Below are 48,512 nucleotides of genomic sequence, written 5' to 3' on the forward strand. Positions count from 1 at the left end.
AGTGGCGGGTTAGCGCTTAGTAATTAAAAAAGGTTGTAATTTATACAAAATCGGCTTTAGGGCCGATTTTTTGTTTTTAAGGTTTATTTGCTCGCAAGGTAAACAGGTCCTAGTAATTAGTGAATAACTATAAAAAGTAATTATTGTGCTTATAAAAATTCATTAATATTTCATTTTGATTGATTAAGCTATCCCGTTGCCTTTAAAATTGGGGGTAAATTAATTTATAAAATTTTTATGATACCGGTGTCAAAAGCTAAAAATTGCGTTATCATCGGCATCTAAAATTATAAAAACAGCACTTTTTTTGCATTTTTAGTTATACTATCGACGCTTTATTTTAGTGTAAATAAGCAGTGTTAATAGTTTTGCTTTTATAAAAAGCATTTTTAAATCAATTGATTGAAAAAATTAGAGGGTACTTACATGTCTAACCGAACGCAACTAGCAAGTTGGCAAGCACTAGAACAAAGTGCAGCTAAGATGAAACAAACACATCTAAAAACGTTATTTGCACAAGATGACACGCGCTTTTCTAAGTTTTCGACTCAAGTACCTGGCGTGTTATTCGACTATTCTAAGCAACTTATTGATAACGATGTTTTTGCTAACTTAATGTCGCTTGCTAAAGAATGCGATATTGCATCGTGGCGCGATAAAATGTTTAGCGGTGAAAAAATAAATATCACCGAGGATCGCTCAGTACTGCATACGGCACTTCGTAATCGCGCTCACACTCCATTAATAGTGGATGGCGAAAACGTTACACAAGCCGTAGACAACGAATTAGCTAAAATTAAAGTGTTTGTAGAAAAAGTTCGTAGCGGTAAATGGTTAGGCTATACCGGCAAAGCGGTAAAAGATGTTGTAAGTATTGGTGTTGGTGGTTCTAACCTTGGCCCGCAAATGGCAACTGAGGCATTAAAAGCACTTGCTGATGATACGTTAAATGTTCATTACGTATCTAATGCTGACGGTGTACAAATTTCGTCTATATTAAAAGCCATTGACCCTGAAACAACATTATTTGTTATTTCGTCAAAAACATTTACTACGTCAGAAACCATGACAAACGCTAAAACAGCGGTTGATTGGTTTTTACAAACAACAAAAGATGAAAGTACAATTGCAAAGCATTTTGTTGCAGTAAGTACAAATTTAGAAAAAACGGCTGCCTTTGGTATCAGCGACGAAAACGTATTCACTATGTGGGATTGGGTTGGCGGTCGCTTTTCACTTTGGAGTGCGATAGGCTTACCAATTGCTTTATATTTAGGCTACGACGCCTTTGAAGCAATTTTAGAAGGCGCGTTTGAAATAGACGAGCACTTTAAATCTGCGCCGTTTGAGCAAAATATACCATTAATTATGGCATTGCTTAGTGTATGGAATACGAGCTTTTTAGGCTACACAGCGCAAGCTATATTACCGTACGACCAAGCACTGCATATGTTGCCTGCGTATTTACAGCAAGGCGAAATGGAAAGTAACGGTAAACACGTTAACTTTGCAGGCGAAATGGTACCTTATACTACAGTTCCAATTATTTGGGGCATGACGGGTATTAATGGTCAGCACGCGTTTTATCAGTGTTTACACCAAGGTAATGTAATTGTACCTGCAGATTTTATTGCATCAGTTAAACCACAAGTGAATGTTGATAAGCATCACGATATTTTATTATCAAACTTCTTTGCACAAACAGAAGCGATGATGAGTGGTGTAGATGCAGCGCAAGTTACTGCTGATTTAACCGCTAAAGGTAAACCGCAAGCAGAGATTGATGAGTTATTAAATCATAAAATTCATCAAGGCAATCGTCCTACAACGTCTATGCTATTAGATACAGTAGATGCTAAAACAGTGGGCCGTTTAATTGCACTGTATGAGCATAAGATATTTTGCCAAGGCATTATTTTAGAAATATGTTCGTTTGACCAATGGGGTGTAGAGCTGGGTAAAGGTTTAGCATCTAAAATTGAGAGTGAACTCACTGATGAAAGCGTGAAACATGCTCATGATAGTTCGACAAACGGCTTAATGGCGTACTACAAACAAAACCGTACGCAGTAAAAAATTCGCTTACGCAAGTAAGTAAACCGAGTACCTTTGAACGGGTAGCGCTGGAGTGCTTAGGGTCTGTATTTTTGTGAGAGGAGATACAGGGCCCCTAAGGCTCATTTAATAAGCGCAATGATAAAAATAATAATAAATCATAGATACAGAACAATTCAGCAGGCTTTTATTTAAATACAGTTATAAAAGCCATCTAATCTAGCAATAAATAGGCATACCCGCACATTTATAAAATGTACTGGGTATCACAACGTAGAGAGTAACTATGCTTAATCCTTTTGATATTATAATTTTTGGGGGCGGTGGTGATCTTGCGTTACGCAAATTGCTACCTGCAATGTACAGAGCATATCAAGAAGGTAACTTACCTGAAGGCTCACGTATCCTTCCAACAGTGCGCGAAGAATCGAAACGTGCTGAATACATAGAAACAGCGCATAAAGCATTACAAGAATTTTTAAGCAAAGGTGAGTTTAACGCTAAAGATTGGAAAGCATTTTCTACTTTTTTAGTGCCAGTGGTAAGTAATGTTACAGAAGCAGACGACAACTGGGATGTGCTAAAAGGCATTTTAGATGAGCACGAAAGTACTAAGTCTCGTGTGTTTTATTTATCGCTTCCGCCTGCTGTTTACGGCACATGTTGTGAAATATTATCGACTAAAGGTTTAATTACACCTACATCACGCGTTGTTGTTGAAAAGCCAATTGGTTATTGCGGTGATTCTGCTGAAGCAATTAATGGAAAAATTGCGGAATTTTTTAATGAAGAGCAAATTTTCCGTATTGACCATTACTTAGGTAAAGAAACAGTACAAAACTTAATGGCGCTACGTTTTTCAAACTCATTGTTTGAAAATATGTGGGATGCTAAATCTATTGATAACATCCAAATTAGCTTATCAGAAACGGTTGGTCTTGAAAGCCGTGCTGGTTTTTACGATAAAGCCGGTGCACTTCGTGACATGGTTCAAAACCATTTATTACAACTGCTTTGTTTAGTTGCAATGGAGTCGCCTAATAAGCTTAACGCTAACAGTATTCGTAACGAAAAATTAAAAGTATTAGAAGCACTTCGCCCATTAGTAGGTGGTGATGTTGATGAAAATATTGTTCGTGGTCAATACGTACCAGGTGACTTAAGCGGTAAAATTGTACCGGGTTACTTAGAAGAGCTAAATGAAGGTTCTAGTAAAACAGAAACGTTTGTAGCTATTCGCGCGCATATTGATAACTGGCGCTGGGCGGGTGTTCCATTTTACCTTCGTACGGGTAAACGTATGGCTAAGCGCTGTGCAGAAATTGTGGTTGAATACAAAAAAGTATCTCACAATATCTACGAAGATAACGTGGGTAATATCGAGCCAAATCGTCTTGTTATTCGTTTGCAGCCAGAGGAAACAATTCAACTAACGCTTATGTCTAAGCGTCTTGATAACCTTCAAATGCAACTTGAACCAGTAACAATGAATATTGAGCTTTCACAAGCTTACAGTAATGGTTTTCACTCAGATGCGTACAAGCGTTTAATGCTTGATGCCGCTGCAAATAATCCATCATTATTTATTCACCGTGATGAAGTTCGTCAAGCGTGGAAATGGATTGATCCAATTATTGATAGATGGCAAGACAAGGGCAAACCTGCGCTTTACCGTGCTGGTAGCTGGGGTCCTGAAGATGCTGATGAATTATTGGCAGAAAAAAGCCACGTGTGGTTTAACACAGGCGATAAGGTATAAGCATGGCAACACTAGTTGAAAAGTTTTTTGACGATAAAGACGCGTTAACAGCTGAGCTTTCTGCAACGCTTGAGCAATCACTACGTGATGGTATTAAAAACGATGGCCGTGCTGTACTCATGGTATCAGGCGGCTCTTCTCCTGCACCCGCGTATAAGCATTTATCAACGCTTGATTTAGACTGGCAACATGTTGATGTTGCTATGGTTGATGAACGCTGGGTAGATCCAAGCCATGAAAAAAGTAACGAAGCTTTTATTAAAAGCACGTTATTACAAAATTTTGGCAGTGCTGCAAACTTTATAACCATGAAAAACGATGCTGCAACCGCGCAGCAAGGCAGTGAAGTGTGTGAAGCCGCTTACAGTGCTTTAAAAGCGCCATACGATGTAACTATTCTAGGCATGGGCCCAGACGGTCACACTGCATCGTTATTCCCAAATGCAGAAGGTTTAGAGCACGGTTTAACAACTGAGCAAACAGTATGTGCAATTAATGCGATACAAAGTGATGTGACGGGTAGTATTACTGAGCGAATGACGCTTACGTTAAATGCCATTGCGCAGTCTAAAGTGGTTAAGCTTTTAATTAGCGGTGAAGAAAAACTCGCTGTTTATAAGCAAGCAAAAGCGGGCGGCGATGTTAATGACATGCCACTTCGCGCTGTGCTTAATCACCCAAGTATAAATATTGAAGTATATTGGGCACCTTAATTTAGATGCTAATTTAACTTTTAAGGCCGCTTAATATAAGCGGCCTTTTTTATTTGTTCAAATTTAAGCCTAAATACGGTAAAAAGCAGACTTTAGTTATTAACTAATGTTAATATCTGGCTTTGGTTTGTTTTAAAAATAACCACGGAGTGCGTTGTTTTTGAACAAAACTTGTGAGTTTTAGCTGTATGTTTTTTAGCAACGTTAAGATTTAGTTAAATTTTATATTTTCATGGTCGCTGTCATAAAAGTTTCCCTTCCTTTTTTACCTCAAAAGCATTAGCCTAAAGGTATTAACAATGAAATATATAAATTAAAATAAACGGAGCAGTAACATGGCGGAGCAACAAGTACAGCCTTTACACAACGAAAAACATGCCAACACTAAAATTCAAAACGGCATCAATGTAGAATTCATGAAAACTCAACATTTAGTGCCAGTGGTTGCACATGAGTTTGCACGTGTAGCAAACGAGTTTCCAATGTCATTCGTTAAAAACAACGAAAGCGGCACTTTTCAAGCAGTTGCTATGTTTGGTCTAGAGCCAGGCGAAAACCTTTTTGTAGAAGATGGTAAATGGACTGCAGCATTTGCACCTATGGCAACGACTCGTTACCCACTGGGCTTAGTTAAACACCCAGATCAAGATCAATACGGTATCGTAATTGACGAAGCAAGTGCGCTTGTTGGTGAAGACGAAGGTAATGCATTATTTGAAAACGGCGAAGAAACAGATTACCTAAAACGTCGTAAAGAAGCGCTTGTATCTTTCATTGAGTTTTCTCAAGTAACTGAAGCGTTCACTAAATTCCTTGCTGATAAAGAGCTACTGATTGCGCAAACGCTAACAGTAGACATTAAAGGCGAGAAAAAAGACATCAACGGTATTTACCTTATCGATGAGAAAAAGCTAAACGAGTTAAGCGATGCTGATTTCTTAGAGCTTCGTAAACGTGGTTACTTAGCACCAATTTATTCTTTCTTAACGTCTACTCATCAAGTAGCACGTTTAGCGCGTTTAAAAGCAAAACAAGCTTAATTACAAACACGTAAAATTTTAAAAAGCGCCTTAAGGCGCTTTTTTTATGCCATTAAACTCACTTTAGTTGAAATTAAGCCCGCAACCATTCACATTAGTTTATAACTTTCCCATAAAAGAACTCATTATGAAAACACCCTTATTAGCAATTTTTGCGAGCAGCCTTTTTGCTTTAAGTAATAGCGTATTCGCTGCAGAGACTCCTTTTGCCATTGCGATTCATGGTGGGGCAGGGACAATAGAAAAAGCACGATTTACACCCGCTCAAGAAAAGCTGTACCGCGCTAAATTAACAGAGGCCGTAGAGACAGGTTATAAAGTATTGCACCAAGGCGGTGAAAGTTTAGATGCGGTAACTGCGGCAATTACAGTATTAGAGCAATCGCCTTATTTTAATGCAGGGCGTGGAGCGGTATACACTTACGATGGCGGGCATGAGCTTGATGCATCCATAATGGATGGTCGAAACCGTGAAGCAGGCGCCGTTGCGGGTGTAAAGCATATTGAGAGCCCAATTAGTTTAGCGCGTTTGGTCATGGATAACTCTGTACATGTAATGCTAAGTGGGCAGGGTGCAGAGGAATTTGCTAAAGAGCAAGGTGTTGAGCTTGTCGAAAATAACTTATTTGATACCGAGCCTCGTTACAAAGCGCTTTTAAAAGCAAAACAAAAATTAGATAAAGCCAAAGCAACCAGTAAAGAGTACCAAGCCACGCACAAAGCATTGCCTAACTCTTACAAAATGGGCACGGTTGGCGCAGTGGCGCTTGATAAAAACGGTAATTTAGCGGCAGGTACATCAACAGGTGGTATGACGGCAAAACGTTATGGCCGTGTAGGTGACGCGCCGGTAATTGGTGCTGGGACATTTGCTGAAAACGAATCGTGCGCAGTATCGGCAACAGGGCACGGTGAATACTTTATTCGCTATAACGTAGCGAGCGATATATGTGCGCGTGTTAAGTATCAAGATAAAACCATAGCTGAAGCTGGAGATGAAGTTATAAACGGTGTGCTTAAGCCAATTGGCGGCACTGGCGGCGTTATTATTATTGATACTAAGGGGAATATTAGCTTGCCGTTTAATACCTCTGGCATGTATCGGGCAAGTAAATCGAATACGCAAGCGACCTACGTGGGCATTTTTAACGACGAATAAGCCAAAGTAATTTAATTAGCCTGAACTCTGGTTAATAGATTTACTAAAGTATTGAACCACAATGATATTTGAATTCATTTTTTGCTAGCCAGTTATTTTCAGCACAGTTAGCGCTGAAAATAACTGCTTGAGATAGATTTATTATTCGCAGTTTCGGTGAATCGCAGCGTTTATATAACAAACAACCCCGTGTTATGCATTTTGTAGGATTAACCCCGGCCGTTTAATTTGATACAATTATGGCTCTTTAACTAATTTTATAAGGTATGCGGGTGGTAAACCTAGGTCAGTTGTTTGGCGAGCTAAAAACGTGCTTGAAAAAAGATCAATTCATTTTCAAAAAACGCTTACATGGCGTAAAAAAAATAACGGATGAAAACAAGCATGCCAACGCGCTTGAAAAAATAGCGGCTGATATAACCCGTAGCCAAGAATTACGTGATAAACGCTTAGCGGGCCTTCCTAAAGTAACTTACCCTGAGCAATTGCCAGTAAGTCAAAAAAAGGAAACAATTAAAGACGCTATTGCAAATAACCAAGTGGTTATTATTGCAGGTGAGACGGGCTCAGGTAAAACAACTCAAATACCTAAAATGTGCTTAGAGCTTGGCCGTGGTGTTGATGGCTTAATAGGCCATACTCAACCACGCCGATTAGCAGCGCGAACGGTGGCTAACCGTATTGCTGAAGAAATGAAGTGCGAGCTTGGTCAGCAAGTCGGTTTTAAAATTCGTTTTAGCGATCAGATTTCTAATAATACGTACGTTAAACTAATGACTGACGGTATTTTACTGGCAGAAATTCAGCAAGACCGTTTTTTAAACCAATACGACACCATAATTATAGATGAAGCGCATGAGCGTAGTTTAAACATCGACTTTATTTTAGGTTACTTGAAAAACCTACTTCCAAAACGTCCCGATTTAAAAATAATAATTACGTCTGCAACCATCGATCCTGAGCGCTTTTCAAAGCATTTTGATGATGCGCCCATTATAGAAGTATCGGGCCGTACTTTCCCTGTTGATGTGCGTTACAACCCAACGGCCGATATTAATAAAGAAGATATGGAAGCCGAGGGCGATCAGCTACAAGGTATTTTTGATGCTGTTGACGAGCTGTGCGCGGAAGGTCCTGGCGACATACTGATATTTTTAAACGGTGAGCGTGAAATACGCGATACCGCTGATGCACTTAGCAAGCGTAATTTAAAACACACTGATGTATTACCACTTTACTCGCGCTTATCTAATGCAGAGCAAAACCGTATATTTGCGCCACATTCTCGTCGTCATATTATTTTATCGACCAACGTAGCCGAAACGTCACTAACCGTGCCGGGTATTCGTTATGTCATAGATCCAGGTACTGCGCGTATAAGCCGCTACAGTTATCGTACAAAAGTTCAGCGCCTGCCAATAGAACCTATATCGCAAGCAAGTGCTAATCAGCGTATGGGTCGTTGTGGACGTGTTGAAGCGGGTATTTGTATTCGCTTGTACTCTGAGGATGATTTTTTATCGCGCCCAGAGTTTACCGACCCTGAAATACTGCGTACTAATCTTGCCTCAGTTATTTTGCAAATGTTGGCACTCGGGCTTGGTGATATGGCGCAATTTCCGTTTGTGCAAGCACCAGATAGCCGTAATATAAGTGATGGTTTATCGTTATTAGAAGAACTACAAGCAGTAAAACCAGACAAACGTGATAGTAAAACGAGTTTAACCGCTTCAGGTAGAGAACTCAGCCGATTACCGGTTGACCCTCGTTTAGCTAAAATGGTGCTCACAGCTCACAAACTTGGCGCATTGCGTGAAGTGATTGTTATTGTGGCGGCGCTGTCGATTCAAGATCCACGCGAACGCCCGCAAGAAAAACGTGCTGCAGCCAATGAAAAACACGGTCGCTTTGACGACCCAGATTCAGACTTTATCGCTTTTTTGAACTTATGGAATTACCTAGAAGAGCAGCAAAGCGAGCTGACTAATGGCCAGTTTAGAAAGCTGTGTCAAAAAGATTTCCTAGCCTATATGCGCCTGCGTGAGTGGCAAGATATTGTTTATCAAATAAGTACTGTGTGTAACGAAATGGGTATGAAGGCAACCAGCCAAGCGGCTGATGGCGAACTTGTTCATAAAGCGTTATTAAGCGGAATGCTGAGCCATATTGGCTTTAAAGATGAGAAGCAAATATACAAAGGCGCACGTAATAGTCAGTTTCATATTTTTCCGGGTTCAGGTTTATTTAAAAAGAGCCCTAAATGGATTATGTCGGCAGAGCTGGTAGAAACCAGTAAATTATATGCCCGCACAAATGCAAAAATAGACATTAACTGGGTAGAACCATTAGCACAGCATTTAGTGAAACGCAGCTATACAGAGCCACACTGGGAGAAAAAGCCAGGTGCGGTAATCGCGTTTGAACAGCAAACTTTGTACGGCTTACTCGTTGTAAATAAACGCCGCTGTGTTTATAGCAATATTGACCCTAAAGTGAGCCGAGAGCTTTTTGTGCGCACCGCATTAGTTGAGCAAGAGCTGGGCTTAAATGAGAGCTTTTTAGCGTTTAACCGTGAGCTAATAGAAGATATTCAAGTTCTGGAAAATAAGTCGCGTCGTCGTGATATTTTAGTTGATGAGCAAACGTTATTTGAGTTTTACGATAAAAAAATACCCAAAGAAATTAATAACCGCGCTGCATTTTTAAAATGGTATAAAACACAAAAACAACAAAATAAACATTACTTACACATGACCCGTGAAGAGTTAATGCAACACGGCGCAAGTAATATCACTGAGTTTGACTACCCGGACACATGGCAACAAGACAATATTATATTACCGCTTGCTTATCATTTTGACCCAGGACAAGCGGTTGATGGTGTTGCGGTACAAATACCGGTAGCGCTGTTGAATCAAGTACAAGAGAGTGGTTTTGACTGGCACATACCTGCATTTAGACATGAGCTAATAAGTGGGCTTATAAAGTCATTGCCTAAATCGCTTCGCCGTAATTTTGTGCCAGCACCAAATTATGCAGATGCAGTACTTGCAGCTATTGAGCCAATGCAAGGTAGCTTAATTGATGCTTTAGCTACGCGCTTATTAAGAATGACAGGTGTGAGAGTTGATGCAGAAGCGTGGGATTTAACCGCGCTTGCACCGCATTTACGATTGCAGTTTGAAGTACGTGATGAACACGATAAGTTACTTGCTCGTGGACTTGATTTAGCCAAACTTAAAGCAGAGCTACAAGGTGAAGTAACCGAGACACTGTCTAAAGTAGCCGATAAAGGCATTGAAAAATCAGACCTAACACAATGGGACTTTGGTGAACTGCCAGCGTCATATGTTAAAAAACAAGGCCAATACGAAATAAAAGCATACCCTGCGCTGGTGGATAAAAAATCAGCCGCTGCAGTGGAGCTTTTTGATAGTGAAGCAAAAGCGCAGCAAGCACATCAACAAGGTTTGCGCCGTTTAGTACTGTTAAATGTGCCGTCGCCAATTAAGTACTTACAACAAAACTTACCGAATAAGGCCAAGCTGGGTTTGTACTTTAACCCATTTGGTAAAATTGCTGATTTAATTGATGACTGTATCGCCGCAGGTGTTGATAGCTTATTAGTGAAACACGGTGATATACGCGATGAAAAAGCATTTGAAACAGTAAAAGAGCAAATACGAGGTGAGCTCGGTGATGCCGTTGTATCGATTGCAACGCAAGTTGAGCAAGTATTAAGTATTGCGCACGCACTGCATAAAAAAATGAAAGAGCGCGTTGATTTAACCATGATAACTGCGCATGGCGATATAAAATCACAGCTTGAGTCACTTATATTTAAAGGTTTTGTGAGCGCGCATGGCGCAGATAAAATAACGGATTTAATTCGTTATTTAAAAGCGATTCAAAAACGTTTAGAGAAGCTGCCTGTGGATCCAAATCGTGATAGGTTATGCGTACTAGAGTTGGATAAAGTTGCTCAAGAGTACAAAAAAGTAGTTAATAAAACGCCTAAAGGCTTGCCTATTCCACAAGAAGTAACCGCTATTTTTTGGATGCAACAAGAGCTTAGAGTGTCGCTATTTGCTCAAACGCTTGGAACTCCTTACCCAATTTCGGCTAAGCGAGTACTTAATGCGATAAAAGAGATAGAATAAAGCTTGCATTTTCTATTAAGCTTAGTACCTTAATAGAAGGATTTATTTTTTTTTTGAAAAGGAAGCGACATCGTTATGTCCTCATCGATTGAACATAAAACAAAGCGACTTTTAGTGGTAGACGATGAGTATTTTAATTTTGAAATGCTTAAAGCAGCACTTGCGTCGAAGTTTGATGTTAGTTATGCAGATTCAGGGCAGAGCTGCCTTGCATCGGCAATTGCTAGCCCGCCAGATATAATTTTGCTTGATGTTTGTATGCCTGGTCTTGATGGTTATGATACATGTCGGATGCTTAAGCATACTCCTGAAACAAAAGATATTCCTGTCGTTATGGTATCGGGTCTAGAGTCTCCATCTGAAAAACAAGCAGGATTTGATGCTGGTTGCAACGCATATGTTGTAAAACCATTTTCAGTGGGCGTTTTATTAGAAGAAATTAACACAGTTGTTTAGAGGGAACTTATGTTTAACGATGATAAACGAAATTTTAGGCGTATGCAGGTAAATACGACTGCAAATTTAACGAGTATAGAGCCAGTAGCTGGCTTGAATTATACCGCAGAGTGTGTAGATTTAAGTGCAACGGGATTGTCACTGCATTTGGATGACTTGCTTGAACTAGACACTATCTTGTCTGTTGATATAGCATCTACTCATCCAAGCATTGAGCCGTTAAAGGCAACAGCAAAAGTAATACGTGCCAGCAAAGAAGATGATGGCACGGTAACCGCAGGACTTGAAATCATTCAGTTTAATTAGTTATACCAATCCGCAATAATACTTAATCAATTTGAGGGATTAAATCTGGCACTAACTGCGTTAAAAATCTCTTATATAGAACAACTAAATAACGAAATTTTTGCCTTGTTATTGACACGATTTTCTTTCCTCAAAGTAGAATACTTAATTAAGCGAATTGGTATTAAACTGAATGATTAGATATTAAAAAACCTTACAGATTAAGCCTTTTAAGTAAAAGCCTTCAGGGTAGCTGCCAGCAATTGGGTGATCGGCTGCCTGGTTTAATCGCTCCATTATAAGTAGGTCTTTACCTGCATCAAGTGCTGCATCGGCTACTACTTTTTGAAATAAGTTTTGTTCCATTAAACCAGAGCATGAGAACGTTAGTAATGTTCCACCTGGTTTTAGTATTTGCATGGCAATCATGTTGATATCTTTGTAACCACGACACGCACCGGTTAGCTGCGCTTTATTATCAGCAAACTTTGGTGGATCCATTACGATAGTATCAAACTGTCTACCTTCGTCGCGGTATTGGCGTAGTAACTTAAATACGTCCTGCTTAACAAAACTTACTTTATTTAAATCTAAGTTATTATGTTCAACATTACGTTTTGCTGTATCTAAAGCGGGTTGAGATACATCTACGTTAGTTACATGCTCACATCCACCACGCAGGGCGTACAACGAAAATGTACCTGTATAACTAAAACAGTTAAGTACCGTTTTACCCTTTGAGAAGCGCTCAAGTGCGGCGCGGCTATCGCGCTGGTCTAAATAAAAGCCCGTTTTATGTCCATCAATTATATCGACTTCAATTTTAAAACCGTTTTCCTCAATAAGTACCGGCTGTGTTGGTTCGTTACCCCAAAGAGCGCCTTTTATTGGCTCTAAGCCTTCTTTAGTGCGTACTTCTACGTCTGAGCGCTCGTATATGCTAGAACCCGGGAAAATAGACATCAACGCGCCAACAATCTCGCCTTTATGACGCTCGGCACCCGCACTTAGTAGCTGACACACTAACACATTATCAAACTTATCGATTGTAACGCCTGGTAAGTAATCAGATTCAGCAGCACATAATCGAAACCCTGTTAATCCGCCTTCTTCTATTACTTGGCTACGTGCTTCTAATGAGCGACGTAAACGGCGTTCAAAAAAGTTTTGATCGATTACTTCTTTTTCGTCAAAGCTCCAAACACGTGCGCGAATTTGTGAGTGAGGGCTGTAAGCAGCAGTTGCTAAAAACTTACCTTCGCTATCGTGAATCGTTACTGTGTCGCCTAATCCAGGTTTACCTTTAATTTTTTTGATGGCTTTTGAAAATAACCAAGGGTGTTTTCTTTTTAATGATTTATCGCGACCAGCTTGTAGGTAAACGGCAGATGACATAAGGCTTCTCAGTAGTAATAAATAAGTGCTGTATTTTAGTCAAGCAGCGAGCAACATACAATGAATGTTTTGCAAGGTGGGCATAAAGCACGGTAAAGTACGGATAATTTATCGATTCATTAGCTTTTGGAACCTAATAGTGCCCGACGCCGTTTTAAGCCCCGATTTAAAAATACTTAATTCACAATGTAGAGAGTTTATAGCCTCTTTAGTGCATGCCGATGTAGCTCACGATATTACCCATATAGAACGAGTGGTGCGCGTTGCAATACAGCTATGTAATGCGGAGCAGGCAAACATGTCAGTTGTATTACCTGCAGCGTGGATGCATGACTGTGTGGCGGTGGCTAAAAACCACCCTGATCGTGCAAAAGCCTCTACTATGGCAGCCGATAAGGCATTGGAATTTTTAAAATCTATTAATTATGACGAGTCACTTTTTGATGAGATTCATCATGCTATTGCGGCGCATAGCTTCAGCGCAAATATAAAAATTAAAACAGTTGAGGCGCAAATAGTACAAGATGCTGACAGAATGGATGCATTGGGCGCTATTGGGGTGAGTCGCTGTATGAAAGTAGGTGGATCAATTTCTCGGCTATTGTACAACCCAGAAGACCCTTTTTGTGTTGAACGCGAGGCTGATGATAAAACATACACGCTTGATCACTTTTTCATAAAGTTATTACATATTGCCGATAGCATGAATACGCCATCAGCTAAAGCAGAAGCGAATAGGCGTACAAGGTATATGCATGAATTTTTAGAGCAATTAAAGTCAGAAATAGGTGAGTAACGTGAATAATACAAGCATACCTAAATTATCTGGGATTGATCATTGCCATTTAAATGTTGATAACTTGGTTGATGCCGTTAAGTGGTATGAGCGTGTTTTAGGTTTTAGTGTAGTACCCGAGCTTGCCTTTTGGGATGAGGACGGACGCGGCCCTTTAACACTTGAAGATGCGAGTTCAACAACTCGTTTAGCACTTTTTGAAGGAGAGGGGCGTAGTAAAGGGATTGCATTTTTAGCCAGCGGGGATCAATTTATACAGTGGCTCAATCATTTTGAGAGTTTAAATATAAAAGTAGTTTTAGCAGATCATGGTGTAACGTTTTCTATGTACTTTAAAGATGAGAGTAGCAATAGCCATGAAGTTACGTCACATGACTATCGTTATATAAAGTCTTACTACCCAAATGTTGAGCTTGGCTCTCACAGCGCTAAAAAGAATTAGCTTTCTTGATTTGCATTTTTTATAGCAAGAATATCGTCTAAGTTTTTCACAAATAGTTCGATTAGAGCGGGATCAAAATGAAGTCCTGCTTGCTCTTGCATATGCAAAACTGTTTTCTCTACACTCCATGCCTCTTTATAAGGGCGTTTTGAAGTCAGAGCATCAAAAACGTCAGCAACGGCAACAATTCTTCCTTCGACGGATATATCCTCACCTTTTATACCATTTGGATAGCCTGAACCATCCCATTTTTCATGGTGTTCAATTGCAAGCGTATGCGCAAGTTGTAATAAAGGAGAAGATGAGTTTGCTAAAATTTGTGCACCAATTAGAGCATGCTTTTTCATATGCTCAAATTCTTCGTTGGTTAAGCGCCCTGGTTTTAATAAAATAGCATCGGGGATACCTATTTTCCCTACATCGTGCATTGGTGCCGCTTGGCGTAGTAATTCAGCTTGGTGTTCTGGCATCCCTAGCGCTAACGCTAATACTTTACTGTATTGACTCATGCGTACTATGTGCTCACCAGTGTCGGTATCTTTATATTCAGCAGCGCGGCCAAGACGTTGTACTAAATCTACATGTGCTTGTTTTAATTGCTCTGCTTGCACTAGCGACAAGTGAGTTTTAACTCTAGCTCTTACAATAGCAGGGCTTATTGGCTTAGTAATATAATCTACGGCACCTAACTCAAAACCTTTATATTCATCGCTTTCATCACCAAGTGCAGTTACAAAAATAATTGGGATGTGTGATGTTTTAGGGTTGCCTTTAACTATTTGACATACTTCAAAACCATTCATATCTGGCATCATTATGTCTAGTAAAATTAGCTTTGGTAGTTCTTTTTCAAGTAGTGCCAATGCGGCATCACCCGATTTAGCAAACGACATACGATATTGATTACCTAACACTTCGCGCATTACTTTTAGATTTGCAGGCTCATCGTCAACAATTAATACTCGTGGCCTATCTGTCGTAAAATCCATTAATTAATACTCATTGTTTGTTAGTTTTTCAAGTAAGGTTTCTAGTATTACGTGTGCTTTATCAAAATCAAATTCGTCAAAGGCTTCGGCTATAGCATTAACTTCATTTTTATAGATTGAAGGTATGCCGCGTTGCAGTTTTGCTAGTAGCTCATCATTTAATTCTGCATTTTGTGCATCTTGATAAAGCGTCTTACACAATGACTTAATTTCATCAATTGATAGCGTATCTGAACTACTATCTTCAGGCTTACTACTTGGCTTATCGCAAGTATTTGATGACAGCAGTTGTGAAATGACAAGTAACTCGCTTTTTATATCGTCTAAAGTACTAATAACTTTAGCGTCACTTTGCTTTCTTTCTAAATCGGTTAATAACTTCATTAATGTTATTAGGCCTAAGTTACCAGCAACACCTTTAAGTGTGTGAATGGTGCTATCGACATCTTTTATGTTTGATAATTTATCACTGAATAATGTTTCTAACCGTTTATTACTGTCACTAATAAATTTAGTAATCTCTGTAAGTTGCTTACACTTAGAACCCCAAAGGGCTAACCCTTTTTCAAAATCTATATGCTGCACTTTAGGATCGCTTTGCGATATAACTATTTCTTTTGCAATACCAAGACCAAGCACTTGTGCTATTTCTTGGTTTAGCTGATTTATATCGACGGGTTTGTTTGCAAAGCCATTCATGCCTGCTTTTTTAGCTGTAAGCTTATCTTGTTGTAATACACTGGCTGTGAGCGCGATAATTGGCGTGTATTTAATTTGTCTTTGGTTTTCTATTGCTCTTATTTTTTGTGTTGCCTCTATGCCATCACACAATGGCATATGTATATCCATTAAAATGACATCAAAGTCTTGTTCTTCAAATACTTTAATCGCTTCAAGTCCGTTAGATGCCTTGGTAACTGCATGCTGATCGCGTGATAGGAGTAAAGAAAGTAGTTCTGTATTTTGTTCTATATCGTCAACTACTAACACCCTAAGTGCAGGCAGTTGGGTGTGTAGACCATCAAAATGATCTATTTTAGTTTCGTCACCTAAAGTAAGAGGCAATGAAAAGTAAAAGCAGGTGCCTTTACCTAGTTCACTTACTAAGTTTATTGTTCCGCCCATAAGTTCTACAAGTTGTTTGCTTATGGTAGTACCAAGACCTGTACCACCAAAGCGGCGAGTAGTAGTACCATCGGCTTGTTCGAAAGGTTGAAATACTGCTTGAATACGATCTTTTGCAATACCAATACCGGTATCTTGCACTTCAAAAAACAGATGCTGATTTTGTGTTATACCAACGGTTACGGTAACAGAGCCTTTTTCGGTGAACTTAATAGCGTTACCAATTAGGTTGGTGAGTACTTGTCTGAGTCGATCTGGGTCGCCGTAGTACGTCGTACTTACAGATTCTTTAATATGGAGTTTAAGTTCTAAATCTTTCTTTTTAGCTTCTAACCAAAAAGTAGAGATAATACTGTCTATTACTGGTTTTAAACTAAAGTGCACTGGCTCAATGGTGAGCTTACCACGTTCTAGTTTCGCAGAATCGAGTATCTCATTTAACAATCTAAGTAATGAACGCGCTGCATTATTTACGATAACTAAATGCTTTTGCTGTTCTAGATCAAGTGGAGTGTCCATTAATAAGTCGCTGAAACCTATTATAGAATTCATAGGTGTGCGTATTTCATGGCTCATATTAGCCATAAAAGATTGCTTTGCATGAGCTGCTTCTTCAGCTTTAAATTTAGCTTGCTCTAGTTTTTCTTCATATTCCTTACGCTCAGTAATATCAACTAAAACACCATCAATCCACTTTGCTTGGCCTTGGGTATCAAAGTCGATGCTGCCTTTATCTAGGAGCCATAATATTTTACCATTTCTGTGGCGAATCCTGTATTCGATTGAATATTGACGTTTTTCTTCTACGGCTTTTGTGACGGCATCAACAATAGATTGCTGATCTGACTTTAAAATTAGATCGTTAAATTCAATGCAATGTTCAGTAAATTCATTGGGGTTATAACCCGTTAACTCATTGATACTTGGACTAATAAAAAGCATGGTCCAGTTATCATCAAACTTACATCTGAAGGCCACACCTGGCATGTTATTCATTAAAGATCGATACTTTTGTTCTTTTTCTTCAAGGTTCCTTTGCAAAGCTCGTTGCTCTGTTAAATCTGTAATAAAACCAACAAATAACGGGTTTTGGCCAGACTGATTTACCTGACCAATACCTAAACGAATAGGAAATAAATGCCCATCTTTGTGCTTTGCACAGACATCTCGATTTATACCTATTACTTTACCTAAATCAATATTATGCGCGTTTGAGAGGTAGCCATCATGGTATTTTGCAATGGAGTCATCCATCAGCATTTTCACGTTTAGGCCTTGTACTTCATTTTCGTACCAACCAAATATTTTAGTTGCTGATTCATTAAAGCTCAAAATAATACCTGTATGGTCGATTGTTACAATACCATCAATGGCTGTACCTAAAATTGCGTTTAAGCGAGACTCGTCAGCTGACTTCTCTTCAAGTAACATTCGGTAGCGAACCATGCCATTTATTACAGCAACAACGCTAGTGATTGCAATTGTTGCTGTTGCTACAGAAATAGCAACAAAAGTAAGGCCCGCATTAGCGTTTACATCATCGTAAATAAGTGGAGACGTTGCAACAAAACGTGTTGCAGCCATCCCCATGTAGTGCATACCTGCAACAGCTAAGCCTAAAATAGTTGCACTAATTAAATTATTTTGTACTGGTGTCAGATCTGAAAAAATACGTTCGAGATTAAAGCGACTGTATAAAGCAATAAAAGAGAGAAAAATAGCCACTATAATTGACAAACCAAACATGAGTGGATCGTATCGAAGAAGAGGGGCAAGCTCCATTGCTGCCATACCACTGTAATGCATAGTGCCAATACCAGCGCCAAGCAACACGGAACAAATTGATAATACTTTTAAGTTACCATTACTGTTTACAAGCATTGATACCGAATACTGGCAAGCAATTAACGCGGGCAAAAAAGACACGAGTGTAATAGTTGGATCATAACTAATGTTGGTACACAGTGAAAACGCGAGCATACCAATAAAATGCATGCTCCAAATACCGGCTGAAAAAACAATAGCAGCTGTTATATTTGCTAAACGTTGATAACCAGGAAACTTAGTTTTTTTTGCTAAATCAATGAGGCGGGTAGTAAAAAAAGCTGCAAAAATAGCTATCAACACAGACATGGAAACTAAAACAGGATCATAAACGCCATTAATAATTAAGCTTGGGTCTTGGTCAGTAATAAAAAAAGCTGATAACATAATGGCTCAAAATATAGTCTTTATTGAATAAGTTTAATCTAATTTACTAGTAAATAAACAATTATTTCATTGAACCACTATGAAAAACACTTTTATAACTATATGTTATCTTTTGTTTAGCAAGTAGTATTTCTTTAGTCGTTGTTTTTTATTTTAATATGGTGTTATTACAATACTAAAATATATTAATGTGTCTTTGTTTTAGTATATGTAGGGCTAAATTGTATTAAAGTAGTGGGTTAGTGAGTTTATTGTGGCTAATAGCTTTTTAGCAACTTTATCTTAATTGCAAAGTGGATAATTTTTATCTGCACTAAAATAGTTTATGAGAAATTAAGTGTTTGAATATCAGTTAAAGAAAAGTGTTAGACGAAAAACAGTTGCTATAAAAGTACATAAACGAAAGGTGACCGTGTATGCACCAAACTTTGTCGCAAAAAAGCAAATTGATACTTGGTTATTTGATAAGCAAAAGTGGGTTGCAGAGCAATTAAAAAAACAATTTTTAATTGAGGACACTAAGCAATATCCTTTTGAATCTAAAAAAATCAGTGTTTTTTCAGAAACTATTTATTTGAAACTGGACTCAGGCCAAGATTCCAAAGTAACCCCGTATGATGACCACTTACTTATTACAATATCTCCTCGAGTTAAAAACACTTATCAAAAGTATCGACAGTTATTAGAGAGTTATCTTAAAGAGCAGCTTATTGCATACATAGAGATGCGTTTAGCGTATTTCTGTACTCAAATGGGTGAAGAGTTACCAAATGATTTAAAAATAGCTGTTTATAAACGAAAGTGGGGGAGTTGTAATAGCAAGCGAGAACTCACTTTTAATTTACATCTTATAGGTGCTCCTTACCACGCTATAGATTATGTGATTGTTCATGAGCTTGCCCACTTAAAGTATTTAAATCATAGCAAAGCTTTTTGGCAGCGAGTAGAGGCGTTTTTCCCCGATTACAAAACATCATCTAATTGGTTAAAACAAAATGGTATGAGTTTACAATGGGTGTTTTGATGTTACTGAATATAGGAATATAGGAATATAGGAATATAGGAATATAGGAATATAGGAATATAGGAATATAGGAATATAGGAATATAGGAATATAGGAATATAGGAATATAGGAATATAGGAATATAGGAATATAGGAATGCTAGAGAAGTGGTGGAGGGAGCTGGATTCGAACCAGCGAAGGCTGAGCCGTCAGATTTACAGTCTGATCCCTTTGGCCGCTCGGGAACCCCTCCACACTAATTTTATTGCATTTGGCCCCACTTAACTTAGCGGTAAGAAAAGTGGTGGAGGGAGCTGGATTCGAACCAGCGAAGGCTGAGCCGTCAGATTTACAGTCTGATCCCTTTGGCCGCTCGGGAACCCCTCCAATGCAACGGCGCTGATAATAGCAAATTGCGTATTTAAGTAAAGAAAAAAGCTAAAGAAAATTGAAATAAAGCCGATAAATATCTATCAGTTACCACAATCGGCTAAAGACTATGCAAATAGATGATTTGTTAATCACAGAGAGTCAGTTAAACAGTAGACTCAATAATAGTGTGCATGAAAATCGTCGTGGCGAATTTGCACTATTATTAGCGATGCTGTCACATGACGCACTCGACTTTAGTCAATTTCATTTACCAAAAACTGAAATAGATAATTTAGTTATAGAAGAAGAGGCATTAAGAAAGCAATTTGGTGCAGGTCCAAAGCAACTTTTGGCCCCTGATGAATATAATATGTTGATTGGACAATTTAATGCATCATTTATATCTCAAGAAGGAGCGCGCTGTGGTATGGCAAGTATTAAGCTAAGACAATGCTTAAGCCCTGAACCACTTGCGATTAGAAATGATGATAAGCATATTTCACTTAATATAATAGATAATTGTGAGCTTGCTGTCAGAAGAAGAATTAAAAGCGAGCAAACGCAACTAGCTAACCTTCCTATAGATACAGCTGCTTTTTACGACAGCCTTAATAATGATGCATTACATCAACCACTTCAGCTCATTGCGGTGTGATATATGATTGTAATAATCATCAGTTAATATATGCTTCATAACGGGTCTGCTTTATATATATTGCTAATAATTGATTTAATGAAAAAAAAGCATCCAAAAATTAAATGCAATTGCTATAATGGCGTCAAATGGTATGACATGAAATGCCATTATCATTAAACCAAGGTAATTAGGAACGTAATGAAGAAAACATTCACGCTAAATCACGAGAAAATCAAATACCCTCGTATGGTTGATGCTGCAAAGCACGAAGTGAAAAAATATTTGAAAAGAGAGCGTAATAAAACGCTACCTGAAGATGCTGACTATTGGGCATTTGACTGTAAGTTTGGTAACACAGCTGAAGATGCGCAAGTTGTGCACGTTGCTGAATTAAGTAACCAAATTGGCGAGATTGAAAAGCAAGGTTTGACCTCTTTCTATGTAGAGATTTTAGCTCGACCTGCTCAACGTCAACAGTTAGATTTAGATGATGACGAATAACACATAATTTAATTAAGTGTTTGAAGTTTTAAAATGAGCCCAAGTGGCTCATTTTTTGTTTTTATATCTTAAAAATTTGCAATAAATCATTTTTATTGGCTAGTTTAGTAGAACTAGCTATTGCTAACATTTGCATAACAAAATGGGGTGTTATAGGGTGTATTTAATTAAAAAAATAAAACAGTTGTACTATGCCGATAAATTACTCTGACCATCAATTAAAATTAAGCTTAAAGAACTCTAAAGTACTTGTAGTTGACGATCAGTTATTAAGCTTAATTGTATTAAAAAAAATATTATCTGAGCATTTTAATGTTATAACCGCTGGAAGTGGTGAAGAGGCGATTGAAATTTGTAATGTAGACGTACCCGATATAGTACTGCTCGATATTAATATGGGTGGAATGAGCGGTATTGAAACATGCCTAAAATTAAAAAATAATACTGAGACACAAGATACCCCGGTTATTTTTGTTACATCATTTGAAAATGAAGAAGAAGAGTGTTGGGAAGCCGGAGCTGTTGATTTTATTAAAAAGCCTATTAAGACAGAAACTTTATTTAGAAGAGTTCGTGCGCATATAACGTTAAAATTACAGCACGACTTATTAAATCAAAAAGTATTTCTAGATGATTTAACACAAGTGTTTAATCGTCGTTATTTTGATGCGCATTTTAATAAAATGGAACGAAGCGCCTTGCGAGAAAAGGTCGACTATGCGCTCTTACTCATCGATATAGATTACTTTAAGCAATACAACGATATTTATGGTCATGTGCAAGGTGATAAGGTGTTAAACCTTGTCGCACAAACTATTACAAATAGTTTGCAAAGACCAGCCGATTTTGTAGCTCGTTATGGCGGCGAAGAGTTTGTGGTTGTTCTGCCTCATACAAGCACTGAAGGTGCTATTTGTGTTGCTGATAAAATCAAAAAAAATATAATTGATTTAAAAATCCTTCATGAATATTCAGAGTACGGGTTTGTTACCATTAGTATTGGCGGTTCCACGTTACAACCTTACGAAAGTAATAAAAATACTTTGCAAATTGCAGACGAAAAAATGTATGAGTCCAAAATGCAAGGTCGTAACCAAGTGTGTTTTTAAGCTTAGCGAGCCAATAAGACTTGTTGATACTTAAAAACACCTTATAGGTGATAAATAATCAAATAAAATTATTACACGCTATGACATTTTTTGTACTTTTTATTGCTACCGCATGGGCAGTCATCATTTCTGCCCACTTTAATATCTTCAACAGGATATATAATGCCATCTAAATAACGCCATTGAGTATTTTCTTTAATAAACTGCGATTTTTCGTGAAGTTCACAAAATAAGTTTTGACAAAAATATTGGGCTTTAAATTCTACATTGCCAGTATCGTCATCATGGCTTGACCCAATTACATCAAGATTTATAAATCGACAGCTGTTAGCAAAATCATTGATTTCTTTAACCGGATTTTCAGCTTGTTTTTCCTTTGCGTAGGTTTGATAAACATATTCTGCATTTTTAATAACATAAGCACTGAATCGTGAGCGCATAAGTTGTTCAGGAGAGTTAGCTTGCTTAACAGATAAATGAAGCGGCTCGCAGCAATCGGCATAATTGTGCCCACTGCTGCAAAAACATAATGTGGTATTGAGTGAAGTCATAATAATAATACAAAGTCTAAAACATCAGTTTAACAAGCTTATTGGGCGAGTGATATCTCTGTTGTTTGAGACTTTTTAGTAAAACAGTATAGTTTTGTATTCGTTTTACTTAAATCGAACGATAAATTAGTCAGTAGTTGGTTATTAACTATATCGGTCCAGGTAATTACCGCTGCAAAGTTTCCGTTATGTAATGCAGAATTTAATACATACTCTAAATTTACTAGGTGCTTCTGTCTAATAACAAGTAATTTACTTGTATCAATAGAGCATGAGTCAAGTAAAGCTTTGCTCGGTACATGATCTGGAGCAATTAGTAACGTCCATGCATTAGAGCGATTGTATTGGTGTAATACTTTTAAAAGCTCAAAGGTCGCTGAAATTTCATCTTCAATTTGAATCAAATTCACGCAATCGCTTTGCTCATCTTGTTGGTAACTTTTAACTGTTCTTACGGTAATAGGCTGTAACATAATTTCACTCACTGGGTTTTTATACAGTATTTATATACAGTAGTTTATACAGTGCTTTCGTGCAAGCCTTTTATGCTATTTATTTGTACAGTTATTCAGCTTTTGATCATTGTTTTTATTTTTTAATTTATAATTCGTTATTAATCAGCTTGTTATAGGGTTGTTTTTGAGAGGGTATTTTCAAAATAAATTATTGAGTAATTTCTTCATTTTGAGATTTTATACTGTATAGGATTATCTTTGTAACCATATACAGTACTTCTACCATAGTTAGCTTATGTGTTTTCACTCGTGCGAGGGATCATATGAGAAAACTGGAGTTGGTGGATTTGTTCGTACAAACTTGCTGCATAACATTGAGCATCTTTAAATCGCTTAGTTTCGATATGTTTGCGTATATCTGTAACCGCTGCTGCGGCAGGTGCGTACCCTTGGCTACTTGCTAAGCTTAACCAAGCTACAGCATGAAATACACTTTGTGGCACGCCTTCACCTTTCACAAAAAATAAACCTAAATAAAACTGTGCTCTATGGTTTCCTGCCATTGCAGCAAGTCGCATCCATTTTGCAGCCAATGGAGCTTGATTATTTTTTAAATAATATAGGGCTTTATTTAAAATACTTTGCTCATCTTTTTTATTATCAACGGGCACAGAGGTATTTTCTGGTTGAGTAACAAAACCTAAAATATTATCTAGCTGTTGCTCTAAGTCTTGCTCACAAGGTGTTGTTTTAAGCATATGGGTTCATTTATTATTTTAACTGCTTTAATAGTTTAGTACAAAGCAAGGTGGAATGTCCTGTAAAAGTTAATTTTTGTGCTAAAATTCCGCCACTTTTTACTATCACAAGTTTATTATGTTCGAAGCCTTATTTAAACTGAGCGAAAATAATTCAACAGTTAAACGCGAATGCGTTGCTGGTCTAACTACCTTTATAACTATGGTATACATTGTATTTGTAAACCCGGCTATGCTTGCAGAGGCAGGGATGGATCAAGGGGCTGCATTTGTAGCGACATGTATAGCAGCTGCGATAGGCTGTTTTATAATGGGTTTATGGGCTAATTATCCATTAGCATTAGCGCCTGGTATGGGACTAAATGCCTTTTTTACTTATGGTGTCGTATTAGGAATGGGTTATACCTGGCAAGCCGCGCTAGGGGCTGTATTTATGTCGGGTTGTATATTTTTGTTTTTAAGCTTATTTAAAGTCAGAGAGTGGATTATTAATGCCATACCTCTGGTGCTTAAGCGAGCAATCGCAACGGGTATAGGTGCTTTTTTAGCATTAATTGCGCTTAAAAATGCAGGTATTATTGTCTCAAGCCCGGCAACATTAGTGCAGTTGGGCGATATTACTTCTCCTGGACCGTTATTGGCTATATTAAGTTTTTTTGTAATTGCAGCGCTTTTATACCGCGATTTTAAAAGTGGCGTGCTTATTAGTATTCTATTAGTGACTGGCATTGCTTTAAGTTTGGGGCTTGTTGAATATCACGGTGTTATGGCTATGCCACCATCAATAATACCTACTTTTATGCAGCTAGATTTTGCAGCCGCTTTTGATATATCAATGATGAGTGTTATTTTTGCTTTCTTGTTTGTCGATCTTTTTGATACTTCAGGTACATTAGTTGCGGTAACTCAAAAAGCAGGTTTAGCTGATGAAAAAGGTAACATGCCTCGTTTAGGGCGCGCATTAAGTGCTGACAGTTCAGCAACTATTGCAGGTGCGATGTTAGACGACTACATCGTATATAGAATCGGTTGCTGGCGTATCTGTTGGTGGACGTACTGGCTTAACGGCTGTGGTTGTAGGTATTTGCTTTTTACTAATGATGTTTTTTGCACCGCTTGCACAAATGGTACCCGCTTATGCTACGGCAGGTGCTATTTTATATGTCGCCGTACTGATGCTGCAAAATTTAAAGTTTGTAAACTGGGATGATATGACCGATGCAATTCCTGTCACTGTGGTACTACTAATGACACCATTAACGTTTTCGATTGCGCACGGTATTGCACTTGGTTTCATATCTTATACGGCGGTTAAAGTCTTGTGCGGTAAGCAAGATCAAGTCAGTATTAGTGTTTGGATATTAACAGCCTTGTTTGTTTTCAAGTTTGCATTTTTGTCTTAATGGCTAACAAAAAATACAAAAAAAGCCTGCATGAATTTTAATTCGTGCAGGCTTTTTTAATACTTATTTTTTAGTAAAAAAACGCTACCATTTCTTTTTAGGAGCAAACAGTATGTCTAAGTCGTCTTGCTCTTCTTCTGTTTTCTTTTTAAGTGCGCTTGCATTAGAGGCTCTGAGATCAACACTTATAGCTTCTAAGTAACCTTCTATTTCTTGATACTTAGATGTTATATATTCATCAGAGTAAGTGACTGCATTAAGCGTTGCGCGTGCTTTTTCAAAATATTGCCTAGCAGAACCAACCATACTTGCTGAGCGAGCAGATAGACCTCGTTTTATTTGATTTTCAATATTAATTCGTAGTTGAAGTTTTTCGAGACGCTTATCTTCAACTATAAAAATTTGGCTATCTACACGACCTTTATTATGTTCTGAGCGAAGAATAGCGCGTAATCTTTTAATGCCTTGAATTAAACTTACCAGCTGCTTGTCATTATTAGGCAAAGATAGAACTTCGTTATTACTACTTTGTACAGGGTTAGATAAATGTGTTTTTGCTTCGCTAAGACGGCTCTTTAATGCTTTAGAATTTGGCGAATTGATAACCATAGTGTTGAGTGCTTCATAAATACGGCGTTGTAATGCGCGCACTATGTTTTCAGATAGTGGTATGTTTACACTATTCATTAGTGCTTCTTCGGTTTCATCAAGTATAGCTTTTTGTTTTGTTAGTTCTTTACGACGTTCAGCTTCTTGTTTTTCTTTATATTGCTGTACAGCACTTACCCAAAGTGCAATCACAATCAATGCAACTATAAGCACTATTATAATAGAAACGATCATGGTGTAATTCTCAGATGTATAACCTAATTTTTTAATCTTACATTAAATATACGTTAACAGGGTAGCTTTGCGCTGATTAACTTAAAAAATATGCTAAAAATTGATAGATTAAGTATTTTATAAACTTCAGTAAGCCTGAGAACTTATAAACTTTAGCGGGATAATCATCGCTACCTGAAGCATATTTATTATGCTAGCCTTGAGCTCTAATCAGATAATTGCATACCTAAAGACCTAAAGTACTATTTTACGTAAATAACACTTGGTTTTAAGCGGCATTGCCTTTATAAATAATATGAATAATAACGTTAAAATTTGCAGCCATGAAATTACAACAACTCAGATACATCGTAGAAGTACAAAATCATAAATTAAATGTTTCAGCGACTGCTGAGAGTTTATTTACCTCGCAGCCAGGAATTTCTAAACAAGTACGCATGTTAGAAGATGAGTTGGGTGTACAAATTTTTGGTCGCAGTGGTAAACATTTAACGCATGTAACTGGTGCCGGCGAAGATATAATTAATATTTCTCGTGAAATACTCTCCAAAGTAGAAGGTATTAAAGCCGTTGCTAATGAGCATACGTTACCTGATCAAGGTAAGTTGAATATTGCCACAACACATACCCAAGCTCGTTATGCTTTGCCTAACGTTATTCAAGGGTTTATGAAAAAATACCCTGCGGTATCGCTTCATATGCACCAAGGTACTCCACAGCAAATATCGGATGCTGCAGCACGCGGTGATGCCGATTTTGCTATTGCAACAGAAGCACTGCATTTGTATTCAGATTTAGTTATGCTGCCTTGCTACCATTGGAACCGCAGTATTGTTGTTGCTAAAGACCATCCGCTCGCTAAGAAGGCAAATAGTTTAACTGTGGCTGATATTGCTCAATATCCACTCATTACATATGTATTTGGTTTTACGGGCCGCTCAGAGTTAGATAAAGCGTTTAGCGCACACGGGCTCGAACCACACATTGTATTTACCGCAACCGATGCTGATGTTATAAAAACATACGTACGACTGGGTTTAGGAGTTGGTGTTGTTGCTTCAATGGCGATAGATCAAGTGAGCGATACCGATTTAGTGTGTATTGATGCAAGCCACTTATTTGAAGCTAGCACGACCAAAATTGGTTTTAGAAAGGGCAGCTTTTTACGTACTTATATGTATGATTTTATCGAACGTTTTGCACCGCATTTAACTAAAGAGCGCGTGGAGCGAGCAAGCTTATTACGTAACCAAGATGACGTAGATAAGCTATTTGCAGATATAGAGTTACCCGTTAAATAATGTCACTACATTAAACGAATAATAAAAAAGCCGCCTATTTTAAAAATAGGCGGCTTTTTCTTTTTATAGCGAGCTGATTAACATTCGATAATATTAACAGCCAATCCACCGCGAGCAGTTTCTTTATATTTGGTTTTCATATCGTTACCAGTTTCAAGCATGGTTTTAATCACTTTATCAAGCGATACCTTTTGCTCGCCACTGCCACGTATAGCTAAACGTGAAGCGTTAATTGCTTTAATAGCGCCCATTGCATTACGTTCAATACACGGTACTTGTACTAAGCCACCAACAGGGTCGCACGTTAGGCCTAAATTATGTTCCATACCAATTTCTGCTGCGTTTTCTACTTGCACAACATTGCCACCAACAATTTCTGTTAATGCGCCTGCAGCCATAGAGCACGCAACGCCCACTTCACCTTGGCAACCTACTTCGGCACCCGATATAGAGGCATTCTTTTTATATAAAATACCAATGGCAGCAGCCGTTAATAAATAACGCGTGGCTATATCGCGGTCTACTTCTTTCACAAATGTGTGATAGTACATAAGCACAGCCGGTAAAATACCCGCAGCACCATTAGTTGGTGCGGTAACTACACGACCACCTGCCGCATTTTCTTCGTTTACGGCAAGGGCAAATAAATCAACCCAGTCCATTGCACGGAGCGGGTCGTTACTGACCTCTATATTTAGTTTTAAGTATAAGCTGGGCGCACGGCGTTTTACTTTTAAGCCGCCAGGTAAAATACCTTCGGTGCGCATACCACGGTCAATACAAGCCATCATTACTTTCCAAATATGGAACAATGTGTCTTTTACTTCGTCTTCAGTGCGCAGTGTTTTTTCGTTTTTCATCATCAAGGTAGAAACACTAAACCCAGACTCTTTACACATCTCTAGTAGTTCTTTTGCGCTACCAAATGGGAAGGGGGCTGGATTTTCTTCTCTAATATCGAGGGCCGCCTGTTTTTCGTTTTCAAACTCTTCGTCGGTAACAATGAAGCCACCGCCAATAGAGTAATATACTTTGCTGTAAATTTTTTCGCCGTTGTTTGAGGCGATAATTTCCATTGCATTAGAATGCTTAGGCAGTGTTTTACGACGATGGAAAACAATAGCACCTTGTTTTGGAAACTTAGCTTTGTGTGTTTTGTTTAGATAAATAACCTGATCTTTTTCAATGGTCGCTAAAATATCGTCGACTAAATCGGCATCAATTGTTTCAGGATCGTAACCGGCTAAACCAAGAATTACGGCTTTACCCGAGCCATGGCCAACACCTGTTTGACCAAGAGAGCCATAAAGCTCTACTTTAATATCGGTAACATTTGCTAATAATTGTTGTTCTTGTAGGTCATTAACAAATAAGCGTGATGCGCGCATTGGGCCAACGGTGTGTGATGACGAAGGGCCAATACCAATGCTAAACATATCAAATGCACTGATCATAATGTGTGTGTCTCTACTTTGTTTTATCAGCATGAAGCTGCTCTTTGAACGGTCGAGCATGATAACGTGGAATTGTGATTGTGTAACTACTAATAACGAAGATTTAAACTGGTAAGGCGAGTTGTTTTGTAAAGTTTTTTATAATGCTTGCAGTCGCACCCCAAAGTAAACCATGCGGCGTTTTAAAACCTTGCAAAATAACCGTTTTCCCAAATCGTTGAAAAGGTAAGGGTTGCCAATTAGCTTCGTTATTTAACTCAGTGACAGAGAGCAAAAAGCTCGCTTGTACTTCATTATAGTCATTTTCCCAGGTGGTGTTTTTTTTGAGTAAACCCACATAGGGGCTAATACTAAAACCCGTTAAGGTTGAATACTCAGGTAAGTGACCTAATACATTAACGTTGCTTTGGGCAATATTTAGCTCTTCTTTTAGTTCGCGAAGTGCTGTGGTGCGAAGGGTAATGTCGCTTACTTCAAACTTGCCTCCGGGCAAACAAATCTCCCCAGGGTGATGGTGTAAATAAGTAGGGCGTTTACACAGTAAAATATGTGCATGGTTATCTATATCAATAATTGGCAGCATAACAGCGCTAGCGCGTTTTTTACGTGTGTCTTTTAACTGGTTTGGCACAGCTGTAGGGCTTAACAAAAAGCGCGCCATAATGTGTTCACTATTCAAAGCGACCTACTGTTTTAATAAAGGGAGGATTTTATTTACTTTATCGTAAGTTTCTTGATATTCCAATTCGACTTTAGAATCAGCGACTATTCCGCCGCCTGCCCAGCAGTAAATTTGCGCTTTGTGGCACACCAAGGTGCGAATAGTGATACTCGTATCCATATTTCCACACGCACTTAAATAACCAATTGAACCACAATAAATGCTGCGGCGATGCGGCTCTAGTTCTTCAATTATTTCCATCGCTCTAATTTTGGGTGCGCCTGTGATTGAGCCCCCCGGAAAAGCCGCTTTTAGCTGATCGACCGCTGTTTTACCTTCATCAAGTTCTGAGGTTACCGTGCTTACTAAATGGTGCACTGCCGGAAAGCTTTCAATAGCAAAAAGGGAGGGGACGTGAACGCTGCCTGGTTTTGCTACTTTGCCTAAATCGTTACGTAGTAAATCAACAATCATTACATTTTCGGCGCGATCTTTAGCTGATGCTGCGAGTATTTGCGCTTGTTGTTGATCCTCTAGTGCATCTGCTTTTCGTGGCAGTGTGCCTTTAATTGGTTTGGTTTCTACAACGTTATTATTTACAGATATAAAGCGTTCAGGAGAAATTGATAAAATAGCCCCTTGAGGGTGATTTATAAAGCTTGAAAACGGCGCTTTATTTGCCTCACGCAGTTTAATATAAGCTGCCCAAGGGGAGCCTTCAAACTGAGCGTTAAAGCGCTGCGCTAAATTAATTTGGTAACAATCGCCACTTTTTAAATACTCCTCAATTTGGGCAAACTTTGCAGCGTATTCCGTTTCGCTCATATTTGATTGCCAGTCGCTGTTTAGGGCAAAGGACTGCGTATTAACTTGGGAGTTAACGTGTGTATTTAAGTATTGCTCATAAAGCGCTAATCGATCGGTGTTTGGCTGCGATACATAAAACCAGCTTTGTTGCTGCTTGTCGTAAATAAGGGCATCTAAGTAAAGGCCAATAGCCATTTGGGGAAGATTAATATCCTCAATAGCATGAGTGGGGATGTTTTCAATTGTACGGCCTAGGTCGTAGCCAAAGTAGCCAAGCCAGCCGCCGTTAAAGGGTAAATCGTAACCGGCTTTTGTTTTATCAAGATGCGAAAGCTCATTATTCATAATTTCAAAGCAGTTATCATTACTTTCTATATTATTTAAAAAGCTTTTATTATTTTTTACTTCAAGGGTACTTTGCGGCTCAATGGCAATAATATCAAAACGGCTGTTTATATGATTACTATTTGCAGAATCTAATAGAATTGCGTAATGCAAATGTGAAAAATGCGCAAAAACGTCAATGCAGTTTTGTGTTATGCCTAATTTAATACAATTTTTTTTATTGTTTAGCATTTACTGCCCCTTTAAGAACTGGCTCGAAACGGGCTGGGAGGGTATCATAAGTCAAATTTTTTGGCAGCACTAAGCTGTAAAAAACAGTGCAAACCACCGTCACCGGTTTGATTTAGATTACGCGACAACGCGTAACGGTAACTTAAGGAACCACTATGAGTACAATTTGTCAGCAAGACTTTATTGATAGCATTGAAGATGCATTGCAATATATTTCGTTCTATCACCCACTTGATTTTGTTCAAGCTCTCGAAAAAGCTTACAACAAAGAACAAAGTAAAGCGGCTAAAGACGCCATTGCACAAATTTTAATTAACTCACGCATGTCGGCTGAAGGCAAGCGTCCACTTTGCCAAGATACCGGTATTATTACCTGTTTTGTTAAAGTAGGTATGGATGTTAAGTGGGATAAAACAGATTTAACCGTTCAACAAATGGTTGATGAAGGTACTCGTCGTGCATATTTGAATCCAGATAACCCTTTACGTGCATCTATTGTTGCAGACCCTGCTGGCACGCGTAAAAACACGAAAGATAATACGCCTTCGGTTGTACATATCGATTTAGTAGCGGGCGGTAAAGTAGAAGTAATGGTTGCGGCTAAAGGCGGCGGCTCTGAAAACAAAAGTAAAATGGTTATGTTAAACCCGTCAGATGATGTTGCTGAATGGGTAGAAAAAACACTACCAACAATGGGTGCTGGTTGGTGTCCGCCAGGCATGCTAGGAATAGGTATTGGTGGTACGGCTGAAAAAGCGGCAGTAATGGCTAAAGAGTCGTTAATGGACCCGGTTGATATCCATGAACTAATGGAACGCGGCGCAGAAACGACTGAAGAAAAGCTACGTTTAGAAATTTTTGACCGTGCTAATAAATTAGGTATTGGCGCACAAGGCTTAGGTGGTTTAACAACGGTTGTTGATGTTAAAATTAAAACAGCACCAACACATGCTGCTTCAAAACCTGTAGTAATGATCCCTAACTGTGCGGCAACTCGCCATGTACATTTTACACTTGATGGTTCTGGTCCTGCTAATTTAAAAGCACCTAAGCTAGAAGATTGGCCACAAGTAACATTTGAAGTGGGCGAAGGCACACGTCGTGTTGACTTAAATACACTGACTAAAAAAGATGTTCAAGAATGGAAAATGGGCGAAACTGTTTTACTTTCAGGTACTATTTTAACAGGTCGTGATGCAGCGCATAAACGTCTACAAGATATGATCAATTCAGGTGAAGGCTTACCAAAAGGCGTAGACTTTGATAATAAATTTATTTATTACGTTGGTCCTGTTGATGCGGTACGCGATGAAGCAGTTGGTCCTGCTGGCCCTACAACGGCAACTCGCATGGATAAATTTACCGATATGATGCTAGAAAAAACAGGCATTGTAGGCATGATTGGTAAAGCTGAACGTGGCCCTGCAACGGTTGAGTCTATTAAAGAGCATAAATCTGTTTATTTGATGGCTGTAGGCGGCGCAGCTTACTTAGTATCTAAAGCGATTAAAAAAGCACGCGTAGTTGCTTTTGAAGATTTAGGTATGGAAGCTATTTATGAATTTGAAGTAGAAGATATGCCAGTGACCGTTGCAGTAGACAGTGAAGGCGCCAATGCGCATACACAAGGCCCTGCAATCTGGAAAGCTAAAATAGAAGAGCTTGATAGCAAGCTAAAATAACGTACGTTTTGTATTTTTAAAAAGCGAGCCTAGTGCTCGCTTTTTTGTTTTTTTAAATAGAGTCATTACCAAGTTTACAGCTCTGACCAGTTTGCGAAAAAGCTCACTTTTTACTGGAAACCTATAGGCAGCAGTACGTGGCGGGCAAGCAGCACTTGTATATTAAACTTTACACGCAATAGTTGTGTTACGTTCACGTAAACGTAAATTGATGTGGTTGTTCTATTTATAGTTTTTAAAACTTACAAATGACGATTTTGTGAATTTTTTATCTATACAATAGTTTTAATCCGGTTATTTAATTTAAGCTTGATGTTTTCATTGGTTTTATCTTCTGCGAGTATAGCGAACTCGAATATGAAGTGATAAAGTCTCGACTATTTCCAGCGCGCATACCCTCTCACGGGTTAACTATTTCGGAGTATTTTAAGTGGCTGTGTTTAATCGAGTTGAATTTGATAACCATGAACAAGTGGTTTTTTGTTCTGATGAAGAATCGGGTTTAAAAGCAATTATTGCTGTACATAATACCAACCTAGGTCCTGCTGTTGGTGGATGTAGAATGTGGGATTATGCGAACGACGAAGATGCTGTTTACGACGTGCTACGTTTATCAAAAGGCATGACTTATAAAAATGCAGTTGCGCGCTTACCATTTGGTGGCGGTAAATCTGTAATTATAGGTAACGCGAAAGAAATTAAATCTGAGCAATTATTCCGTGCATTTGGTCGCCAATTAGAGCGATTAAATGGCAGTTATTACTCAGCAGAAGATGTAAACATCACATGTGCTGATGTAGCTATTATGAATAAAGAAACTAATTACGTACTGGGCCTTGAAGGTAAAAGTGGTAACCCATCGCCATTTACAGCATACGGTACGTTTTTAGGAATTAAAGCAGCGCTACAGCATCAACGTGGTCATCAAAATTTTGCAGGTGTGAAAGTGGCTGTTCAAGGTTTAGGTGCTGTTGCTTATGGTTTATGTAAGCATTTAGCTGATGCGGGCGCTGAGTTGTTTGTAACAGATATTAACCAAGTTGCAATTGATCGCGTAGTTAATGATTTTGGCGCGACTGCGGTTGGCATTGATGAAATTTACGACTTAGATGTTGATGTTTATGCACCGTGTGCATTAGGTGCAACTATTAACGATTTAACGATACCGCGTTTAAAAGCGACTATTATTGCAGGCTGTGCTAATAATCAGCTGGCAGAGTCTCGCCACGGTGAAGTTATTCGTGAAAAAGGCATTTTATATGCCCCTGATTACGTAATTAACGCTGGTGGTATTATTAATGTTTATTACGAAACAGCGCCAGAAGGTTACAGTGCAGCAGCGTCTAATAAACATGTTGAAGGTATTTTTAATACGTTAACGGAAATCTTTGCCCGTAGCGAAAAAGAGCAAAAATCAACGCATTTAATTGCTGACGAATTAGCGCAAGAGATCATTAAAAACGGTCTATAAATTTAAGCTAAAATGCAATAAAGGTGTGCAATTGCACACCTTTTGTTTATCTGTAAGTTAAGGGGTGTTGATCTTTGCGGATTTATCCTTGAAAGATTAACAGACCCTAATGCAATTATTACTGAACAGCGGTACACTTTGTTTTTAATTTTGTGCGGCAAATTATGACTCCCTCAACTTCTCTCATGCAGCCTATCGATTTAGATAATTGGCCTAGAAAGCAACACTTTGAATTATTTAAACACTTTTCTCAGCCTTATTTTAATGTGTGTGTGCGTTTAGATGCTCAAGCACTTTACGACTATTGCAAAACCAATCAATTTTCTTTTTTTCAAGCGTATGTATATTGCACCTTAAAAGCGTGCCATGAGTACGATTCAATAATGCTACGTATAATAGATAATCAACCATGGTTACTTAATAGTGTTCGCGCAAGTGTGGTTGAGTTGTCTGAAAACGATACGTTTGTTTTTAGTTATTTTAACAGCACAGGCGAGTTTAAAGAGTTTGTAAATCATGCAAGTGACGTAAGCAAAAAAGCGAAATTACAGCCGTTATTTTCTGATGCATTTGCTCAAACAGAAGGGCAGGCAGATTTAATTCATATATCTGTTTTGCCGTGGCTGAATTTTAGTGCGTTTTCGCATGCATTTAGTGAAGGGCAGAGTTTAGGCATTCCTAAATTTGTATTTGGTCAGTTTGATAAACACACAGGCACAATGCCTTTAGCTGTCGATGTACACCATTCATTAATGGATGGTTTGCACGTAGCGAAATTTATAAACACATTGCAGGGTACATTTGACACCTTTTGCAAAAATTAACTTTAAACACATCAGTAACGGCAGTGCAAAGCAGTAAACAATTTATAAGTAATCTATAAGCAATGCGATGTGAATTACTTTATATTCAAATACATAACCTTATATGCTTGAAAAACACGTGTGCTGGACATATTTATATACCATACTTTAGCTCAGGAAATCCCCATGATAAATGGACTGTTAATTGTTGTTTTAATTCTTTTTGTGGTGATTTTCTGGCGTTGGCCATCAATTCAAAACCGATTATGGCGCAGTAAATATAAAGACTTTGCTTTAAATTCGCAGCAAAAAGATATTTTACTGCGTTGCATGCCCATCTATAAAAAAATGACCGACGCCGACAGAGAAAAATTAGAGCGACATATTACGTGGTTTTTAAACGAAAAACGCTTTGTCGGTTGTGATGGCTTAAGGCTAACGTCTGCAATGAAGTTAATTGTTGCCGCCGATGCGTGTGTATTAGTACTTAATAAACCGTGGCCGTTATATAGAAATGTAAAAGAAATTTTATTATATCCAAGTGCTTATTATGCTCCGCAATCAACTCGCGATAGTGCAGGACTTGTGAGTTACCATAATACGGTAAGACTAGGCGAGTCATGGCCTGGCGGCACGCTCGTTTTAAGCTGGCATGATGTACTTGAGGGTAATCGTTTACCAAGCGATGGACATAACTTGGTATTTCATGAGTTTGCGCATCAACTCGATCAAGAAACAGGTAAAACAACGGGCACACCCATTTTAAAAAGCTCAGCAGATTACAAAGAGTGGGGCAGAGTATTTAGCCGTGCTTTCACCCAGTTAAAAAGCCATGTTGCCTATAGCATGCCGCATGTTATTCACAGCTATGGTGCGACTAACGAAGCTGAGTTTTTTGCTGTACTCACCGAAACCTTCCTCGAAAAGCCCGCAGAGCTTCGCCGATACGATCCTGAAATTTACAGTATGCTAGTTAATTACTATCAATTTGACCCTATTGTTTGGCATTAAACCTACATAAACCGCGCTTTATCATATAACGCTGGCAAGTTGCGTTTGTTTTTGTTGCAATCATGTGAAATAGTTTTTACTGCAACAATAACAAGCGAGAAACGCATGAAAAAAATGCTTCATACAGTATTGGCGCTGTCGGTGTCATTAGCGATAGGGCAGGTAAATGCCGCTGAAAAAGACGAACAAAAATGGCAAGTAGATTCACCTAAGGGGCAATTTGTTGACGCTGCAATTAGCGTTGATCAGGGCACATGGATGAATATAGATATTAGCCCTGATGGTAAAACTGTGGTGTTTGACTTACTTGGCGATATTTACACTATGCCAATGAGTGGTGGTACAGCTACAAAGCTCACCTCTGATATTGCATGGCAAATGCAACCACGCTTTAGTCCTAACGGCAAAAGTATTGCGTTTACCTCCGATCAAGGTGGTGGCGATAACATTTGGATAATGGACTTAAATGGTGAAAATCAACACGCTGTTACCGATGAAACCTTTAGATTACTAAATAGTCCTGCATGGAGTCCTGATGGCGACTACTTAGTTGCGCGTAAACACTTTACAGCTAGCCGCTCATTGGGAGCAGGTGAAGTGTGGTTGTATCACAAAGCGGGTGGTAAGGGCGTACAGCTTACAAAACGCGAGAACGATCAAAAAGATTTAGGTGAGCCAATGTTTTCACCTGATGGTCGTTATGTATACTTTTCGCATGATGCAACACCCGGTAAAACCTTTCATTATTCAAAGGATTCTGTAGCGGGCATTTATAAAATTAAGCGCTACGACCGTGAAACGGGTGAAATTGAAACCATAATCGATACGATGGGCGGTGCTATTAGGCCTACACCATCACCAGATGGTAAAAAACTTGCTTATATAAAGCGTGATGACTTTCAAACTAGCTTGTATTTATATGACTTAACCAGCGGTGAGCACACTAAGCTTTACGATAAGCTTGAGCGAGATATGCAAGAAACATGGGCTATTCATGGTGTATACCCAACTATTGCATGGACACCCGATAACGAAGAGTTAGTATTTTGGGCTGGTGGTACAATTCACAAGCTAGATGTTGCAGACAAATCCGTTAAAACCATTCCTTTTAAAGTGCAAACTACTAAAAAAATTCAAAAAGCAGTGCGCTTTACACAAAACTTAGATACTGATGAGTTTGATGTAAAAATGCTGCGTAATGTGCAAGTAAGCCCCGATGGCGAAACGGCAATTTTTGAAGCGCTTGGGCATATTTATAAACGCGATTTAGAGTCGGGTAAAATTAAGCGTTTAACAAAGCAAACTGATCATTACGAATTATTTCCACAGTACTCTCGCGATGGTAAAAAAATAGTTTACACCACATGGGATGACAACAAACAAGGGTCTGTAAGGGTTGTGTCTGCGCGCAGTGGTCGTGGCGATACAATAACTAAAGAACCTGGCAAGTACGTAGAGCCTACGTTTAGTCCAGATGGGAAAACGGTTGTTTATCGAAAAGCCACGGGCGGCAGTATTTTAAACCCTAAATGGTCACTTAATCAGGGGGTTTATAGCGTAAGCGCAAAAGGCGGTAAAAGTGAGCTTATTTCAAAAAGTGGTTATCAACCACAATTTGGAGATGCAAACGATCGCGTTTTTATAATGAGTCCTTGGCCAAAACCAACGCTAAGTGTAGTTGAGCTCGAAAGTAAAAAAGTTCGCAAACTGTACGAGTCAGAGCATGCGACTGAATTTAGAGTATCACCAGATGGGCAATATCTCGCTTTTGCTGAGCGATTTAAAGTATTTGTAACACCGTTTGTTCAAAGTGGTAAAACAATTAATATTGGGCCTAAAGATAGTCAATTCCCAATAGAGCAGTTATCGGTACGTGCTGGTGAAAACATTAGTTGGAGCGCTAAGAGCAACACGCTTTATTGGACATTAGGGCCTGAGCTTTATCATGCAAGCCTTGAGGGGATGTTTGCTATTAACAAAGCCGAAGATACCGACTTTAAAGTGAAAAGTGGCGATAATATCGGTTTCAGTAAAAAAATGGCAGAGCCTAAAGGTATGATTGCGCTCACTGGTGCAAAAATTATAACTATGGACGGCGAAAAGGTTATTGAAAATGGTGTAATTATCACTGATGGTAAGCATATTAAAGCAATTGGTACAGCCAGCGATATAAGCATTCCTAAAGGTGCTGAGGTTATTGATGTAACAGGTAAAACTATTATGCCTGGTATTGTTGATGCTCATGCACATGGCTCGCAAGCAAGTGACGAAATTATACCTGAGCAAAACTGGAAAAACTTTGCAGGTTTAGCGCTGGGTGTAACTACAATTCACGATCCATCAAACGATACCTCTGAAATATTTACCGCAAGCGAAATGCAAAAGGCAGGCATGATTGTTGGCCCGCGTATTTTCTCAACCGGTACTATTTTATATGGCGCAAATATGCCAGGTTATACTTCGCATATTGACTCGTTAGACGATGCTAAATTTCATTTAGAGCGCCTTAAAAAAGTAGGTGCATTTAGTGTTAAATCGTATAACCAGCCACGCCGAGAGCAGCGCCAACAAGTTATTGAAGCAGGTCGTGAACTTGAAATGATGGTTGTCCCTGAAGGCGGCTCATTATTACAACATAACTTAAGTATGATTGTAGATGGACACACAGGTATTGAGCATTCAATCCCTGTAGAGCACATATACGACGATATAAAGCAGTTATGGTCGCAAAGTGATGTCGGGTATACACCAACTCTTGTAGTGGCTTATGGTGGCATTTGGGGTGAGAACTACTGGTACGATAAAACTGATGTGTGGAATCATCCGCGTTTAAGTAAATTTGTGCCTAAAAACCAATTATTACCACGCTCTATGCGCCGCATTAAAGCGCCCGATCATCACTATAATCACTTTAATAACGCACGCGTTGCTGCTGAGCTACAAGACCTAGGAGTATTGGTTAACTTAGGTGCTCACGGCCAGCGTGAAGGCTTAGGTGCACACTGGGAGATGTGGATGTTTGCACAAGGCGGAATGACATCACTTGAAGCTATACGTGCATCAACAATCGATCCAGCTAAGTATTTAGGACTTGATAAAAACGTAGGCTCACTTGAAGTGGGCAAACTGGCAGATTTAATTGTTATAGATGGCGATCCGCTTAAAAATATTCGAGATTCGGATAAAGTAGATTACACCATGATCAATGGTCGATTATTCAATGCAGAGACAATGAGTGAAGTGGGTAAAAAAGAGCGCGAACCACTTTACTTCGAAAAGTTATAATTTATTTTGATCTTTTGAAAGCGGCTACATAGCCGCTTTTTTTAGTCTTACTCAACTTATAAGGCTCTATTTTTTTGATTAAATGGTGCAATTAAGGTTGGAAGACGATAATTAATATAATTTTTAGATATTTTTTTAGCAAATAACGCACATAAAAAAACCGCTTAACGCGGTTTCTTTTAAAAATCATAAATGTTGATTAAACAACACCGCGCGGTAAGCGACAGTCATGATCTTTACGCGCTAAAATTACAATCCAAAGTTCTTCCGCTGTGTAACCTTCTTCGTTTTCGGTAACAACAGTGAATGGCGCTTTTTTCTGTGCTTTAACAGGCGCAGCTGCTTTTGGTTTTTTCGTTTTAGTTGTTTTACCAGAGTTTAACTTTTTAGTAAGCTCTGCTACGTCAGCTAGGCGTAAATTTTTACCGCCATCAATGCTGTACCAACCAGGTTTAGTTGTGATTTCAGGTTTTTTACCATTGGCAGTTTCGTACGCTGCTTCAAAGGCAGATAACACTTCTGTTTTGTCTAGTTTGCTCATCAGAGACCCTATACGTTGTGAACACAGATAAAGAAGAGGTATTTATACCTATTTTAAAACAGTTTTTCAATTTTTTGCGATTTTCCTTTCATTTTAAGCTTATAAACGCCAAAATTTGCACAAAATTCAGTGCTAAGTAAGGTAAGTTATATGCAACGTAGAGAATTTAACCAACTCCTAAATGACATTTTAAAGCCTCATCTAATTAAAGATTTTTGCCCAAATGGCTTACAAGTTGAAGGTAAAAACGAAATTAAAAAAATTGTGACGGGCGTAACCGCAAGTCAAGCATTAATAGATGCTGCCATTGAGCAACAAGCAGATGCTATTTTAGTTCACCATGGATTTTTTTGGAAAGGGGAATCTCAACCCATTACAGGTATGAAAAAGCGCCGAATAGCTGCGTTATTAGCACACGATATTAATTTGTTTGGCTATCATTTACCACTCGATATTCACCCCGCAGTTGGTAATAACGCGCAACTTGCAAAGTTATTAGATATTGAAATTGAAGCAGGGCTTGAGCCAACTTCAAATAGCGTAGCAATGAAAGGGCGTTTAAAAACGCCATTAAGTGGTGAAGATTTTGCAAGTAAAATAGCAAAAGTACTTGATCGTGAGCCGCTTACGAGTTTGGTACGTTCAACAAAAATTGAAACCATTGCACTGTGTACTGGTGGTGGGCAAGGGTATATTGATTTAGCTGCAGAGCAAGGCATTGATGCTTATTTAACAGGTGAAGCATCGGAGCAAACGATTCATAGTTCTCGTGAGCAAAATATTGATTTTTTTGCCGCAGGGCATCATGCAACAGAGCGCTATGGTGTAAAAGCTTTGGGTGAGTTACTTGCTCAAGAGCATGGTTTTGATGTGACATTTATAGATATAGATAACCCAGTTTAATTAGGCTATTTATTAGTTAATTTAACTAGGTTATTAGCTAACCTGAACTTTGGTTGAAATAGATTTTATTGTCCAGAGTTCAGGTTAGGACTATATAAGTTACAGTGCCTCTGGATCTATCCAGCGGCGCAAACTTATCCATGTGTTTCCTACTACTTCGTGGCTATATTGCGTAACCACAAGTAAAGCATGAGCACTGGGAATAAACTGTTTGCTCCTCGGCAGTGCAGCAAAATTATGATAATCAGTGGCTGCGGTTATGACTTCAATACCTTGAGCATTAAATAAGTCTTTTGCGCGTGGCATGTGCAGTACTGATGTTACTAGTACAACCTTGAAGTCGACTAATTTTGATGCCAGTAACTTAGCTTCTTCACCTGTATCCATTGCTTTTGGGTTTTGAAATATACGACTCTTATTGACGCCTAAACTAATTGCCGTTTGATACATAAGCCCGCTATTAGTGATATTTTGATAACCCCCGCCTGAAACTATAAGCTCTGCATTAGGGTAGTGCTTTGCTAGTTTTACACCTTCTACTAAGCGCGTTAGTGCACAATTACCTAATTGATTATTAGCACTGAGTGCTGGGTTTGGGTTTATATCGCAACCTAGTACAACTATTTTGTCTATTTTTGGATGCTTTAGGGTATTAAATGCAAGCGACGCAGGTTCATTATTTTGGATAATCAAATTGGCGACAAAGGGCGTGCTCAATGCAAGTAATACAATTAAGCTTAAAGTCGATAAGAAGAGAGCTGATTTGCGGCCTTTAAATGCGAGTAGGAGCATCAGGCACGCAAATAAACCAAATAGAGGCAGTGGCATAAGTAAGCCACCAATCATTTTTTTAATAACAAACATAAGAGTTAAACGCTGTAGGATTAATTACAGCGATATTACTCATTATATTGATGATTATCGACCGTTATTTAGCTTACACGTATTTAAAAAGTGACGATAAACAGGATTATCTTTCATGTCTTTTTTCATCGCTAAATACATAGGACGAGTAAGGCCAAGAGCGCCCAAAGGAATTGATTTTATTAGTCCTTGGCTTTCATAAGGTGTAACTAGCCAGTCAGGTAAAGCGGCAACGCCCATGCCAGCACTTACGAGTTGAAAAATAAGTAATCCTTGGTCAACCGTTTTTAAGGTGCCATCAAAACGTGCATTTTGAATAAAGTATTTAAAAATATCTTGGCGTTCGCGCGGGATAGGATATGAAATAATAGTTTCGTTTTTTAAATCAAGCGCTGTTACATACGCTTTTTTAGCGAGTTCGTGATCTGGCGACACAATAAGCTTCAATTTAAAATCAAATAAGTGCGCGTATTCTAATGTGTCGGGCTCACGTATGTCAGATGTTAAAACTAAATCGAGCTCATCGCTTAGTAGGTCAGGAATAGCGTCGTAACTAAAGCCGCGCTCGTAGTCAATTTTTATATCAGGCCAAAAGTTATTAAATTCTTTAATAGTAGGCAATAACCAATGAAAACATGCATGGCATTCCACACTTAAACGCAATTGAGAAATAGGCTGATTTAAGCTTTCTTTCAAACGGCATTTTGTCGCTTCCATTTTTGGCAATATTTCGTGAGCTAATTCAAGTAATAGCATTCCCTGAGGGGTAAAGCGGACTGGTTGAGTTTTACGTTCGAATAATTGGCAATCCAATTTATTCTCTAAATCTTTGATTTGATGAGATAAAGCAGACTGTGTTAAAAATAATTCTCGTGCCGTATTAACCAAAGACCCTGTTTCTTTTAGGGTTGCTATGGTTTTTAAATGTTTAATACCAATCATCTTTAAAAATTCTCATGGAAAAAGTGAGTTTAGCTCAGATTAATTACATACTACGCCAATATAAAAAACGTTTCAACGTCTAGATGGCTAAAAGTTTGTGATTTATTGTGGTTTATTGCTATGAATCGCGAAAATATTAGAATTAGTAACGATAAAAGTCATTCAAAAACTGGTTTGATGAGTTTTAGATGAGTTTGCTTCATGTTGTATTTTAAGTATAGCGATTGCGGTGTGCTTCACCTCAGTGTGAATTTTGACTATGTAAATAACTGTGTGAGGTGGGGGATTGTTGAATGGTTACTTTAGATTGTGGTTTAAAAAATAGAGTCGTTTTGCCTTTTATCTATAGTTTAGGTCAATGGATGAGTATATACGTAATACCTAAGCCAGCTACCAACTCGCTGGCTTTTTTATAAGGGCTTATTAATAAGTAATATGGCTTCTTTGGCTGTGACCGGTTTTGACTTTAAAAAACCTTGGCCATAGTCGCACGCGGTGGATTGTAAAATGGCTAATTGTTCAAGTGTTTCTATCCCTTCAGCAACAACCTCAAGTTTTAATGATTGCGCAAGTGATAAAATGGCTTCAACAAGTGGGTTGGTGGAATCTTGTAGGTGGTCTATAAAACTTTTATCTATTTTTAAAATATGGATAGGCAGTTGGTGCAAGTAGCCCAGTGCTGAATAACCCGTTCCAAAATCGTCAAGGCACAATTTTACTTTTAAAGGTGAAAGACCTTCTATTATTTGAGTGGCGAGTTCTAGATTTTCTATTAAGCCTGATTCGGTAATTTCTAAACATAAAGAACCCAGGGGTAATTGGTACTTATTATAAATAAAATGTATTTGCGCTACAAAATCAAGGCTTGCAAAATGTCGTGACGACACATTAACCGTTACTTTCAAAAAGCGATGGCCTTGTTGGTGCCAATTTGAAATCTGCTGAGCGGCTAAATCAAGCAAATGTAAATCGAGATTTATAATTTGCCCTGTAGTTTCAGCTATCGATATAAAATCATTTGGTGATACAAAACCCTTTTTGGGGTGATGCCATCGCACAAGCGCTTCAAACCCAATAACTTCACTTGTAGTGATTGTGAAAATTGGTTGGAAATAGAGTTCAAATTCGTTGTGCTCAATACCATGTTGCAAGTCGTTTTCAATATCGGCATGAGTTTTAAGTTTCTTACGCATAGCATTATTAAAAAACTTAACCTGACCACGTCCGGTAGATTTAGCTTCATACATAGCTGCATCGGCTTGTTGTAACAGTATATAAGCTTTATCATTTACGTTGTTGGTATAGGCGATGCCAATACTAGTAGAAGCTTGAAGTAGGTGGCTATCTACATTAAGAGGTTTTGCTAATGCATTTTTAATCCTGTTTAAAGCTTCATTAACTTGGTTTTTATGTGTGGTATTTTCCATAAATATAGCAAATTCATCACCGCCTAAACGAGCAAATGTATCCGTGCTTCGTACTGTACTTTTAATTAAGTCGCATATTTTTATAAGAAAATGGTCTCCGACTTCATGCCCTAGCGAATCATTTATACTTTTAAAACGATCAAAATCTAGATACAGCAGGGCATGGCACGTACTTTTTTTAGCACGCGTTAAACGTAAAATAGCATGCTTTATTCTCTCAATGAGTAATGAGCGGTTAGCAAGGCCGGTAAGCTCGTCATGCAATGCTTTATGCTCGAGCTCTTGTCGGGCTAGTTGCCTATCAATTGCCATACTTATTTGGCGACTTACGTAAGTTAGAAGAGCGCTGTCGTGTTCGTTGTATTGCAGTGTTTTATCGTAGCTTTGTACAACAATAACACCGCTTATACGATCACTTGTTTTAAACGGAACTCCTAACCACGACTCTGATTGCCTCCCTACCATCTTAAAATCACCGTTATCAATATGACTTTGAAAGGCACCTTTGTTGAGTAATAAGGCTTGCTCTGTTTGCAGTAGGTAATATGAGGCGGTATCTTTTAGCTGTTCTTTAGATATTTTTTGATGTGTTTTGGTGTTCATGCCTTCTTCTACTATATAAACAAGGTCGAGTATATCCACTTTTTTGTCATATAGAGCGATAAAAAAGTTATCGGCACGAAGTAAGTTATTGATAATTGAATGCAAGGCTTCAAAAAAGGTATCTAAGTCGTCAGCTTTGTAGGTTAGGTTAGCTATTTGTAATAAGCTATTTTCTAATTTTTGTGCGTTGTTAAGTTGCTCGACTGTTTTTTGTAAGTTATTTACCGTATTTACCTGGTTAATTTTGGCACTGAGTAAGTGAGCAACTGTTGTCAATATCTCAAGGTGCGCGTTAGTAAAGTAACCCTTAATTGGGTGCTCACAATCAATAACACCTAAAACTTGTTTTTTATATATAAGTGGGACACAGAGTTCTGATTGAGCAGGGCGCTCATCAGGAATATAGCGACTATCTTTTGTTACATCGTCAATAATTACCGCTTTTCCGGTTGTTGCAACAGCCCCAGTAATTCCTTCACTAAACCTTATTGTTTTTCTCTGTGCTCTATATTTATAACGCTCATGGGCAATACCCATTGATGCTACTTGATTTAATATAGAAGCTGAATCGTCGGCAAGGTAAATGACACAGTCAACAAAACCCAGTCTATTTACGACCTGTGTAGTGACGTATTCAAATAGTTCTGCAAGAGTGTCAAGCTGTAATAGGCTTGACGAAAACTGATTAATAATACCGAGTTGTTCAGTTTTTATTTCTAGCGCTTGATTGATATCGATTCTTTTCGACATAGGCGATTATTATTTTTCTTATTATTTGTTAGCTCAGATGCTAAGTTAACTCAATCTGAATGGTTCTACAAAATAAAACGATGAATGTTTTCAGTTTATGTAAAATATGAGCTTTTTGAATTATAGAGGTTGATCATATCTACTTATTGGATAGCTTTTATTTTGCATGTGTAACTAACAAAGGTATTACTTATAAAAGTCGAGAAGTGGTTTACGAAAATCACCGCTCTACTATGAATTATTTACTTTAATTTAAGCCCCATACTAAGGTCTGTTTATCTTTCGAGGTTGAATTTACAGCAGCCTGTTTGGTTTTTAGAGAAAGCAGAGTATATGTTGTTCTCCATAAACAAGCGCTGCTCTTAGTTCGTTTTAGGGGCGCCTTACTCTTTGCTGTCTAATATGGAAGTAGGTCTGTTGAATCGATATTAACAATTCAACAGACAGACCATTTCTGATAATTCCAACTACCTTTTCTAGAGTACTTTCATACCAACGTGACAATTTCTTTTATTGTCATACTAACCTCCCAATTTCGCTAAACTATAATATAGCCAACGAAGAGACGGTGCTTTATCCGGTAATACGTCCTTTGAACTTTTGCCCATGGTAATTCCCGCGTTATCTCATTAACACCACTTGTAAATCTCACTTTTTGTACCGTATTTTGCAGCTGTAATAACCTGATAGTAATGAAAGCTTTAATGATGGCAATTCGTAAAATATTATTACTGTGCTGTCATAGGTAGGTACTTAATATTTTTCTTAAGTATCTACCTATGATATGGATGTAAGCCATTAGAATAACGCTGGAGCAGTTATCGATCTCACTAGGTTACAAACTTCGCGCCGCGAGTGAATCACCCCTTGATAGAATAAATTTTAATTTTGAAAGATCATCAGGCCTTAAGTTACATCTTGTTTTGTGTAAATATTATTGATTATTTTTAATAAAATCTTTACTCGAAAACAGCATATGCCTATGATCGAATAAATTCAGCCGTGGAACTAAAGTAATGACTAGTATAACTACAAACTCAGTAACAACATTAACGATAACTCGCCCTGATGATTGGCACGTACATTTACGTGATGGCGACCAGTTAAAAGATACTGTACGCGATATTAGCAGATACATGGGCCGCGCTATTATTATGCCTAACCTTGTTCCACCGGCAACATGTACTGATACCGCTCTTTCTTATCGAGAACGCATTATGGCTGCAGGCCCTCAAAGTACTTTTGAGCCCTTGATGGTGCTTTATCTTACAGATAAAACAACACCGGATGAAATAATAAAAGCAAAAGCAACAGGTAAGATAGTAGCTGCAAAGCTATATCCAGCAGGCGCTACAACTAATTCTGATTCTGGTGTTACATCAGTAAAAAATATTTACTCGGTTTTAAAAGCAATGCAAGAAGTAGGTATGTTGCTGTTAGTACACGGAGAAGTGACAGATTCATCAATTGATATTTTTGACCGTGAAAAAGTATTTTTGGATACAATTTTAGGGGATGTGGTAAATGACTTTCCTGAACTTAAAATTGTACTAGAGCATATTACAACTAAAGATGCCGTAGAGTTTGTAGTTAATGCACCAAGTAATGTAGCAGCAACAATTACGGCCCATCATTTACTTTATAATCGTAATCATATGTTAGCGGGTGGAATTCGCCCACATTATTATTGTTTGCCAATCCTAAAGCGTAACATTCACCAGCAAGCACTAATGGCCGCAGCCATAAGTGGAAATAAAAAGTTTTTTCTGGGAACTGATTCTGCACCACATTATAAAGATAAAAAAGAAGCTGCTTGCGGTTGTGCTGGTGCATATACGGCTCATGCCGCTATTGAGTTATACGCTGAAGCATTCGAAGACGCAGCGGCTTTGGACATGCTTGAAGGATTTGCAAGCCACTTTGGTCCTGACTTTTATGAATTGCCGCGTAATGCCGATACAATAACATTACAAAGGAAATCATGGGACGTACCTGCAAGTTATACCCTAGGCGACTCTGAAGTTGTGCCTATAAAAGCAGAAGATACTATTGATTGGTCTGTTAAATAGTTAATACTCTATATTTAAACCAATGCCGCTTAATTTTTAAAGCGTTTTTTTTGTTTGTATTTTTGATGTTATTGAAGTGTTATTTGACAGTATTGCTGTTGTAGAGGGCTTTTATACGCGTTTATAGCAATATATATTACAATAACACTTTATAATTTTTGCTTGTAAATTAGTCAGTTAAAGGGATTTAAAAACAAAATCATATTTTTAATAAATAATTCCTAATTAATAGAGCGAAAAAAAATATAATGTGTTAATCTTACCTTGCTTTGAGTTTTATGTATTGAATTTACGGATATTGTGCTGCGTTTAAGGTTACCGGTTAGGTTATTACTTGTTCCTGTACTGTACCTCCATATTTTTGAGCATTGACTCAGGGAGGATATTGCCATAATAATATGGCTGAATTTTAATTATTGACTTACAGGAAAATTTAGTATGTCGGTTACTGGTAAAGTAAAGTTTTTCAACGAAGCTAAAGGCTTTGGTTTCATTGAACAAGAAAATGGTCCTGACGTGTTTGTACATTTCAGCGCAATCACTGGTTCTGGTTTTCGCACTCTTAGCGAAGGTCAAGCAGTGACATTCAGCATCAAACAAGGTCAAAAAGGCCCTGAAGCTGAGAACGTAGAAGCAGCATAATTTATTATGTGAACTCTAGTTCATCTTGGTGAAGCAGGTCTCTGTTTCACCATAATTCTTTTTTATATACATAATTAATAAACCCCTTCTTTTTAAATCCATAAATCCATAAATCCATAAATCCATAAATCCATAAATCCAAATTTTATATATTTTTAAATCTTCTATTTTAATACAAACCCCAAAATTCAACCAATCAAACCACTTTATATCGCATTTAAAACATACCTTGCAATTTATCCAACTGGTCTGATACTTATTTAAATAAATATGATACTAAATAACGATCTGTGTAGGTTTTAATGTAAGCCATGACGGTGTGATGAAGTTTATAAATGGGGAAGAGAACCTCTATAGACCTCTGATGGCCTATTATGGAAGCGTTGAGGCTGTAGAATTACTCTTTTTAGGAACGTATCCAACTATTTTTTTGTTGGTTTCTTTTTAACCTTGAATCCATCTGTTCGCTGTGATCTAATAGATATTATTCACCCATGGTAA

The 48,512-nt window shown here is 38.2% G+C and carries 38 protein-coding genes, 2 tRNA genes and 1 pseudogene (1 of these 41 only partly in view); 25 read left to right on the forward strand and 16 right to left on the reverse strand.

Going from position 1 to position 48,512, the window contains the following annotated elements:
• The 9 genes from I6F40_RS11880 to I6F40_RS11920 all read left to right on the forward strand — a co-directional run.
• Positions 1 to 27: the end of an aminotransferase class V-fold PLP-dependent enzyme gene (locus I6F40_RS11880; RefSeq protein ID WP_166379045.1), read on the forward strand. The gene continues 2,229 nt to the left of window position 1, outside the view; the window shows 27 of its 2,256 coding nt (coding positions 2,230–2,256); its start codon lies beyond the left edge, outside the window; it ends in the stop codon at positions 25 to 27.
• A gap of 399 nt (positions 28 to 426) precedes the next feature.
• Positions 427 to 2,073, forward strand: coding sequence for a glucose-6-phosphate isomerase (gene pgi, locus I6F40_RS11885; protein WP_166379047.1), 1,647 nt, complete (start codon positions 427 to 429; stop codon positions 2,071 to 2,073).
• 268 nt (positions 2,074 to 2,341) lie between these two features.
• Positions 2,342 to 3,814, forward strand: a complete 1,473-nt coding sequence (zwf, locus tag I6F40_RS11890) for a glucose-6-phosphate dehydrogenase (protein WP_166379049.1) — start codon at positions 2,342 to 2,344, stop codon at positions 3,812 to 3,814.
• 2 nt (positions 3,815 to 3,816) lie between these two features.
• Entirely contained in the window at positions 3,817 to 4,527 is a 711-nt protein-coding gene (gene pgl, locus I6F40_RS11895) for a 6-phosphogluconolactonase (protein WP_007581060.1), read from the forward strand.
• A 335-nt stretch (positions 4,528 to 4,862) separates the two neighbouring features.
• The gene (locus I6F40_RS11900; protein ID WP_149591951.1) at positions 4,863 to 5,567 is read left to right on the forward strand and encodes a SapC family protein; all 705 of its coding nucleotides are present in this window, start codon (positions 4,863 to 4,865) and stop codon (positions 5,565 to 5,567) included.
• Positions 5,568 to 5,694: 127 nt separating this feature from the next.
• Complete coding sequence (locus I6F40_RS11905) at positions 5,695 to 6,726, forward strand: isoaspartyl peptidase/L-asparaginase family protein (protein WP_166379051.1); 1,032 nt, start codon at positions 5,695 to 5,697, stop codon at positions 6,724 to 6,726.
• A gap of 272 nt (positions 6,727 to 6,998) precedes the next feature.
• Positions 6,999 to 10,886, forward strand: a complete 3,888-nt coding sequence (gene hrpA / locus I6F40_RS11910) for an ATP-dependent RNA helicase HrpA (protein WP_197192969.1) — start codon at positions 6,999 to 7,001, stop codon at positions 10,884 to 10,886.
• A 75-nt stretch (positions 10,887 to 10,961) separates the two neighbouring features.
• The gene (locus I6F40_RS11915) at positions 10,962 to 11,342 is read left to right on the forward strand and encodes a response regulator (protein ID WP_166379055.1); all 381 of its coding nucleotides are present in this window, start codon (positions 10,962 to 10,964) and stop codon (positions 11,340 to 11,342) included.
• A gap of 9 nt (positions 11,343 to 11,351) precedes the next feature.
• Positions 11,352 to 11,648: a PilZ domain-containing protein gene (locus I6F40_RS11920; RefSeq protein ID WP_166379057.1), complete on the forward strand. Its 297-nt coding sequence runs from the start codon at positions 11,352 to 11,354 to the stop codon at positions 11,646 to 11,648.
• 183 nt (positions 11,649 to 11,831) lie between these two features.
• On the opposite strand, the gene I6F40_RS11925 is transcribed toward I6F40_RS11920, so the two are convergent.
• Positions 11,832 to 13,022 carry a class I SAM-dependent methyltransferase gene (locus I6F40_RS11925; protein ID WP_007581068.1) on the reverse strand — a complete coding sequence of 397 codons (1,191 nt, stop codon included), beginning with the start codon at positions 13,020 to 13,022 and terminating at the stop codon, positions 11,832 to 11,834.
• A gap of 64 nt (positions 13,023 to 13,086) precedes the next feature.
• Between I6F40_RS11925 and I6F40_RS11930 the strand changes: the two genes are divergently transcribed.
• Positions 13,087 to 13,818, forward strand: coding sequence for an HD domain-containing protein (locus I6F40_RS11930; RefSeq protein ID WP_231609355.1), 732 nt, complete (start codon positions 13,087 to 13,089; stop codon positions 13,816 to 13,818).
• A 1-nt stretch (position 13,819) separates the two neighbouring features.
• Positions 13,820 to 14,260 (forward strand): VOC family protein, encoded by a 441-nt coding sequence (locus I6F40_RS11935; RefSeq protein ID WP_197192971.1) that lies wholly within the window; start codon positions 13,820 to 13,822, stop codon positions 14,258 to 14,260.
• On the opposite strand, the gene I6F40_RS11940 is transcribed toward I6F40_RS11935, so the two are convergent.
• A complete protein-coding gene (locus I6F40_RS11940; protein ID WP_166379063.1) occupies positions 14,257 to 15,249 on the reverse strand; it encodes a response regulator in 993 nt (330 codons plus the stop codon). The genes I6F40_RS11935 and I6F40_RS11940 overlap by 4 nt on opposite strands.
• A 3-nt stretch (positions 15,250 to 15,252) precedes the next feature.
• On the reverse strand, positions 15,253 to 18,585 hold the full coding sequence (locus I6F40_RS11945) for an MHYT domain-containing protein (protein ID WP_197192972.1): 3,333 nt from the start codon (positions 18,583 to 18,585) through the stop codon (positions 15,253 to 15,255).
• Positions 18,586 to 18,922: 337 nt separating this feature from the next.
• Between I6F40_RS11945 and I6F40_RS11950 the strand changes: the two genes are divergently transcribed.
• On the forward strand, positions 18,923 to 19,609 hold the full coding sequence (locus I6F40_RS11950) for a M48 family metallopeptidase (protein WP_331460306.1): 687 nt from the start codon (positions 18,923 to 18,925) through the stop codon (positions 19,607 to 19,609).
• Between the two features lie 149 nt (positions 19,610 to 19,758).
• On the opposite strand, the gene I6F40_RS11955 is transcribed toward I6F40_RS11950, so the two are convergent.
• Positions 19,759 to 19,843 (reverse strand) — tRNA-Tyr (locus tag I6F40_RS11955).
• A 49-nt stretch (positions 19,844 to 19,892) separates the two neighbouring features.
• A tRNA-Tyr gene (locus I6F40_RS11960) sits at positions 19,893 to 19,977 on the reverse strand.
• A gap of 112 nt (positions 19,978 to 20,089) precedes the next feature.
• Here I6F40_RS11960 and I6F40_RS11965 point away from each other — a divergent pair.
• From I6F40_RS11965 to I6F40_RS11975, 3 genes are all read left to right on the forward strand, one after another.
• Positions 20,090 to 20,617 (forward strand): VC2046/SO_2500 family protein, encoded by a 528-nt coding sequence (locus I6F40_RS11965; protein ID WP_166379089.1) that lies wholly within the window; start codon positions 20,090 to 20,092, stop codon positions 20,615 to 20,617.
• A gap of 180 nt (positions 20,618 to 20,797) precedes the next feature.
• Complete coding sequence (locus I6F40_RS11970; RefSeq protein WP_002961433.1) at positions 20,798 to 21,100, forward strand: DUF6172 family protein; 303 nt, start codon at positions 20,798 to 20,800, stop codon at positions 21,098 to 21,100.
• A gap of 191 nt (positions 21,101 to 21,291) precedes the next feature.
• A complete protein-coding gene (locus tag I6F40_RS11975; protein WP_166379091.1) occupies positions 21,292 to 22,209 on the forward strand; it encodes a GGDEF domain-containing response regulator in 918 nt (305 codons plus the stop codon).
• Between the two features lie 71 nt (positions 22,210 to 22,280).
• On the opposite strand, the gene I6F40_RS11980 is transcribed toward I6F40_RS11975, so the two are convergent.
• From I6F40_RS11980 to I6F40_RS11990, 3 genes are all read right to left on the reverse strand, one after another.
• The gene (locus tag I6F40_RS11980; RefSeq protein ID WP_197192973.1) at positions 22,281 to 22,760 is read right to left on the reverse strand and encodes a YchJ family protein; all 480 of its coding nucleotides are present in this window, start codon (positions 22,758 to 22,760) and stop codon (positions 22,281 to 22,283) included.
• A gap of 38 nt (positions 22,761 to 22,798) precedes the next feature.
• Positions 22,799 to 23,233, reverse strand: coding sequence for a SulA-like leucine-rich domain-containing protein (locus I6F40_RS11985; protein ID WP_197192974.1), 435 nt, complete (start codon positions 23,231 to 23,233; stop codon positions 22,799 to 22,801).
• 275 nt (positions 23,234 to 23,508) lie between these two features.
• On the reverse strand, positions 23,509 to 23,973 hold the full coding sequence (locus tag I6F40_RS11990; protein ID WP_197192975.1) for a tetratricopeptide repeat protein: 465 nt from the start codon (positions 23,971 to 23,973) through the stop codon (positions 23,509 to 23,511).
• A gap of 118 nt (positions 23,974 to 24,091) precedes the next feature.
• On the opposite strand from I6F40_RS11990, the pseudogene I6F40_RS11995 reads away from it, so the two are divergent.
• Positions 24,092 to 25,376: pseudogene (locus I6F40_RS11995) on the forward strand (NCS2 family permease).
• Between the two features lie 84 nt (positions 25,377 to 25,460).
• Here the strand turns inward: I6F40_RS11995 and I6F40_RS12000 are convergent.
• On the reverse strand, positions 25,461 to 26,219 hold the full coding sequence (locus tag I6F40_RS12000) for a hypothetical protein (protein WP_166379099.1): 759 nt from the start codon (positions 26,217 to 26,219) through the stop codon (positions 25,461 to 25,463).
• Positions 26,220 to 26,542: 323 nt separating this feature from the next.
• Here I6F40_RS12000 and cysB point away from each other — a divergent pair, with 323 nt between their 5' ends.
• Complete coding sequence (cysB, locus tag I6F40_RS12005; protein ID WP_002961670.1) at positions 26,543 to 27,520, forward strand: HTH-type transcriptional regulator CysB; 978 nt, start codon at positions 26,543 to 26,545, stop codon at positions 27,518 to 27,520.
• 77 nt (positions 27,521 to 27,597) lie between these two features.
• On the opposite strand, the gene I6F40_RS12010 is transcribed toward cysB, so the two are convergent.
• The 3 genes from I6F40_RS12010 to pabB form a co-directional block, all read right to left on the reverse strand.
• Positions 27,598 to 28,974, reverse strand: a complete 1,377-nt coding sequence (locus I6F40_RS12010; RefSeq protein ID WP_024590992.1) for an L-serine ammonia-lyase — start codon at positions 28,972 to 28,974, stop codon at positions 27,598 to 27,600.
• A 103-nt stretch (positions 28,975 to 29,077) separates the two neighbouring features.
• Positions 29,078 to 29,653, reverse strand: coding sequence for an NUDIX hydrolase (locus I6F40_RS12015; RefSeq protein ID WP_166379101.1), 576 nt, complete (start codon positions 29,651 to 29,653; stop codon positions 29,078 to 29,080).
• A gap of 6 nt (positions 29,654 to 29,659) precedes the next feature.
• Positions 29,660 to 31,018: an aminodeoxychorismate synthase component I gene (gene pabB, locus I6F40_RS12020; protein WP_166379103.1), complete on the reverse strand. Its 1,359-nt coding sequence runs from the start codon at positions 31,016 to 31,018 to the stop codon at positions 29,660 to 29,662.
• A gap of 155 nt (positions 31,019 to 31,173) precedes the next feature.
• Here pabB and I6F40_RS12025 point away from each other — a divergent pair, with 155 nt between their 5' ends.
• The 5 genes from I6F40_RS12025 (at position 31,174) to I6F40_RS12045 (ending at position 39,270) form a co-directional block, all read left to right on the forward strand.
• Positions 31,174 to 32,700, forward strand: coding sequence for a fumarate hydratase (locus tag I6F40_RS12025; protein ID WP_007583843.1), 1,527 nt, complete (start codon positions 31,174 to 31,176; stop codon positions 32,698 to 32,700).
• 430 nt (positions 32,701 to 33,130) lie between these two features.
• Positions 33,131 to 34,171 carry a Leu/Phe/Val dehydrogenase gene (locus I6F40_RS12030; RefSeq protein ID WP_165726317.1) on the forward strand — a complete coding sequence of 347 codons (1,041 nt, stop codon included), beginning with the start codon at positions 33,131 to 33,133 and terminating at the stop codon, positions 34,169 to 34,171.
• A 185-nt stretch (positions 34,172 to 34,356) separates the two neighbouring features.
• On the forward strand, positions 34,357 to 34,995 hold the full coding sequence (locus I6F40_RS12035) for a chloramphenicol acetyltransferase (protein WP_166377727.1): 639 nt from the start codon (positions 34,357 to 34,359) through the stop codon (positions 34,993 to 34,995).
• A 165-nt stretch (positions 34,996 to 35,160) separates the two neighbouring features.
• A complete protein-coding gene (locus tag I6F40_RS12040) occupies positions 35,161 to 35,985 on the forward strand; it encodes a M90 family metallopeptidase (protein ID WP_002961680.1) in 825 nt (274 codons plus the stop codon).
• Between the two features lie 105 nt (positions 35,986 to 36,090).
• Complete coding sequence (locus I6F40_RS12045) at positions 36,091 to 39,270, forward strand: amidohydrolase family protein (protein ID WP_166377639.1); 3,180 nt, start codon at positions 36,091 to 36,093, stop codon at positions 39,268 to 39,270.
• A 199-nt stretch (positions 39,271 to 39,469) separates the two neighbouring features.
• Here the strand turns inward: I6F40_RS12045 and I6F40_RS12050 are convergent, their stop codons facing one another.
• Complete coding sequence (locus I6F40_RS12050; RefSeq protein WP_002961684.1) at positions 39,470 to 39,811, reverse strand: hypothetical protein; 342 nt, start codon at positions 39,809 to 39,811, stop codon at positions 39,470 to 39,472.
• 150 nt (positions 39,812 to 39,961) lie between these two features.
• Between I6F40_RS12050 and I6F40_RS12055 the strand changes: the two genes are divergently transcribed.
• Positions 39,962 to 40,714, forward strand: coding sequence for a Nif3-like dinuclear metal center hexameric protein (locus I6F40_RS12055; protein WP_166377640.1), 753 nt, complete (start codon positions 39,962 to 39,964; stop codon positions 40,712 to 40,714).
• Positions 40,715 to 40,813: 99 nt separating this feature from the next.
• Here the strand turns inward: I6F40_RS12055 and I6F40_RS12060 are convergent, their stop codons facing one another.
• The 3 genes from I6F40_RS12060 to I6F40_RS12070 form a co-directional block, all read right to left on the reverse strand.
• Complete coding sequence (locus tag I6F40_RS12060; protein WP_166377641.1) at positions 40,814 to 41,578, reverse strand: YdcF family protein; 765 nt, start codon at positions 41,576 to 41,578, stop codon at positions 40,814 to 40,816.
• A gap of 54 nt (positions 41,579 to 41,632) precedes the next feature.
• On the reverse strand, positions 41,633 to 42,520 hold the full coding sequence (locus I6F40_RS12065; protein WP_166377642.1) for a LysR family transcriptional regulator: 888 nt from the start codon (positions 42,518 to 42,520) through the stop codon (positions 41,633 to 41,635).
• Positions 42,521 to 42,930: 410 nt separating this feature from the next.
• Positions 42,931 to 45,300, reverse strand: a complete 2,370-nt coding sequence (locus I6F40_RS12070) for an EAL domain-containing protein (RefSeq protein ID WP_197192976.1) — start codon at positions 45,298 to 45,300, stop codon at positions 42,931 to 42,933.
• Positions 45,301 to 46,316: 1,016 nt separating this feature from the next.
• Between I6F40_RS12070 and pyrC the strand changes: the two genes are divergently transcribed.
• Positions 46,317 to 47,369, forward strand: coding sequence for a dihydroorotase (gene pyrC, locus I6F40_RS12075; RefSeq protein WP_166377644.1), 1,053 nt, complete (start codon positions 46,317 to 46,319; stop codon positions 47,367 to 47,369).
• 438 nt (positions 47,370 to 47,807) lie between these two features.
• Complete coding sequence (locus tag I6F40_RS12080) at positions 47,808 to 48,011, forward strand: cold-shock protein (RefSeq protein WP_002961702.1); 204 nt, start codon at positions 47,808 to 47,810, stop codon at positions 48,009 to 48,011.
• The last annotated feature ends 501 nt before the right edge of the window (positions 48,012 to 48,512 follow it).

Source organism: Pseudoalteromonas sp. SWXJ133, from assembly GCF_015864365.1.
GTDB lineage: Bacteria > Pseudomonadota > Gammaproteobacteria > Enterobacterales > Alteromonadaceae > Pseudoalteromonas > Pseudoalteromonas arctica.

What these genes read in the sequence shown, in the direction of transcription:
- pgi (WP_166379047.1), top strand. Translation starts at nt 427, where the DNA reads ATGTCTAACCGAACGCAACTAGCAAGTTGGCAAGCACTAGAACAAAGT.
- zwf (WP_166379049.1), top strand. Translation starts at nt 2,342, where the DNA reads ATGCTTAATCCTTTTGATATTATAATTTTTGGGGGCGGTGGTGATCTT.
- pgl (WP_007581060.1), top strand. Translation starts at nt 3,817, where the DNA reads ATGGCAACACTAGTTGAAAAGTTTTTTGACGATAAAGACGCGTTAACA.
- I6F40_RS11900 (WP_149591951.1), top strand. Translation starts at nt 4,863, where the DNA reads ATGGCGGAGCAACAAGTACAGCCTTTACACAACGAAAAACATGCCAAC.
- I6F40_RS11905 (WP_166379051.1), top strand. Translation starts at nt 5,695, where the DNA reads ATGAAAACACCCTTATTAGCAATTTTTGCGAGCAGCCTTTTTGCTTTA.
- I6F40_RS11915 (WP_166379055.1), top strand. Translation starts at nt 10,962, where the DNA reads ATGTCCTCATCGATTGAACATAAAACAAAGCGACTTTTAGTGGTAGAC.
- I6F40_RS11920 (WP_166379057.1), top strand. Translation starts at nt 11,352, where the DNA reads ATGTTTAACGATGATAAACGAAATTTTAGGCGTATGCAGGTAAATACG.
- I6F40_RS11925 (WP_007581068.1), bottom strand. Translation starts at nt 13,022, where the DNA reads ATGTCATCTGCCGTTTACCTACAAGCTGGTCGCGATAAATCATTAAAA.
- I6F40_RS11930 (WP_231609355.1), top strand. Translation starts at nt 13,087, where the DNA reads ATGTTTTGCAAGGTGGGCATAAAGCACGGTAAAGTACGGATAATTTAT.
- I6F40_RS11940 (WP_166379063.1), bottom strand. Translation starts at nt 15,249, where the DNA reads ATGGATTTTACGACAGATAGGCCACGAGTATTAATTGTTGACGATGAG.
- I6F40_RS11945 (WP_197192972.1), bottom strand. Translation starts at nt 18,585, where the DNA reads ATGTTATCAGCTTTTTTTATTACTGACCAAGACCCAAGCTTAATTATT.
- I6F40_RS11965 (WP_166379089.1), top strand. Translation starts at nt 20,090, where the DNA reads ATGCAAATAGATGATTTGTTAATCACAGAGAGTCAGTTAAACAGTAGA.
- I6F40_RS11970 (WP_002961433.1), top strand. Translation starts at nt 20,798, where the DNA reads ATGAAGAAAACATTCACGCTAAATCACGAGAAAATCAAATACCCTCGT.
- I6F40_RS11975 (WP_166379091.1), top strand. Translation starts at nt 21,292, where the DNA reads ATGCCGATAAATTACTCTGACCATCAATTAAAATTAAGCTTAAAGAAC.
- I6F40_RS11980 (WP_197192973.1), bottom strand. Translation starts at nt 22,760, where the DNA reads ATGACTTCACTCAATACCACATTATGTTTTTGCAGCAGTGGGCACAAT.
- I6F40_RS11985 (WP_197192974.1), bottom strand. Translation starts at nt 23,233, where the DNA reads ATGTTACAGCCTATTACCGTAAGAACAGTTAAAAGTTACCAACAAGAT.
- I6F40_RS11990 (WP_197192975.1), bottom strand. Translation starts at nt 23,973, where the DNA reads ATGCTTAAAACAACACCTTGTGAGCAAGACTTAGAGCAACAGCTAGAT.
- I6F40_RS12000 (WP_166379099.1), bottom strand. Translation starts at nt 26,219, where the DNA reads ATGATCGTTTCTATTATAATAGTGCTTATAGTTGCATTGATTGTGATT.
- cysB (WP_002961670.1), top strand. Translation starts at nt 26,543, where the DNA reads ATGAAATTACAACAACTCAGATACATCGTAGAAGTACAAAATCATAAA.
- I6F40_RS12010 (WP_024590992.1), bottom strand. Translation starts at nt 28,974, where the DNA reads ATGATCAGTGCATTTGATATGTTTAGCATTGGTATTGGCCCTTCGTCA.
- pabB (WP_166379103.1), bottom strand. Translation starts at nt 31,018, where the DNA reads ATGCTAAACAATAAAAAAAATTGTATTAAATTAGGCATAACACAAAAC.
- I6F40_RS12025 (WP_007583843.1), top strand. Translation starts at nt 31,174, where the DNA reads ATGAGTACAATTTGTCAGCAAGACTTTATTGATAGCATTGAAGATGCA.
- I6F40_RS12035 (WP_166377727.1), top strand. Translation starts at nt 34,357, where the DNA reads ATGCAGCCTATCGATTTAGATAATTGGCCTAGAAAGCAACACTTTGAA.
- I6F40_RS12040 (WP_002961680.1), top strand. Translation starts at nt 35,161, where the DNA reads ATGATAAATGGACTGTTAATTGTTGTTTTAATTCTTTTTGTGGTGATT.
- I6F40_RS12045 (WP_166377639.1), top strand. Translation starts at nt 36,091, where the DNA reads ATGAAAAAAATGCTTCATACAGTATTGGCGCTGTCGGTGTCATTAGCG.
- I6F40_RS12050 (WP_002961684.1), bottom strand. Translation starts at nt 39,811, where the DNA reads ATGAGCAAACTAGACAAAACAGAAGTGTTATCTGCCTTTGAAGCAGCG.
- I6F40_RS12055 (WP_166377640.1), top strand. Translation starts at nt 39,962, where the DNA reads ATGCAACGTAGAGAATTTAACCAACTCCTAAATGACATTTTAAAGCCT.
- I6F40_RS12060 (WP_166377641.1), bottom strand. Translation starts at nt 41,578, where the DNA reads ATGTTTGTTATTAAAAAAATGATTGGTGGCTTACTTATGCCACTGCCT.
- I6F40_RS12065 (WP_166377642.1), bottom strand. Translation starts at nt 42,520, where the DNA reads ATGATTGGTATTAAACATTTAAAAACCATAGCAACCCTAAAAGAAACA.
- I6F40_RS12070 (WP_197192976.1), bottom strand. Translation starts at nt 45,300, where the DNA reads ATGTCGAAAAGAATCGATATCAATCAAGCGCTAGAAATAAAAACTGAA.
- pyrC (WP_166377644.1), top strand. Translation starts at nt 46,317, where the DNA reads ATGACTAGTATAACTACAAACTCAGTAACAACATTAACGATAACTCGC.
- I6F40_RS12080 (WP_002961702.1), top strand. Translation starts at nt 47,808, where the DNA reads ATGTCGGTTACTGGTAAAGTAAAGTTTTTCAACGAAGCTAAAGGCTTT.